Source organism: Streptococcus sp. HMSC074F05, assembly GCF_001808725.1.
Classification (GTDB): domain Bacteria; phylum Bacillota; class Bacilli; order Lactobacillales; family Streptococcaceae; genus Streptococcus; species Streptococcus parasanguinis_I.
Genome location: NZ_KV794410.1, coordinates 388 through 58,058, shown reverse-complemented (window position 1 = coordinate 58,058; position 57,671 = coordinate 388). Strand labels below are relative to the sequence as shown.

Here is a 57,671-nt window from a genome sequence, read left to right as displayed (position 1 = left end):
GAAAACCAATGGTAAGTTTTACCGGAATCAACAGTAAACAAGCGCAAGCTTTAGAGTTGCTCCAAAATCACATTTCTCTACCAGATGTAGAAGTGGCAGTCGCTCAGTCTGACCATGCTTCCATCTCTATCAAGGGGGAGAATGGGCAGTATCAATTGACCTACCGTAAACCTCATCAACTCTACCGTGCCTTATCTGTGCTCGCAACAGCTTTAGCAGAAGGGGACAAGGTAGAGATTGAAGAGCAGGCGGCCTATGAAGATTTAGCCTATATGGCGGACTGTTCGCGCAATGCCGTGCTCAATGTCGCATCTGCCAAGCAGATGATTGAAGTCTTGGCTCTGATGGGTTATTCAACCTTTGAGCTCTACATGGAAGACACTTATCAAATTGAAGGACAACCTTACTTTGGTTATTTCCGTGGAGCATACTCAGCTGAAGAGTTACAGGAAATCGAAAGCTACGCCCAGCAGTTTGACATGACCTTTGTGCCATGTATCCAAACTTTGGCTCACTTATCAGCCTTTGTCAAATGGGGCGTCAAAGAAGTGCAAGAGCTCCGCGATGTAGAAGATATTCTTCTCATCGGTGAAGAAAAAGTTTACGACCTGATTGACGGTATGTTTGCGACGTTGTCTAAACTACAAACTCGCAAGGTCAATATCGGGATGGACGAAGCCCACCTGGTTGGTTTGGGACGCTACCTTATCCTAAATGGTGTGGTGGATCGTAGCCTCCTCATGTGTCAACACTTGGAGCGCGTGCTGGATATTGCCGATAAGTATGGTTTCCACTGCCAGATGTGGAGCGATATGTTCTTCAAACTCATGTCAGCAGATGGCCAGTACGACCGTGATGTCGAAATTCCAGAAGAAACTCGTGTTTATCTTGACCGTCTCAAAGACCGTGTGACCTTGGTTTACTGGGATTATTATCAGGATAGCGAAGAAAAATACAATCGTAACTTCAGTAACCACCACAAGATTAGCCAGGATATTGCCTTTGCAGGTGGGGCTTGGAAGTGGATTGGTTTTACGCCCCACAACCATTTCAGCCGTCTCATTGCAGTAGAAGCCAATAAAGCTTGCCGTGCCAACCAAATCAAGGAAGTTATCGTGACGGGTTGGGGGGACAATGGTGGGGAAACAGCCCAGTTCTCTATCTTGCCAAGCTTGCAAATCTGGGCAGAACTTAGCTATCGCAATGATTTAGAGCGTCTATCTGCCCACTTCAAGACTAATACAGGTCTATCTGTTGAGGACTTTATGCAGCTGGATCTTGCCAACCTCTTGCCAGACCTACCAGACAATCTCAGTGGTATCAATCCTAACCGCTATGTCTTTTATCAGGATGTTCTTTGCCCAATCCTTGACAAGCACATGACTCCTGAACAGGACAAGCCATACTTTGCCAAGGCGGCTGAAATTCTTTCTGACATTAAAGAAAAAGCTGGTGTCTACGCCTATCTCTTTGAGACTCAGGCTCAGTTGAATGCCATTTTAAGTAATAAAGTGGATGTGGGCCGACGCATTCGTGAGGCCTATCAAGCAGGTGATAAAGAGAGCTTGCAACAAATCGCTAGAGGAGAATTGCCAAAACTCAGAAGCCAGATTGAAACCTTCCATGACCTCTTTAGCCACCAATGGTTGAAAGAAAACAAGGTCTTTGGCTTGGATACCGTAGACATCCGGATGGGTGGACTCTTGCAACGGATCAAGCGAGCTGAAAGTCGGATTGAAGACTATCTAGCTGGTTCCATCACATGTATCGATGAACTAGAAGTAGAAATCTTGCCATTCAACGATTTCTACGGAGATCAGGACTTCGCAGCCACAACGGCTAATCAGTGGCATACTATTGCGACTGCCTCAACCATTTATACAACGTAAAAAATGCCAAGTCGGATGACAGAAATCTCATCCATGGTCGATAGGAGTAGAAGAGGAGCTGTCTTTACGACCACCCTTTTCTACTCTTTTTTAAAACTATGTCATAAATTTGTAGAATTTTTTCTATAATTAGGAGTTTGAAAATGTAAATGGGCTATCTTATAATAGGTGATGTAAACGCTACCAAAGCAAATAAACACGCTCAAGGCTCAAAGGGGGGAGTTAAATGAAAAAGTTTGTAAGGACTCTGAGAGAAAATTTCATTTTTCTTTTAATGGTCTTACCTGGTGCAGCGTGGTTAATCTTATTCTTCTATATTCCGGTTTTTGGGAATATCGTAGCATTTAAGGACTATCATATTACGGGAGAGGGCTTCATTGACAGTGTCATGAAGAGTAAGTGGGTTGGCTTTGACAACTTCAAATTCCTCTTTAGTTCCAAAGATGCCTACATTATTACAAGAAACACGGTATTGTACAACTTAGGATTCATTTTCTTAGGATTGATTGTTTCCGTTGGGATCGCCATCATCTTTAGTGAGTTGAGATCAAAAAGAGTGGTCAAGGTGCTTCAAACCTCCATGCTCTTCCCATACTTCCTATCATGGGTTATCATCAGCTTCTTCACCGATGCCTTCCTGAACGTGGACAAAGGATTGGTCAACCACATCTTAACTTCATTTGGTATGAAAGCCATCAATTTCTACTCGGAATTGTGGATCTGGCCAGCGCTTCTCCTCTTCTTAGGAATCTGGAAAGGCTTTGGTTATAGCAGTGTCATGTACTATGCAACCATCATGGGAATTGACCCAACTTACTATGAAGCAGCGACCGTGGATGGTGCGTCTAAGTGGCAACGCATTCGCAACATCACCATTCCTCAGTTGTCTTCCTTGATTACGGTTTTGACCATTCTTGCAGTCGGAAATATCTTCCGCGCAGACTTCGGTCTTTTCTACCAAATCCCGCATAATGCTGGAGCGCTCTATAGTGTGACAAACGTTATTGATGTTTATGTCTACAACGGTCTGACCAAGTCAGGGGATATCGGGATGACAGCAGCAGCCGGTCTTTACCAATCGGTAGTCGGTTTGGTTCTTGTTTTGATCTCAAATATCATTGCCCGTCGCATTGATAAGAATGCCGCTCTCTTCTAGAAAGGAGGATCGTATGAAAAAATCAACCATTCAAAAAGAAAAAATTGATAATGTCGGGATCCATTCTTTCAGTAAGAAGAGCAACTTCTTCTTTACCTTGTTGTTGACCTTGGTCGGCTTGACCTGTGTGCTTCCCTTCATCTTCGTTGTCATGATCTCTTTGACAGACGAACAAAGTTTGGCAGTCCATGGCTTCCAATTCTGGCCAGCAAAATTTGGATTTGATGGTTACCTCTTCTTAGTACAGTTCAAAGACAAAATCTTGCAAGCCCTCTTCATTACCTTGTTTGTGACCATTGTGGGAACAGCATGTAATGTCTTTATCACCACAACCTATGCTTACGCAATCTCACGGAGTACCTTTAAATACCGCAAGTTCTTTACCGTATTTTCACTCCTTAGTATGCTCTTTAGTGCAGGGTTGGTTCCAAGCTACATTGTGACCACTCAACTCTTGCAGTTAGGTGATACCATCGGGGCTTTGATTATCCCAATGTTGCTCAGTCCATTTAACATCATCTTGATGCGGACCTTCTTTAAACGGACCATTCCAGAAGCCATCCTTGAATCCGCTCGGATCGATGGGGCAAGTGAAACACGGATCTTCTTCCAAATCTGCTTGCCATTGTCTCTACCAGGGATTGCGACCATCAGTTTGTTCACTGCTTTAGGATTCTGGAACGACTGGTTCAACGCCCTCCTCTATATTAAGAGTGACAACCTTTACCCATTGCAATACCTCTTGATGCAAATCCAAAACAATATGGATTACATCGCTAAAAACGTCGGGGTATCCGGCCAATTGGCAGGAGCTGTACAATCCATCCCACGGGAAACAGGACGTATGGCCATGGTGGTTGTGGCAACAGTGCCAATCGCCATTCTCTATCCATTCTTCCAACGCTACTTTGTAAAAGGCTTGACCATCGGTGGTGTGAAAGAATAACATCGTTCATTGAAAATCAACAGGATTTTCAACTCATAACTTAGTCTAAAAAGAAAATAACATAAAGGAGATTTTTCTTATGAAAAATTGGAAAAAATATGCGTTAGCATCTGCTAGTGTCATCGCTCTTGGAGCTACTCTTGCTGCTTGTGGAAGCCTTACAGGTAACAACAAGAAATCTGCAACAACTGAAGATGGTAAACCAATCATCAAGATGTATCAAATCGGTGACAAACCAGATAACTTGGATGTTCTTCTTAAAAATGCCAACAAGATCATTGAAAAGAAAGTCGGCGCAAAATTGGATATCCAATACCTTGGTTGGGGTGACTACGCACAAAAAATGAACGTTATCATCTCATCTGGTGAAAACTATGATATCGCCTTTGCTAATAACTACGTGATCAACGCTCAAAAAGGTGCTTATGCTGACTTGACAGAATTGTACAAGAAAGAAGGGAAAGACCTTTACAAAGCACTTGACCCAGCTTACATCAAAGGGAATACTGTAAACGGCAAGATCTATGCTGTTCCAGTAGCAGCCAACGTTGCATCTTCTCAAAACTTTGCCTTCAACGGACCACTTGTTGAAAAATATGGTATCGACATCTCAAATGTCAAAGACTATGCTTCTCTTGAACCAGTTTTGAAAGCCATTAAAGAAAAAGATCCAAACGTTGTTCCATTTGCCATGAACAAGAGCTACGGTGGACCTTCAGATGACTTCGACTATGTGGCTGTTGATGGACTTCCATTCGTTGTTGACTTGAAAGGTGACACTACGAAGATCGTTGACCGTTACACAATCCCTCGTTATGTAGAAAACTTGAAGACTCTTCACAAATACTACGAAGCAGGATACATTCCAAAAGACGTAGCAACAAGCGATACTGGTTATGACCTTTCTCAAGATACTTGGTTGGTTCGTGAAGAAACAGTAGGACCAGCTGACTACGGTAACAGCTTGCTTACTCGTGTAGCAAACCGTAAGATCGACATCAAACCATTTACTGAACTTTACAAGAAGAACAATACCACTCAAGTAGCTAACTTTGTTATCTCAAACAACTCTAAGAACAAAGAAAAAGCAATGGAAGTATTGAACCTCTTGAATACAAACCCAGAACTCTTGAACGGTCTTGTTTACGGACCAGAAGGCAAGAACTGGGAAAAAGTTGAAGGTAAAGAAAACCGTGTCAAAGTCTTGGATGGCTACAACGGAAACACTCACATGTCTGGATGGAACACTGGTAACAACTGGATCCTTTACATCAACGAAAACGTAACAGATGAACAAATTGCACAATCTAAGAAAGACTTGGAAACTGCAAAAGAATCTCCAGCACTTGGTTTCATCTTTAACACAGATAAAGTGAAATCAGAAATCACTGCTCTTACAAATACTTTGAACCAATTCGCAGGTGCGATCAATACTGGTACTGTGGATCCTGAAGTAGAAGTTCCTAAGATGCTTGAAAAATTGAAATCAGAAGGTGCTTACCAAAAAGTGCTTGACGAAATGCAAAAACAATACGACGAATTCCTTGCTTCTAAAAAATAAGAAACAGGTCGTGTGAAAAGGCTTTGGAGGGATCTCCAGAGCCTTTTTAAGTTTTTATGAAAATGAATCCTGGAAATGAAAATCAATATTTCAATTTACTAATGCAAATATGAGGAAAGCGTTTTATTTTTATGATATAATAGAATCACTAATTGGAAAAGAGGCTGAATGATGGGAAAAATCATCGAGTTCATTTTTACGAGAGTCTATGTTGCCATGCTGGTAACAGGGATTTTTTGGGTCTTGACGATCTGTGGGGGCATTCTGCTAGGAGTAGGACCAGCTAGTGCCACTATCATGAGCCTCTATGCGGAAAATGGCATGACCTACAAGGACTATCATTGGTCACGCGCTTGGGAACTCTTCAAAGAAAATCTACGCCCGGCTAATCAAGTCTTTTATACCTTCTTTGCCATTGAAGGGGTTCTTCTCTATGGCATGTACCTCATGATCCAGATTCCTCACTTGAATTTCTTCCAAATTTTGGTTCTTTTGTTTAATCTGGTTTTTCTCTTGGTTGCGCCTCTAGCTTACGCCGTTTATTTGAAATTGCAAGTTCATTTCGATCTCTCTTATGCCAATAGTATCAAGCTCAGTTTGATCGGAATGTTGCTGGACATTCGTCCGGTTCTGAAGTTCATCCTTGGAACTGCGCTACTTGGCGTCATTAGCTACTATATGCCAGCCCTTCTCTTTTTCGTCTTGATCGGTGTATGGCATTTCTTTGTCAATGATATCTTTGACCCTGTTTATCAAAACATCCACGAAAAATTGGTATCCTAACGATGAAAAAAATCTGGTTAAGTACGCTTTTAAAATTCTACGCCTATGTCATGGTGGTCATTTTGACCATTATGGGCCTGGTCGTCGCGGGGATCTCTTGGAAAAACCAGCAAGCTGAAGCCGACCGGATCTCCCAACGGGTCTTGACCGAAGTGGTGACGGATCTTGAGACCTCTTATCAACGGGTCACACAAGAAGGTCGTAGCCTCGTTGAGAACCCTGCAAAATTAGAAGGAGTTTATCGCTATTTTACCTTGTCACCATCGGAGTATGAGACTTGGCGATTGAATGCCCAATTCCCTTCTTATATCCAATTGTCCCTACATAAGAATATTGACAGTCTCTATTTGAGCAATAAAAACATCGAGGGTATCGATGTCACCTTGTCTGATTACAAGACGGTATTTGTCTCTACCCGGCAATCACAGGGAGGCAAGCAAGTCTCAGCGGACCATTACAAGGCTCCTGCGACAGCCATTCCGGTTCCTTTGACAGATCCGACTACGGGTGCTGGAGTTGGGATTGCTTATATGACGCTGAACCAAGAAATTTTGACGGCAGCGATTGATAACGCCAGGGGCGATCTTCCGGTCGCTGTGCGGATCTTCACTCCCTTTGGGAAAGAGATGTACCATGAAGGGGATAAGGGGCAATCAAAGGATGTTAAATGGCAAACCCGCAGCACGATCTATGGCTACAAGGTGGATGTAGCTGTTTCTGAAAGTTATCTGGTCAAGAAGGGTCTAGCTAATCTGACCACTTTTCTCTCCATTGCTTTCCTAATTTTCTTGATCCTTTACTTGTTATTACGGCAGATTTTCAAAAATTACCGGCGTCAAGTCCTCGACTTGGTCGATACCATGAATCAGATCAGTCAAGGCGATAGCGAACGACGGATTGATACGTCCACGAAGGACCAAGAACTCTTGGTTATCGGGGATATGATCAATACCATGTTAGACAATATGGATAAGAACATTCGGGATATCTACCAGCTGCAGCTCAGCCAAAAAGACGCCAATATGCGGGCCTTACAAGCCCAGATCAATCCCCACTTCATGTACAATACACTGGAATTTATCCGGATGTATGCCGTCATGCAAGAGCAAGATGAATTGGGTGATATTATCTATGAGTTTAGTAGTCTCTTGCGAAATAATATCTCAGATGAGCGAGTGACGACAGTTGAAAATGAGCTCGAATTTTGTCGCAAATACAGCTACCTCTGTATGGTGCGTTATCCAAAATCGATTGCCTATGGCTTTAAGATCGATCCAGGCTTGGAAAAGATGAAGATTCCAAAATTCACCATCCAGCCTTTGGTCGAGAACTATTTTGCACATGGAGTGGATCACAAACGCAAGGACAATGTGATTAGTGTCAAAGTCTTGCAAGGAGAAGGGCAAGTCATGATCCTAGTTACTGATAATGGGCGCGGAATGGAAGAAGAACAGCAAGAAAAAATTCAAGAGATACTAGCCAATCGCAATCCACGCTCAGAAATCGAAGAAAAGAGTGGCCGGCAGTCCATCGGAATCGTCAATGTCCATGAACGTATGCTACTCTATTTTGGAGATCGCTACCATATCCAAGTCTTCTCCCAACCTCACCATGGAGTGACCTATACGATAACTATTCAAGATGAATAAAGGAGACAGAATGTACAAAGTCTTATTAGTAGACGATGAGTATATGATTACAGAAGGGTTAAAAAAATTAATCCCCTTTGACCACTGGAATATGGAAGTGGTCGCAACTGCAGAAGATGCAGACCAGGCCCTTGATTATGTGCGAGAGCATCCGGTGGATGTGGTGATCACGGATGTCAATATGCCTGGAAAGACCGGACTTCAGATGATTGCTGAGATGAAGGATTTGATCCCAGATGCTGCTTTTATCATTATGTCAGGCTATCAGGATTTTGAATATGTCAAGACAGCCCTCAATTTGCGCGTGGCAGACTACCTGCTCAAACCTGTCAATAAGGTGGAGATGGGCAATATCCTAGAAAAAATCCAGCACCAAATCCAGCAACCAAGCCAAGAGTTGGCCAACCGCTTGATTCACGATGATATCTCAGAGGAAGAGTTTTGTCGGTATATCGCAGGACGAAACTCACTGTGGATTGGGGTTGCTAAGGAGAAAAAAGGCTTTATCAGCTCGTCTTACCAAGTTCTCGGGCAAAATCTTCAACTCTTTATCTCAGATCAAGAAGAAGAAGCCATGATTGAGAAGGCCTTTGAGCCTCCTTATAAAGAGCACTTTCGTCAATTTAAGGACCTAGTAGAGCGGAGCCTCTTTTATGGAGCGACCCCTCTCAATCAAGATGAAGAGGTCTTCCATTACTACGAGCCGGCCTACCGGGTGATCATGCAAGGAAATATCCAACAGATCTTAGAAGAACTGGACTGGTTGGAAAAAATGATCCTTGAGAAGACACCCAAGGTTTCGTTGACCAAGCAGCTCTTTATCCAATTTTTGATGGATGTCTTTCATTTGTTTGAATACCTGCAAGGAGATGATTTGGCCGATGTGGTCAAGAAAGTCCAAGAAGCTGCTACCTTTAGCGAGATGATTAGCTTCATCCAGGAAGAGCTGTCCCGTTTCTTATCCCACTATCGGATGAACGAAAATGTAGCGAGTGTCCTCCAAGTGATTAGCCGTGATTACCAAAAAGAGCTGTCGCTCAAGGACATCAGTCAGGCTCTCTTTATCAATCCAGTCTATTTAGGCCAATTGATTAAACGAGAAACCAATGCAACGTTCGCAGAACTCCTCAATAAACAGCGGATTAAGGCGGCCCAGCAGCTCCTCTTATCGACCAATGACAGTATTGAAGATATCTGCTATAAGGTCGGTTACAGTAATGTAGGCTATTTTTATAAGGTTTTCCGTAAACTCTGTGGAAAATCGCCTAAAACCTATCGCTTACAAGTCATGACAGAGCATGCAGAAGATGAGTAAAAGGCTGAGACGATTTGTCTCAGCCTTTTGATTGAAGATAAAGTCTTCTTAGAAACTTTCCTTAGGTGAGTACGTGACAGAAGGTCAGAGACCCTGAAGCTAAGTTTTGAGTATTTTTTATTTGACAAATATAAGTAGACAGTGTATACTTTAAAAAGTAGACGGCGTATACTTTGATAAGGAAAGGTGGTCAAATGAAACGGAATACGGAAGAACTGAAAGAAAAGTTAATTTTGGTCGGCATTGAAGAAATCAGAACTAACGGGATTGACCGGATGTCTATGCGTACAATAGCTCAAAAATGCGGGGTGACTCATGGAGCTCCCTATAAGCATTTTGGAAGTAAAGATAGATATATTCAAGTGGTTATGGAACACTTATCAATGTTCTTTTTGAAAAATATGATACAAGGGATTGATACTTCTATAGATGCAAGAACTCAACTAACTCTGATGGGCTGTAACTTTGTAAGGTTTGCCCAAGAGGAACCCTATCTATTTGAAGCATTATTTATCAAATTTCCATATAACTATTTGGAGTTATCTCAGGAAACTATTTCAGTCAACTCCTCTTTACCAGGATTTGAACATTTTAAGTCGGTAGCGTTAAGACTTAAAGATGAGGAAAATCTTTCTAGTAGTGACGCAGAAATTTTGATCCATTTTTGGAGTTTTATTGCTGGTTTGGCTCTATTGGTAAGGAGTCCCGTTGGAGAAAGCTTTAAAGAAAATGATGTTCAAAAGACCGTTAGAACGATGCTTGATATTTATATAAAAGGAGATAGCTGATGAATGTTTTAATAATCTATTCACATCCGAATGAAACAAGTTATAATGCATCAATCCTTCAAACTGTGCAAAAGCATTTAGCACCAGAGCATGAGGTTAAAATAGTAGACTTATATAAAGAAAACTTTGATCCGGTTTTACGTTTTGATGAAAGGCATAAAAGGAGAGATTTACAGCATAATGAAGACATGAAACCGTATAGAGATTTATTGAGTTGGGCGGATCAGTTGATTTTTATTTTCCCTACTTGGTGGAGTGGAATGCCAGCTATTTTAAAAGGTTTTATTGATCGTGTTTTTGTTGCAGGTTTTGCTTATCAGAATGGACCTCGAGGTCCGGTGGGGCAACTAGATGGAAAAGCGTGGATCATTACGACGCATAATACGCCAAAAATTTTTCTTCCTTTTTCTCAAGACTACGCAAAGGTTCTAAAATCCCAAATCTTGAAACCCTGTGGTATTAAACCGGTTAAAGTGACACAAGTTACACGAGTGGAGTATATGAGTGATCGTCAACGGAAAGAAGAACTCGAAAAAATCGCACAGATAGCCAAAAGGATTTAAAAACGTGCGTTACAAGTCATGACAGAGCATGCAGAAGATGAGTAAAAGGCTGAGACGATTTGTCTCAGCCTTTTTACTTTTCATTTTACGTTCTTTGTATCTTGATTTTCCCAACCAATATTTGGGCCTCAATGGTGATTTCTGTGAGTTGGGTCCAGTCGATTTTTTCTTGGTCTACGTGAAATAGAAGAGGGGTCATGGCGAGGAGCGCCTGGCGTTCTTCAGGAGTTAAACTCTTGGTGAGGCTGACCGTTTCGGATGAGAGGATTTGGCAGTGGTCTTCAAAGTGCACCAAAATTTCCTGGTTGGAGTAGGATTGCTTGGTCAATTGATCTTGGGCCAACTGACGAATTTCTTTCAGATGAGAAGAGGTTGGAACGACCTTAATGATGACCCCTTCAGCCTTTAAAACACGCTCAAATTCAGCGTAATTAGCCGGGGAGAAGATGTCCAAAATGACCTCTATACTCTTGGATTGAATGGGTAAATGAGCCAAGTCTCCTACAAACCAATTGACCTTCCAGCTAGCGTCACTCTTGGCAGCTAGTTGCACAGATTCCTTGGAAAGATCAAAGGCATAGAAAGTAGCCTTGGGATAGGCTTCTTGTAGTTTTCGGGAGTAATAGCCTTCTCCGCAACCGATATCTAGAATTCTAGCATCACTGGTCGGAATTTTTTGTCCGATCGCTGTTAGAATCGGCTCATAAAAACCTGCTTCTAAGATCAGCTGGCGATTCTGGAAATTTTCTTTGTCATAGTCCTTCGATTGTTTGATCTGAGGAGCCAGGTTGACATAGCCAAATTTTGCTAAATCAAAAGAATGGCCCTTGGGACATTTAAAACTGGTCCCCACAAGTTCTAGGCCCAGTTGACAGATGGGACAGGCAAAAGCAGTCGCTGTTTGAAATCGTTGTAATTTTGGTTTGATTGTCATGATAGTTCTAGTGTACCAAAAAACCTCCGAAAGTCATAGTTTCAGAGGTTTTACTTTCTTAATAAGTCAAAACAAAGTATTTTTTCTTACCGCGACGGATAACGGTCAATTCATTTTCTAATTTATCGCTATCGCTCAAGACATAGTCAAGGTCTTGGATACGTTCGCCGTTGACGTAGATAGCTCCGTTTTGAATATCTTCGCGGGCTTGGCGTTTAGAATTGACCACACCAGCTGTGACCAAGAGTTCAACAATGTTGAGGTTGTCTTCTGCTTGGACCTGGTAGTTTGGCACACCACGAAGGCCTTGTTTGAGTTCTTTAACAGAAAGGTTTTTGATGTTTCCTGCAAAGAGTTGTTCTGTGATGTTGAGGGCTTCCTTGTAGGCTTCTTCGCCGTGGACAAGGGTAACCACTTCACGCGCTAAGATCTTTTGAGCCAAGCGTTCATGAGGAGCAGCCTCAAACTGTTTACGGATCTCTTCAATCTCATCAAGTGACAAGAAAGTGAAGATCTTCAAGAAGCGCACAACATCCGCATCCATCACATTCATCCAGAATTGGTACATTTCGTATGGAGATGTTTTGTCTGCATTGAGCCAGACCGCATTGCCTTCTGATTTACCGAATTTCTTACCAGTTGCATCTGTGATCAAAGGTACAGTCATAACATGACCAGTTTTATCTGCTTTCCGACGCATCAACTCAGTACCAGCTGTCATGTTCCCCCATTGGTCAGATCCACCGATTTGAAGAGTTACATTGTGTTCTTGGTTGAGGACGTAGAAGTCATAGCCTTGCATGATTTGGTAGGCAAACTCTGTGTAAGAAATCCCTGTCTCAATCCGTTTTTTAACAGATTCTTTACTCAACATAGCATTGACTGTAAAGTATTTTCCGACATCACGAAGGAAGTCAATAAAGCTAATGCTTCCGAACCAATCGTAGTTGTTGACCATTTCGGCTTTATTGTCCCCATTTTCAAAATCGAGGAAACGAGACAATTGCCCTTGAATGGAGCGAACCCATTCTTGTACAGTTTCTTTTGTTTGGAGACTACGTTCAGCATCTTTGAAGGACGGATCTCCAATGAGACCAGTCGCACCGCCAACGAGCGCATAAGGTTTGTGGCCTGCTAGTTGAAGGCGACGGCTCGTCAAGATGGCAACCAAGTGACCAAGGTGAAGGCTGTCAGCAGTTGGATCATAACCAGTATAATAAGAAACCTGACCTTCTTCCAGTGCTTTGCGTAAGGCTTCTTCATCCGTCGTTTGAAATACCAAACCACGCTCTTTTAGCTCATCAAAAATGTGCATGTGTCTTTTCTCCTTTATAAGTTTATTCATTTCTCTATTCTACCATAAACCACGGAAATGGCAATGGTTTCCATCATTTTCTTGTCCTTACCCAAGCAGAATGAGTGACGATTTCTACGCTCTTGTGATTGAAAACAAAGGGCCTAATCTGCTATAATATAGGGAACAAGGAGAAAGAATCAGTGAATCAATTAAAAGAGAAGCTGCAAGAGTTTTGGAAGAAAGTCCAAAAATTCTTTGCAAATATGTATACAGAAACTCCGAATAAGGAAAAAAATGAGGAAAGTAGCTGGTCTGTCGGCGATATTTTTGCGACCTTTTTGCGAACTCTCAAACTCTTGTGGGATGTCATGATCGCCCTGTTCGTGTGCCTCTTTTTATTTGGTGCAGGGATCGGGATTGGTTATGCGGCGAGCCTCTTTAGCAATGTCAAGGTTCCAAAGACAGAAGAACTGGTCCAGCAGGTCCGCAATGTCAGCAGTGTTTCAAAACTGACTTATTCCGATAAGAGCTTGATTGCAGAAGTGGACAGTGATTTGATCCGCACGCCAGTAGCAGGAGATGCCATTTCAGACAATGTCAAGAAGGCTGTGATTGCTACTGAGGATGAGAATTTTGAAAGCCACAAGGGGGTTGTGCCTAAAGCCGTTCTTCGGGCAACACTTGGATCTGTAGCCGGTGTGGGCTCCTCTAGTGGGGGATCAACTCTGACCCAGCAGTTGATCAAACAGCAAGTCGTCGGAGACGCTCCAACCTTTACTCGTAAGGCGACAGAGATTGTCGATGCCTTGGCTTTAGAGCGGGGAATGGATAAAAATGAAATCCTAACCACCTACTTAAATGTTTCGCCTTTTGGACGAAACAATCGGGGACAAAATATTGCGGGTGTGGAAGCTGCAGCTCAAGGGATCTTTGGGGTCTCTGCCAAAGACTTGTCCGTTCCACAAGCGGCCTTTATCGCTGGCTTGCCACAGAGTCCGATTGTCTACTCCCCCTATGCTGCAGACGGTAGCCTAAAGAGCAAAGAAAACCTCGAGTTAGGTCTGGCGCGTGCCAAAGACGTTTTGTTCAATATGTACCGGACGGGAGCCTTGTCGAAAAAAGACTACGAGACCTATGCTCAGTACGACTTGACCAAAGACTTCATGGCTCCAGATGGCATCGAGAAGACACCGCATGACTACCTCTACTTCCAAGCCATGGAAGAAGCAAAAGAGGCCATGTATGATTACTTGATCAAGCGAGACAATGTCACCAAGCAAGACTTGAAAAATAATGAAACCGTCAAGGCTTACCAAGAATTAGCGGAGAGCGAGTTGCGCGAAGGTGGCTACACCATTCAAACCACGATTAACAAACCGGTTCACAATGCGATGCAGGCCGCAGTAGCGAATTTTGGAAGCGTCTTGGATGATGGGACGGGTCTTGTAGAAGTTGGGAATGTCCTCATGGACAACCGAACGGGTGCCGTTTTAGGATTTATCGGTGGACGGAATTTTGACGGCAACCAAAACAACCATGCCTTTGATACAGAGCGTTCCCCAGGGTCTACAATCAAGCCGCTGTTGGCCTATGGGATTGCCATCGACCAAGGCTTGATGGGAAGCAATAGCATCCTTTCTAACTACCCGACTAATTTCTCAAGTGGGGAGCCGATCATGCACGTGGATAGCCGAGGGACAGCCATGATGGATCTCCGTGAGGCCCTCAATACCTCATGGAATATTCCAGCTTACTGGACTTACCGGACTCTTCGTGAAAAAGGTGTGGATGTCCCATCCTACATGAAGAAAATGGGCTATGATATCCCTGAATATGGCATTGAGAGTCTGCCGATGGGGGGAGGAATTGAGGTCACTGTTGCCCAACATACCAATGGTTTCCAAACCATTGCTAACAATGGGAACTACCTCAAACGCTACATGGTAGAGCAAATCATTGATCGAGATGGGGATGTAGTATACAAGCACGAGGCAGATCCTGTTCGTGTTTACTCTCCAGCAACGGCAACGATTATGCAGGATCTCTTGCGCGGGGTTATTACGTCTGGTGCTACAACGACCTTTAAGTCACGGATTAGCCAAATCAACCCAACACTGGCAGGTGCTGACTGGATTGGAAAAACCGGTACCACTAACTCAAATGGGGATATGTGGCTCATGCTGTCCACCCCAAATGTTTCTTTAGGTGGCTGGATCGGTCATGACAACAATGCTTCCATGCAGACCTTGACCGGATACAACAACAATGCCCAATACATGGCGCAGTTGGCGAATGCAATCTACCAAGCAGATCCAAGTCTCTTTGGAATTCAGGATAAATTCACTCTCGATAAGAGTGTGATCCGTTCTGAAGTGCTCAAATCGACTGGTGAAAGACCAGGCCGCGTCAATGTCAATGGCCGAGATATCGATGTGAGCGGTCAAACGGTGACGAGCCTTTGGGCCAAAAACGGAGCGCCAACCACTCAATACCACTTTGCCATCGGGGGATCGGATAGCGATTATCAAAGTGCTTGGGCAGCAATTCTCGGCAATAGCAGTGGAAATCAGTCGAATAATAAGAACAATTCGACAACCAATAGTTCATCAAGCAATAGTTCAAATCGAAACAGCTCAAATCGTGGCAATCGACGCTAGTCTGATCCAGTAGAAAACCTAGAGAAAGCCTTGATTTTTGGAGCAAAAAACGGTATAATAGTGATAACTAATTTGTCGTGTGCTTTATTTGAAATATTGTCCAAATAAGAGCTTACAGCAGTTAAATCTTACTTGAATAAGTCGATTTAGCTGCTCTTTTTGTGCCTAATTTTCAGAAAAATCCTAGTTTGTTACACAAATTTAATTTTTCTAAAAATTACAAAAAGCGACGAATGAGGTGAAGAGACAGCTCTTCACGTGATGCAAATCACACAATTGTAGTTAAAACCGGATAGGTGGTGAAAGTCATTTTACCAAGCTATCCTAGTATGGAAAAAGGAGTTAAAAACTTTGGCAGGACATGACGTTCAATACGGGAAACATCGGACCCGTCGTAGTTTTTCAAGAATCAAAGAGGTTCTTGATTTACCAAACTTGATTGAAATCCAGACAGACTCATTCAAAGATTTCTTGGATCATGGCTTGAAGGAAGTATTTGAAGATGTGCTTCCCATCTCAAACTTCACGGATACAATGGAATTGGAATTTGTGGGTTATGAAATCCGCGAACCTAAGTATTCGCTTGAAGAAGCGCGCATCCACGATGCCAGCTACTCAGCACCAATCTTTGTGACCTTCCGTTTGGTCAACAAAGAAACAGGTGAAATCAAGACCCAAGAAGTTTTCTTTGGTGATTTCCCAATCATGACTGAAATGGGAACTTTCATCATCAATGGTGGAGAACGGATTATCGTATCTCAGTTGGTCCGCTCACCAGGTGTCTACTTCAATGATAAGGTGGACAAGAATGGTAAGATTGGTTATGGATCTACTGTTATCCCTAACCGTGGAGCTTGGTTAGAGCTTGAAACCGACTCAAAAGACATCGCCTACACGCGCATCGACCGCACACGTAAAATTCCATTTACAACGCTTGTGCGTGCTCTTGGATTCTCAGGAGATGATGAAATCATCGATATCTTTGGGGACAGCGAATTGGTTCTCAATACCATCGAAAAAGATATCCACAAAAATCCAATGGATTCACGGACAGATGAAGCCCTCAAAGAAATCTACGAGCGTCTTCGTCCAGGTGAACCAAAAACAGCGGAAAGCTCACGTAGCTTGTTGGTAGCCCGTTTCTTTGATCCACGTCGTTATGACTTGGCACCAGTTGGTCGCTACAAGATCAACAAGAAACTCAATATCAAGAACCGCTTGTTGAATCAAACAATCGCAGAACCATTGGTGGATGCTGAAACAGGAGAAATCCTTGTAGAAGCTGGTACTGTCATGACGCGCGATGTCATCGACAGCATCTCAGAACAATTGGATAACGGTTTGAACAAAATCACCTACATTCCAAATGATGCTGCTGTTTTGACAGAACCAGTAGAATTGCAAAAATTCAAAGTTGTCGCTCCAACAGATCCAGACCGCGTTGTCACCATCATCGGAAATGCCAACCCATCTGACAAAGTACGGATTGTAACTCCAGCAGATATCTTGGCAGAAATGAGCTATTTCTTGAACCTGGCAGAAGGTATTGGTCGCGTGGATGATATCGACCACCTTGGAAACCGTCGGATTCGTGCCGTTGGTGAATTGCTTGCCAACCAAGTGCGTCTTGGACTTTCACGGATGGAACGAAACGTTCGCGAACGCATGTCTGTACAAGATAACGATGTTTTGACACCTCAACAAATCATCAACATTCGTCCAGTAACTGCAGCGATTAAAGAATTCTTTGGTTCTTCACAATTGTCACAGTTCATGGACCAACACAACCCACTTTCTGAGTTGTCTCACAAACGTCGTTTGTCTGCCTTAGGGCCTGGTGGTTTGACACGTGACCGTGCCGGATATGAAGTGCGTGACGTACACTATACCCACTATGGTCGTATGTGTCCAATCGAAACACCTGAAGGACCAAACATCGGTTTGATCAACAACTTGTCATCTTACGGACACTTGAACAAATATGGCTTCATCCAAACGCCATACCGTAAAGTGGACCGTGAAAAAGGTGTGGTGACCAACGAAATCGTTTGGTTGACAGCCGATGAAGAAGATGAGTACATCGTTGCTCAGGCCAACTCTAAGTTGAACGAAAAAGGTGGCTTTGCTGAGCCAATCGTTATGGGACGTCACCGTGGTAACAACCAAGAATTCCCATCTGATCAAGTCGACTACATGGACGTATCTCCAAAACAAGTAGTTGCTGTTGCGACAGCATGTATTCCTTTCTTGGAAAACGATGACTCCAACCGTGCCCTCATGGGTGCCAACATGCAACGTCAGGCTGTGCCATTGATTGATCCAAAAGCCCCTTATGTGGGTACTGGTATGGAATACCAAGCTGCCCATGATTCAGGAGCTGCAGTCATTGCTCAACACGATGGTAAAGTTACTTATGCAGATGCAGACAAGGTAGAAGTTCGTCGGGAAGATGGATCTCTTGATGTTTATCATATCCAAAAATTCCGTCGTTCAAACTCAGGTACGGCTTACAACCAACGTACCCTTGTAAAAGTTGGCGATGTCGTTGAAAAAGGCGACTTTATCGCTGACGGTCCATCGATGGAAAAAGGGGAAATGGCCCTTGGTCAAAACCCAATCGTCGCTTATATGACATGGGAAGGGTATAACTTCGAGGATGCCGTTATCATGAGCGAACGCTTGGTGAAAGAAGATGTTTACACATCTGTTCACTTGGAAGAATTCGAATCAGAAACACGCGATACCAAGTTAGGCCCTGAAGAAATTACCCGTGAAATTCCAAACGTTGGGGAAGATGCTCTTCGTGACTTGGATGAAACAGGTATTATCCGTATTGGTGCGGAAGTAAAAGAAGGCGATATCCTTGTCGGTAAGGTAACACCGAAGGGTGAAAAAGACCTTTCTGCTGAAGAACGTCTCCTTCACGCGATCTTTGGAGATAAATCTCGTGAAGTGCGTGATACTTCTCTTCGTGTGCCTCACGGTGGAGATGGAGTCGTTCGCGATGTTAAGATCTTTACACGTGCAAACGGAGATGAATTGCAATCGGGTGTCAACATGTTGGTTCGTGTTTACATCGCACAAAAACGCAAGATCCGCGTCGGAGATAAGATGGCCGGTCGTCACGGAAACAAAGGGGTTGTGTCTCGTATTGTTCCAGTTGAAGACATGCCTTACCTTCCAGACGGTACACCAGTTGATATCATGTTGAACCCTCTTGGGGTGCCATCACGTATGAATATCGGTCAGGTTATGGAACTTCACCTTGGTATGGCCGCTCGTAACTTGGGTATCCACATCGCAACACCAGTCTTTGACGGAGCAAGCTCAGAAGACCTCTGGGATACTGTAAAAGAAGCTGGTATGGATAGCGATGCTAAGACAATCCTTTACGATGGACGTACAGGTGAGCCATTTGACAACCGTGTCTCTGTCGGTGTCATGTACATGATCAAGCTCCACCACATGGTTGATGATAAACTCCATGCCCGTTCAGTCGGACCTTACTCAATGGTTACCCAACAACCACTCGGAGGGAAAGCTCAATTTGGTGGACAACGTTTCGGGGAAATGGAAGTGTGGGCCCTTGAGGCTTATGGTGCATCAAATGTCCTTCAAGAAATCTTGACCTACAAGTCAGATGATGTCAACGGACGTTTGAAAGCTTATGAAGCAATTACCAAAGGTAAACCAATTCCAAAACCAGGTGTACCAGAATCCTTCCGCGTTCTTGTCAAAGAATTGCAATCTCTTGGTCTTGACATGCGTGTCTTGGACGAAGATGATCAAGAAGTGGAACTTCGTGACCTCGATGAAGGGGAAGACGATGATGTGATTCATGTGGATGACCTTGAAAAAGCACGTGAAAAAGCAGCTAAGGAAGCAAAAGCAGCCTTTGATGCTGAAGAATCAGAAAAATAATCAGTAAAAATGATTGTCTTGTAAGAAACCAATGCTTCTGACAGGATGATTCGATAACAAGATACAGACACAAGGAGGTGGCAAGAAAGTTTTCTTTCTTTCCCCACCTAAGCTGTATCCAAATGAAACAAGTATGAAAACAAGGAAAGGTAAGAAATAGTGGTTGATGTAAATCGTTTTAAAAGTATGCAAATCACCCTAGCTTCTCCAAGCAAGGTCCGTTCATGGTCTTATGGAGAGGTCAAGAAACCTGAAACAATCAACTACCGTACATTGAAACCAGAACGTGAAGGTCTCTTTGATGAAGTCATCTTTGGACCTACAAAAGACTGGGAATGTGCGTGTGGGAAATACAAACGGATCCGTTACAAAGGGATCGTTTGTGACCGCTGTGGGGTTGAAGTAACACGTGCCAAGGTTCGTCGTGAACGTATGGGACACATCGAGTTGAAAGCGCCTGTATCACACATCTGGTACTTCAAAGGCATCCCTTCTCGTATGGGATTGACTTTGGATATGAGCCCTCGTGCCCTTGAAGAAGTTATTTACTTCGCAGCTTACGTGGTCATCGATCCAAAAGATACACCACTTGAGCACAAATCCATCATGACAGAACGTGAATACCGTGAACGATTGCGTGAATACGGACCAGGTTCTTTTGTAGCTAAGATGGGTGCAGAAGCGATCCAAGACCTCTTGAAACAAGTGGATCTGGAAGCTGAAATTGCTCTCTTGAAAGAAGAATTGAAGACTGCAACTGGTCAAAAACGTGTGAAGGCTGTGCGTCGTTTGGATGTCTTGGATGCCTTCTACAAATCTGGTAACAAGCCAGAGTGGATGGTTCTCAACATCCTTCCGGTTATTCCACCAGATCTTCGTCCGATGGTCCAATTGGATGGTGGCCGTTTTGCTGCCTCTGACTTGAACGACCTTTACCGTCGTGTGATCAACCGGAACAACCGTTTGGCACGTTTGCTCGAGTTGAATGCCCCTGGTATCATCGTGCAAAACGAAAAACGGATGCTCCAAGAAGCCGTTGATGCATTGATTGACAATGGTCGTCGTGGTCGTCCGATTACAGGACCAGGTAGCCGTCCACTCAAATCATTGAGCCACATGCTCAAAGGTAAACAAGGACGTTTCCGTCAAAACTTGCTCGGTAAACGTGTCGACTTCTCAGGACGTTCTGTTATCGCCGTTGGTCCAACTCTTAAGATGTACCAATGTGGTGTACCACGTGAAATGGCGATCGAGCTCTTCAAACCATTTGTGATGCGTGAAATCGTTGCGCGTGATATCGTGCAAAACGTCAAAGCTGCAAAACGCTTGGTCGAACGTGGAGATGAACGCATCTGGGATATCCTAGAAGAAGTGATCAAAGAACACCCAGTTCTCTTGAACCGCGCACCGACCCTTCACCGTTTGGGGATCCAAGCTTTTGAACCTGTATTGATTGACGGGAAAGCTCTTCGCTTGCACCCACTTGTCTGTGAAGCCTACAATGCCGACTTTGACGGGGACCAAATGGCCATCCACGTACCGCTTTCAGAAGAAGCCCAAGCAGAAGCTCGTATCTTGATGTTGGCTGCTGAGCACATCTTGAACCCTAAAGACGGTAAACCAGTTGTTACCCCATCTCAGGATATGGTATTGGGGAACTACTACCTCACTATGGAAGAAGCTGGTCGTGAAGGCGAAGGCATGGTCTTTAAAGACCGTGATGAAGCGGTCATGGCCCTTCGCAATGGCTATGTTCACTTGCATACCCGTGTCGGAATTGCGACAGATAGCTTGAACAAACCATGGACAGAAGCGCAACAACACAAGATTCTCTTGACAACTGTTGGTAAGATTCTCTTTAACGATATCATGCCTGCAGAACTTCCATACCTTCAAGAGCCAAATAATGCCAACTTGACAGAAGGCGTTCCAGCTAAGTACTTCTTGGAGCCTGGTCAAGATGTCAAAGCAGCGATTGAAAAATTGGAATTAAACGTTCCATTCAAGAAGAAAAATCTTGGAAATATCATCGCAGAAATCTTCAAACGCTTCCGTACAACTGAAACGTCTGCTTTCTTGGACCGCTTGAAAGACCTGGGTTACCATCACTCAACCCTTGCTGGTTTGACAGTGGGGATTGCCGATATCCCGGTCGTTGAAGACAAGGCAGAAATCATTGAAGAATCTCACAAACGTGTGGAACAAATCACCAAACAATTCCGTCGTGGTTTGATCACGGATGACGAACGCTACAATGCCGTTACAGCTGAATGGCGTGCGGCTCGTGAGAAATTGGAAAAACGCTTGGTGGATAACCAAGATCCGAAGAACCCAATCGTTATGATGATGGACTCTGGAGCCCGTGGTAACATCTCAAACTTCTCGCAGCTTGCCGGTATGCGTGGTTTGATGGCCGCTCCAAACGGACGGATCATGGAATTGCCAATCCTGTCAAACTTCCGCGAAGGTTTGTCAGTACTCGAAATGTTCTTCTCAACTCACGGTGCCCGTAAAGGGATGACCGATACGGCCCTTAAGACAGCCGACTCTGGTTACTTGACTCGTCGTTTGGTTGACGTGGCCCAAGACGTCATTATTCGTGAAGATGACTGTGGAACAGACCGTGGACTTGTAATCCGTGCCATTACTGATGGCAAGGAAATGATCGAGCCACTCGAAGAACGCTTGACAGGTCGTTATACCAAGAAATCTGTTAAACACCCTGAAACAGGTGAAGTCATTGTTGGGCCAGATACCTTGATCTCAGAAGACCTAGCACGTGAAATTGTCAAAGCTGGTGTGGAAGAAGTCACTATCCGCTCTGTCTTTACATGTAACACCCGCCATGGTGTCTGCCGTCACTGTTATGGTATCAACTTGGCGACTGGTGATGCGGTTGAAGTGGGTGAAGCAGTCGGAACCATCGCTGCCCAATCTATCGGGGAACCTGGTACACAGTTGACCATGCGTACCTTCCACACGGGTGGGGTTGCCTCAAATGCCGATATCACGCAAGGTCTTCCTCGTGTCCAAGAAATCTTTGAAGCCCGCAATCCAAAAGGGGAAGCGGTCATCACTGAGGTCAAAGGGGAAGTCACAGCCATCGAAGAAGATGCTTCTACACGGACCAAGAAAGTCTTTGTTAGCGGAGCAACTGGTGAAGGTGAATACGTTGTCCCTTACACTGCCCGCATGAAAGTCGAAGTAGGAGATCAAGTCTCTCGTGGTGCGGCTCTGACAGAAGGGTCTATCCAACCAAAACGTCTCCTTGCCGTTCGTGATGTCTTGTCGGTTGAAACTTACCTTCTTGCGGAAGTACAAAAAGTATACCGTAGCCAAGGGGTAGAAATCGGCGATAAACACATCGAGGTAATGGTTCGTCAAATGATCCGTAAAGTACGTGTCATGGATCCAGGAGATACAGACCTTCTCATGGGTACGCTTATGGACATTACAGACTTTACAGATGCTAATAAGGATGTCCTTATCTCTGGTGGAGTTCCTGCGACTGCTCGTCCAGTCCTTATGGGAATCACCAAAGCCTCTCTTGAAACCAACAGTTTCTTGTCAGCTGCTTCCTTCCAAGAAACCACTCGTGTTCTTACTGACGCAGCGATCCGTGGTAAGAAAGACCATCTCCTTGGACTTAAGGAAAATGTTATCATTGGTAAGATTATTCCTGCAGGTACAGGTATGGCTCGTTACCGTAACTTGGAACCACAAGCGATTAATGAAGTTGAAATTATCGAAGAAGTGCCATTAACAGATGGAACAGTTGATGAAGTTCAAACAGCTGAAGTCGTAGAAGAATAAGAAAATTAGTCGGAACTACAAGTTCCGGCTTTTTTTTGAAAAAAGGAACCAATAGCAATTAGGCAGTCTATTTTTGAAAAATAATGGTGAAAATAGCCTGAAAACTACCTGAAAAATCATGCTCTGAGCAGATAACTTTTATTCTCAAAGGATTTTCTATATAATAGAGGATACAAAGGATGGAAGAGTTTATGTATCGAGTGATTGAAATGTACGGGGACTGTGAACCCTGGTGGTTTTTAGAAGGTTGGGAAGAAGATATCGTGAGTAGTCGGAAGTTTGAAGACTATTACCAGGCTTTGAAATACTACAAGCAGAAGTGGTTGGAGTTAAATGAGCACTTTCCAAGTTATAAGAGTCGGAGTGACCTCATGACGATCTTTTGGGATACCAAGGAGCAAGAGTGGTGTGAGGACTGCAGTGAAGATGTGCAGTTTTTCCATTCGATTGTCCTCCTAGAAGACGAGCATAAGATCCCTAAAAGCAAGCTCCGCCCAGGCTACGAAAAGGAAAGAGGCAGTCGCAAACACCGTTCTTGTCAATATACACTCGATTCAAAAAAGGGGACGACCCTGTCATAAGAGAAATGCGGAAGATTTTTTAGAGCGATCTAGAAAGTCTTCTTTTTTTGTCTTCTTTTTCGAATAGTATAAGTGAGAGGAGGAACTATGGTTCAAGAAATTGCAAAAAAATTGATCCGCATGGGAAAAAAGGAAGAAGCTCAGGATCTTTACTTCATTCCTCGGAAGGAGGAGTACCAGGTTTTTATGAGGGTGGGAGACGAGAGGCGCTTTGTGCAGTCCTTCCCTTTTGAGGAGATGACGGCTATGATTAGCCACTTTAAGTTCGTGGCAGGGATGAATGTGGGAGAAAAAAGGCGCAGCCAGCTAGGATCGTGTGATTACCCTTTGGAGAATGGAGTGGTTTCGATTCGCTTGTCAACGGTGGGGGATTATCGTGGCTATGAAAGCTTGGTTATTCGGCTCTTGCATGATGAGGAGCGAGAATTACGGTTTTGGTTTGATCAGTTGCCAGACTTGAAGAAGAAATTGGCTGGTCGTGGCCTCTATCTCTTTGCAGGTCCTGTTGGTTCGGGAAAGACCACTCTCATGCATGCGTTGGCGCAAGAGCGCTTTGCGGACCAGCAAGTCATGTCTATTGAAGACCCTGTCGAGATCAAGCAGGACAATATGCTTCAACTTCAGCTGAATGACCAGATCGGCATGACCTATGACAACCTGATCAAACTCTCCTTACGCCATCGGCCGGACCTTCTCATTATTGGAGAAATCCGAGATAGGGAAACAGCTCGTGCGGTCGTACGAGCTAGTTTGACAGGAGTCACCGTCTTCTCTACGATCCATGCCAAGAGCGTTCGAGGTGTTTATGAGAGGCTCTTAGAACTTGGAGTGAGTGAGGAAGAGCTCAAGATTGTTTTACAAGGTATTTGCTACCAACGATTAATTGCAGGAGGAGGTGTGGTCGATTTTGCGACGGAAAACTACCAAGAGCACTCAGCCAGCCGCTGGAACCAACAAATGGATCTCTTGGCTCAATCGGGATATATCCAGCTGGCTCAGGCGCAAGCCGAAAAAATTATCTACCGCTAAACAAAAGCAAATCATCGAATTGTTTTTGAATCTTTATTCGAGTGGTTTTCATCTGTCTGAGATTGTCGATTTTCTGGATCGCTCTCACCTAGTGGAGAGTCGTTTGGTTTCCCAGATGCGAGAGGACCTCTCGAGGGGGCGGAGTTTTTCAGAGATGATGGCGGGGATCGGTTTTTCAGATGCGGTCACGACACAGCTGTCTCTCGCTGAACTCCATGGCAATCTTGCATTGAGCTTGGAGAAAATCAGTGCTTACCTAGAAAACATGCGCAAGGTCAAGAAAAAGCTGATTGAGGTGAGCACCTATCCTCTCATCTTGCTTGGATTTTTAGTTCTGATTATGCTAGGCTTGCGCAATTACTTGCTTCCTCAAATGGATGCTCAAAATATTGGGACGCAATTGATCAGTTCCTTCCCCCAACTCTTTTTGGCCTTAGGAGCGGGACTGGTGATCTTCTTCTTACTCAGCTTTCTCTATTATCGAAAGTCAGGCAAGATCAAGGTTTTTAGAACCTTGTCTCATCTGCCTTTCGGGAAAGGCATGATTCAAGCTTATTTGACAGCCTATTATGCCAGAGAATGGGGTAATCTGATTGGACAAGGATTGGAATTGTCTCAGATTTTTTCCATGATGCAGGGGCAAAAATCCCAGCTTTTTCAGGAAATTGGAAGGGACTTAGCTCTTTCTTTAGATCGTGGCCAGTCCTTTTCAGAGACGGTCAGGGGGTATTCTTTTTTCAAAAAAGAATTGTCCCTTATGATTGAATACGGTGAAGTCAAATCAAAGCTCGGAAGTGAGCTAGAGATCTACGCTGAAAAAACATGGGAAGATTTCTTTCGTCGGGTTCACAAGGCCATGAATGTGATACAACCCTTGGTGTTTGTCTTTGTGGCTCTTGTGATTGTCTTACTCTATGCAGCCATGTTGCTGCCGATTTATCAAAATATGGAGGTCCATTTATGAAAACATTAAAAACCTATCAGGTTAAGGCTTTTACACTGATTGAAATGTTGGTGGTCTTATTGATCATCAGTGTGCTCTTATTGCTCTTTGTGCCGAATTTGACCAAGCAAAAAGACTCCGTGAAAGAGACAGGAAATGCAGCGGTTGTGAAGGTGGTCGAAAGCCAGGCTGAATTGTACGAGCTCAATCATACCAATGACCAAGCTACTCTATCAAAGCTAATTGCTGATGGAAATATTACCAACAAACAAGCAGAGTCCTACCGTGCCTATTATGCGAAAAATAGTGGAGAAACTCGTGCGGTTGCAGATTAAGGCCTTCACCTTGGTGGAGACTCTTCTGACCTTGATGATCGTCAGTTTTATCTATCTGGGCTTATCGGGATCGATCAAGACGAGCTTTCAGCAGGTGGAAGAAAAAGTATTTTTTGCAGAGTTTGAACACCTCTATCAAGAAAGCCAGAAAATAGCGCTGGCAAGGCAAACGGAATTGGATGTTGAAGTGACTGCAAGGAAGATTCAAACGCCTTACCAGACGGTGGAGATTCCTGATTCTGTCATTTTGCAAGATCCTAAAACTATTCGTTTAGACCGTGCAGGTGGCAATTCATCCCTGGCTAATGTTCACTTTCAGACACAGAGAGGAGTGGTGACCTATCAGCTTTCGCTTGGAAATGGAAAAATTAAAAAGAGCATCCGTTCCCGCTAGTATTCTCATAGAATCCCTAGTAGCTTTGAGTTTATTTGCCATGATTACGACCCTATTATTAGGGGAGATCCGGCGTTCGCGCAAGGAGCGACTAGCGGATTTCAATGAGGTAGAGGTCTTATCTGTCGCTCAAATGGCGCTTCAGACAGGGCAAAATCATCTGGAGGCTAATGGCATTCAGGTTCAAGTCGAAAAAGATGCCGATCAACTCACGGTCTATCATCAAGGAAAGGTGGTGCTGCATGTGGAATAAAGGAAAGGTCAAGGCCTTTACCCTGCTCGAAGCCTTGGTCGCTCTCTTGGTGCTCAGTGGGGGTGTGTTGGTCTTTCAAGGCTTGACCAAGCTCCTGCATGCTGAATTGGACTACCAGGCGCATCAAAAGCAGGAAGAATGGATACTTTTTCAGCAACAATTGCAGGTGGAATTGGATCGGAGCCATTTTGAAAAAGTAGCGGACAATCATATCTACTTGGTTCAGGATCAAAAACCAATTGCCATTGGTCAATCTAAAGGAGATGATATCCGAAAAACAGATGATAAGGGCAGGGGCTATCAGCCTATGATTTCAGGGGTTCGCTCTAGCCAAATTTGGCAGGAGGGAGAGTTGATTCATCTGCGGTTGAATTTCGAAGAAGGTCTAGAAAGGGAGTATGTCTACCATGTGGTACCAGCGATGCAAAATGAAAAAAGTTAAGGCTGGTGTCTTGCTCTACGCCCTCTTGATGGCAGCGATTTTTAGTCTCTTACTTCAGTTTTACCTGCACCGTCAGGTTGCGGAGAGACGGATCTTAAAGACGAGTCAAGATCGCCTTCGGGCCTATGCTTTGGTGCAAATGGCTCTTGAAAAGAGAAAGAGTGATGAGAAGACATCAGAGATTCATTTAAAATCTGGAGTTGTTCAGCTACAGCAGGACACTGATTTTCTTCATGCTCAGGCTAAGATGGATGGCGAAAGCTATGAGTTTGTCCTTCCTGTGAGGGAAGAAAAAGAAAGCAAGAAAGCTAAAAAAGAAAAGAAGAAGACGCAGAAAGATAAGGAGAAGGCAGGGAGCGAAAAGCCTTCTGAAGAGACTCCAAATGAGACCAAGGAGCCATCAGAAAATAGCGAAAAAGACTAATTTTTGGTATGATAGGGTGCGGAGGAAATCATGAATTTCGAAAAAATTGAACAAGCCTATACCTATCTATTAGAAAACACTCAAAGTATTCAAAATGAATTGTCGACCAACTTTTATGACGCCTTGATTGAACAAAATGCCATGTATTTGGATGGCAAGACAGATCTAGACATTGTTAAAAATAATAGCAAAAAATTAAAAGAACTAGGTTTAAGTAAGGAAGAATGGCGCAGAGCCTACCAATTCCTTTTTATGAAAGCTGCTCAGACAGAGCCTTTACAAGCGAATCACCAGTTCACACCAGATGCGATTGGTTTTATCATTACATTTTTGATTGATCAGTTGGCCAAAGGCGACCAACTGGATGTCTTAGAAGTGGGAAGTGGAACCGGAAATCTCGCTGAGACCATTGTCAACAATAGCCGCCTCACGATTGATTACTTAGGATTGGAAGTAGATGATCTCTTGATTGACCTATCTGCTAGTATCGCAGATGTGATGAAGTCTAGCGTTGTCTTTGCACAAGGCGATGCGGTTCGCCCACAAGTTTTGAAAGAAAGTGACTTGATCGTCAGTGATCTTCCTATTGGATACTATCCAGATGATGCCATTGCACAGCGCTATCAGGTAGCGAGCTTCGAAGGCCATACCTATGCCCATCACCTCATGATGGAACAGGCTCTGAAATACCTGAAACCTCAAGGAGTAGCCATCTTTTTAGCTCCAAACAACCTCTTGACGAGCCCTCAGAGTGATCTTTTAAAAGCTTGGCTAACAGACAAGGCTCAACTCCTTGCCATGCTGACCTTGCCAGAATCTCTCTTTTCAAATCCAGCCTATGCTAAGACGATTTTCGTCCTACGAAAACAAGAAGAAGAGTCTGTTCAGCCCTTTGTCTATCCGTTTACCGATCTCCAGGATCACGACCAGGTGGTTCACTTTATGGAAAGTTTCCAAAACTGGTTAAAGGATAGTGAAATTTGATCAAAGATCTGATATAATAGAGGAAGTGAAAACGCTTAATGAGGTGAATATATGTCGAAAACAATTTCTATTAATGCAGGAAGCTCTAGTTTGAAATGGCAATTGTACCAAATGCCAGAGGAAACTGTTCTTGCAAAAGGGTTGATTGAACGGATCGGTTTGAAAGATTCTATTTCAACTGTTAAATTTGATGGACGCTCTGAAAAACAAGTATTAGATATCCAGGATCATACACAAGCTGTAAAAATTTTGTTGGATGATTTGATTCGCTTTGATATTATCAAATCCTACGATGAGATTACAGGCGTGGGCCACCGCGTCGTTGCTGGTGGAGAATACTTCAAGGATTCTGCCTTGGTAGATGACGAAGTCCTTCGAAAAGTAGAAGAATTGTCTTTGTTAGCACCTCTTCATAATCCTGCAAATGCAGCTGGAATTCGTGCCTTTAGAGAGATTTGTCCAAATATTACCAGTGTTGTGGTATTTGATACTTCTTTCCATACAACCATGCCGGAAAAAGCTTATCGTTACCCTCTTCCAACTAAATATTACACAGAAAATAAGGTCCGTAAGTACGGTGCTCATGGAACCAGTCATCAGTATGTAGCTGGTGAAGCTGCTAAACTTCTTGGAAAACCATTAGAAGAATTGAAATTGATCACCTGCCACGTTGGAAATGGTGTATCTGTTACAGCGGTTGACAAGGGAATCTCTGTCGATACCTCAATGGGCTTCACCCCTCTAGGTGGAGTCATGATGGGAACCCGTACAGGGGATCTCGATCCAGCGATTATTCCTTACTTGATGGAACATACAGAGGATTTCAATAAGCCTGAAGATATCAGCCGCATCCTCAATCGTGAATCAGGTCTTCTGGGTGTTTCTGGATCTTCTAGTGACATGCGGGATATTCATACAGCGATGCATAATGGAGACGAAAAAGCCAAATTGGCTTACGATATCTTTATCGATCGTTTGCAAAAATACATCGGTCAATACTTGGCTGTTTTGAATGGTGCAGATGCCATCATCTTTACAGCAGGAATCGGTGAAAATGCAGTAAACGTTCGTTCTTCTATTATCAATGGCATCAGCTGGTTTGGCTGCAAGGTCGACCCTGAAAAGAACGTCTTTGGAGTTGTCGGAGACATTTCCACAGATGATTCCCGTGTGAAGGTATTGGTGATTCCAACGGATGAAGAGTTGGTGATTGCGCGTGACGTTGAACGTTTCAAAAATCAGTAAACTGAAAAAAAGAGAGAAGGCTGAAGGCGAAAGCCCCAGCCTTCTTATTTTATGCAAGAAAGAGGTTGTCCATTGAAAAAAATACAGTCTTTTGTTCGAAAGCACCCATTATGTAAGAATGCCCTCTGGCTCCTTCTTTTTGTGCCCTTATTCTTTCTTTCACAATTTCCCCTCATCACTATGGTTTATTCCCTTCAAGAAGGAATGGATGCAAGGTGGATCACTATCCTCACTCTCTTGGTAACAGTGATGGTGCTATTTATTTTTTATATAGTCATAAAGAAGAGCCCTCTGGAAAACTTAGATGTTCGGGTCATAACCTGGCCGGCTCTGGGGAGAAATTTTCTTTTTCTTCTCTTGTTGATGGCTAATAATCTGCTCGCCTATCCCTTGTTGAAACAAGAGGCAGGTGGTACAACAGCAAACCAAGCGGCTCTGAATGAGCTGCAATCTCATGCTCCTTTTCTTGCTATGGGAATGGTCGTGATCCTTGTCGCTCCGATTCTAGAAGAGCTGCTTTGTCGGGCCATCATCCCTCGTTTGATCTTTCGAGGAGCAGAACCGATCGGTTACTTAGCCGGTGCTCTCTTTTTTACTTATTTGCATGGACCGAGCGCCTTGGGGGAATGGGTAGCCTACGGAGGTATGTCTTTGATCTTAACTTGGGTGGCTTATCGCTACCAGCGGATCGAGTACAGTATTTGCCTCCATATGACCTTGAATGCGCTAGCTTATTATTATCCTGCTGTATTCCTCCTTTGTTTATTGCCGGTATCGAGAGTTTTCTTCCATGATAAATTATGATAAAATGGTAGGTACCAATGAGTTTTGATGCAGAACCATCCTACAGAAGGTCAGATAAAATCAGAAATCCGTATGGAGAGTAGACTCAGGGGTTTAGAACACTTGTTCTAGCCTCTTTTGTTCGCAAGCATGCTGTAGGAAGGGAATCGAAGGAGGACGAAAATGATTGATAATAAATGGCTGAGTGGCCAAGGGACCCTTCTTTGTGGGATCTTAAATGTCACTCCGGATTCATTTTCTGATGGCGGTAAGTATACGAGTGTGGATGCAGCCGTGCAGCAGGCGAGAAAACTGATCCAAGAAGGAGCTCAGATCCTCGATATCGGGGGAGAATCAACCAGACCAGGTAGTCATTATGTAGTAGAGATCCAAGAAGAGATTGACCGCGTGGTTCCAGTAATTAAAGCCATTCGGAAAGAAAGTGATGTCTTGATTTCAGTGGATACCTGGAAGTCCCAGGTGGCGGCGGCGGCGCTCGAAGCTGGGGCTGATATTGTCAACGATATTACTGGTTTTCTTGGAGATCCTAAGATGGCTGCTGTCGTCGCGGAGCATGAAGCGGGCGCAGTTCTCATGTTTAATCCAGTGATGGCAAGACCGCATCATCCAAGTTCCACTATTTTTCCAACTTTTGGTTTTGAGCCAGTCTTTTCAGAGCAAGAACTTCAACAGATGGCTCAAGAACCGATTCAAGACTTGATGTGGACCTTCTTTGATCGCTCGCTTGCGGTAGCGAAAGCAGCCGGTGTCCAGATGGATCGTATCATGCTGGATCCTGGGATTGGTTTTGGTTTGACCAAGCGTGAGAACTTACTCTTATTACAAGAGCTAGAGACGATTCACCAAAAGGGCTATCCGATCTTTCTAGGGGTCTCCCGCAAACGTTTTGTGGTCAATATTATTGAGGAAGCTGGATTTGAGACAGATCCTGCAACGGAGACTGGTTTTTGGAATCGGGACCTGGCTTCGAGCCATTTGACGAGTATTGCAGCCAGTCAAGGAGTCGAAGTGGTGCGGGTGCATGATATTCCTCTTCACAAGATGGCAGCCAGTCTGGGCCAAGCCATTTTCCAAGCCCAAGAGGCAGCAGATACCAATTTAAAACAATACAAGTAAATGAAGACAAAAGAACATCAGTTGGATCTTCGTTGGCTAGAAGCCTATCGTTCCCAAGATCCACATTTCGGCTTGGAGCGCATGGAAGCTCTCTTGGCTTTGAGAGGAAATCCTCACCTAGACTGTCGGGTCATTCATGTTGCGGGGACCAATGGCAAAGGATCTACCATTGCTACCTTGTCCCAACTCTTGAGGCAGGCAGGTTTACGCGTTGGAGTCTTTACCTCTCCTTATCTGATCTATTACAATGACCAAATCACCATTAATGGCGAAGCCATTTCAGATCAAGACCTGCAAACCTACCTGGATAGTTACCAGCAGCTCCTGCAAGCTGAACAATCAAGGGCTATCTTTCAAGGTTTGACGGAATTTGAAGTGATGACGGCCATCGCCTATGATTATTTTGATCACGAGGAGCTGGATTATGTGATCATGGAAGTCGGTATGGGGGGACGACTAGACAGTACCAATGTCTGTCAGCCTGTTCTGACTGCGATCACTTCGATTGGCTTGGATCATGTCGCCCTTCTTGGGCCAGATCTGGCTTCCATCGCCCGTGAAAAGGCAGGCATCATTAAGCCAGGAATTCCTCTGGTTCTAGGGAAATTAGAAGCAGAAGCCAGCCAAGTCATTGAAGGCATTGCGATTCAGAAGCAGGCACCGATAACAGCCTATGACAGAGATTACCAAGTTGAGCTAGAGGCCTCTTGTCTATCGGGCCAATCCTTTTCTTATCACAGTTCCAAAAGAGAAACAGCCTCCTATCAAGTAGCGCTCTTAGGTCATCACCAGGCTAGAAATGCAGCTCTTGCGATCAGTATCTGTGATGTACTTTTTGAAAGAGAAGGGCGTGAACTCTTGTCAAGAGAGTTAGTGGATGAGGCCTTGCATCAAGTCGTCTGGCCTGGCCGGATGGAAGTGGTCTCGCAAAATCCCATGATCTTGCTTGATGGGGCCCATAATCCCCATGCCGTTGCGCCTTTGATCGCAAGTCTTCGGGAACTGTTCCCAAGGCAAAAAAAGACCATTCTTTTTACCTGCATCCGGACCAAAGCTTTAGAAGAGATGCTCATTCAGTGGCAGGAACTGGAAAATAGTCGCTTGATCCTAACGACCTTTGAAGATCCAAGAGCCTATTCTCAAGAAGAGATAAGAGCTGCTGCGAAAAACCATCAGCTTGAGGAAGTCAACTGGCAAGAGTTTCTACAAAACTGGCAAGCAAAAGGCGATGAGCTCCTCATTGTAACGGGATCGCTCTACTTTCTTAGCCAGGTACGACCTTATTTATTAAAAACAGAAAAATCCAACTAGGAGATGATATGGATACAAAGAAAATTGAAGAAGCAGTGAAAATGATCATCGAGGCAGTCGGTGAAGATGAGAACCGTGAGGGACTTCAGGAAACGCCGACCCGCATTGCCAAGATGTACCAAGAAATCTTTGCAGGATTAGGGCAGACAGCAGAAGAGCACCTGTCTAAATCATTTGAAATCATTGATAACAATATGGTGGTCGAGAAGGATATCTTCTTCCATTCCATGTGTGAGCATCACTTTTTACCATTTTATGGAAAAGTGCACATTGCCTACATTCCAAATGGCCGTGTGGCTGGGCTTTCAAAACTGGCTCGTACGGTCGAAGTATACGCTAAAAAACCACAGATTCAGGAACGTTTGACGGTAGAAATCGCAGATGCCTTGATGGAATATCTTGGAGCACAAGGAGCACTTGTCTGGGTAGAAGCAGAGCATATGTGTATGAACATGCGTGGTGTCCGTAAACCTGGAACCGCTACAGTGACAACTGCTGCGCGTGGACTGCTTGCGACAGATAAAGACTTGAAAAATGAAGCCTATAAACTCATGGGCCACTAATGGCTGGCTATAAGAGGTGAAGAGAGTGGATCAATTACGGATCAAGGACTTAGAGGTATACGCCTATCATGGTGTTTTTCCAGCAGAAAAAGAATTGGGACAACGCTTTGTCCTAGACCTATGGGTGGATTATGAAATGACCCGTGCTGCCCGCACAGGTGATTTGGAAGCTTCGATCCATTACGGGATCTTAGCGGAACAATTGACCGAGTGGATGCAGGCAGAAAAAATCGATCTGATTGAAACGGTGGCCTTTCAGTTGGTTCAAAAGATTTTCGAAAGTTATGCCTTTGTAGAAAAAGTTCGCCTGGAGTTGAAAAAACCTTGGGCTCCTGTTCCCTTGCCATTAGAGACTTGTTCTGTGACAATCGAACGGGAGAAAAAACGGGCCTTTATTGGGCTTGGGACCAATATGGGAGATAAACAACTGCAACTAGAGACGGCGCTAGAAAAAATCAAGGATCGAGGCATTCATCTTCTTCAGACATCTACAAGGATTGAAACAGAACCTTGGGGAGGAGTGGAGCAGGACACCTTTTTGAATCAGGTGGCAGAGGTTGAAACTTGGATGACCCCAGAGGATTTACTAGAGACCTTACTGGCCATTGAGCAGGAAATGGGACGTGTTCGTGAGGTCAAGTGGGGGCCACGTGTGATTGATCTAGATCTGCTCTACATGGAGGACACCATTTGTTACAGTCCGAGCTTGATCTTACCGCATCCTTATGTGGCAGAACGTGCCTTTGTCCTAGAATCTTTGAATGAAATTGCTCCTCATTTTGTGGACCCTGTTCAAAGAAAGCCCATTCGCCAATTATGGGAGGCTGTCAAATAGTCTCTCTTCTTTGCATCATAATAAAAAACAATCCCTGTTCGAGGGATTGTTGAGAGCGTAGAGAAACGAATCTTTAATAAAATTTAATCAATTCTTTAAAAATTATACTCGTTATAGTTATTCAATCATATTCTGAAACTTTCAGCCGTGAGAAAAGTGCCTGAAACGACTCAGTTTCAGGCACTCGGAATTATTGAGACCTTAGGCTCAATAATTAGTCATGGAACTTCTTCGAAGTTCGCTGACGTCCGTACTCACCTAAGGAAAGTTTTTTAAGAAGACTTTGTCTTCAATCTGAACAATTCCTAGAGCAGGGATTGTTTTTGTTTGTCTGAGTTTATTTACGATATAAGCGATCGTATTGGTAGACAGGATCCATGGTGACGTTGATACCGAGCTTGCGAAGGACGTTCTTGTCTTCGTCTGTCAGCATCACGGTTGAATGGGCTTCGCTGCCTTTCAACTTGCCTAATTCTTGCATAGCAAGCTTAGCGTCTTCATTGGTCATAGCTGTAATGGCTAGGGCAATGAGGATCTCGTTTGAGTGAAGACGAGGGTTACGGCTACCCAAATGATTGATCTTCAAGCCTTGGATAGGTTGGACGTATTCTGGCTCGATTAATTTGGTTTCTTTATCAATATGCGCCAATTTCTTGATCGCATTGATCAAGAGGGCTGCGGTTGGGCCAAAGAGATCAGAGGTTTTTCCGGTTACCATCTCGCCGTTTGGCAATTCAAGCGCCAAGGCGGGCTCCCCTGTTTCTTCTTCTTTTTGGCGGGCAAGGACGGTCACTTTCCGATCATTTGGAGTAATCCCCAAATCATTCATCAAGAGCTCAATTTTCTTCACAGCCCCTTCACCGACACGCTCTGCTTTGACATCTAAGATGGTTTGGTAGTAGCGACGGATAATTTCTTGTTGGGAAGCTTCAATCGCAGCGTCATTGTCCACAATGGCAAAGCCAACCATGTTGACGCCCATGTCTGTTGGAGAAGCATAAGGTGAGGTTCCTAGGATGCGTTCCAACATGCGCTTCAAGACAGGGAAGATTTCAATATCGCGGTTGTAGTTGACCGTTGTTTCCCCGTAGGTTTGGAGGTGGAAGGGATCGATCATATTGACATCGTCTAGATCTGCAGTCGCTGCTTCATAAGCCAAGTTGACTGGGTGGTGCAAAGGAAGATTCCAAACTGGGAAGGTTTCAAACTTAGCATAACCAGATTTGATCCCATTTAATTGGTCATGGTACATATTGGACATACACGTTGCCAGCTTACCAGAACCAGGTCCAGGAGCTGTCACAACGACCAAATTGCGGCTAGTCTTGATGTAGTCATTTTTCCCCATCCCCTCAGGAGAGATGATATGGTCCATATCGGTCGGATAGCCCTTGATCGGATAGTGGAGATAAGAGGCGATCCCGCTCTTATCCAGTTGCTTGCGAAAGGCGTCTGCTGCAGCTTGTCCAGCATATTGGGTGATGACGACAGAGCCCACAAAGATCCCTAATTCATTGAATTTGTCGATCAAACGTAGCACTTCTTGGTCATAAGAAATTCCTAGGTCTCCACGGGCTTTTGAGTGCTCAATGTTGTTGGCGTTGATGGCAATGACAATTTCCACCCGGTCACGCAATTCTTGGAGCAGCTTGATCTTATTGTCTGGTTCGTATCCAGGGAGGACACGAGCAGCGTGGAAGTCTTCTAACATCTTACCACCAAATTCAAGGTAGAGCTTGCCATCGAATTGATTGATCCGCTCAATAATGTGGTCACGTTGCAAGTTCAAATACTTTTCAGAACTAAAAGCTTGTTTTTTCATGTAAAACTCCTGTATATAAGGGAAGGGTTTGCCACACGAATCCAAGGATGAGTGTTCCGTTCCCTACCATTTCATTCTTTCATATTATATCAGAAAACAGATGGAAGATAAAATATTCTAAGATACTTTCCATAGGGAAGTGTGGATGCCAAAGAGCTCAATGGTTACTCACGGTGGAAAGCTTCCAAGAGAACCTTGTTTCCCTCCTAAAAAAGCCCCTTACGGGGCTTCAGATAGGATTTGCTTAATAGTGTTTGATCAGATCAACTGTAGAACGATCCAATTTCTTAACCAATGCTTGCAAGAAGGCTTGCGCTTGCAAGAAATCATCCATAGCATAGAGGGTTTGGTGTGAGTGGATGTAACGTGCACAGACACCAATAGTGGTTGATGGGACTCCGCCGTTCTTCAAGTGTGCTGCACCTGCATCGGTACCACCTTTGGCACAATAGTATTGGAATTTAATGCCCGCTTCCTCAGCAGTTGTGAGCAAGAAGTCTTTCATATTTGGTAGCATGATGTGACCTGGATCGTAGAAGCGAAGCAGTGTTCCTTCACCAATCGCGCCCTGGTCCCCAAAGACATCCGCTGCTGGTGAACAGTCTACAGCAAGGAAGATTTCAGGATCAAATTTAGTAGTTGAGGTGTGGGCTCCACGAAGTCCTACTTCTTCTTGAACGTTAGCCCCCACATAGAGTTCGTTGTTTAAGGCTTGTCCAGAAAGACTCTTGGCTAATTCGCTGACCATCAAGACGCCGTAGCGGTTATCCCATGCTTTAGAAATGACGTTTTTACCATTAGCAGTGAGAATTGCAGAGCTATCTGGGACCAAGGTATCTCCAGGACGGATGCCATAGCTCTCAGCTTCGGCTTTAGAGCTAAAGCCAGCATCAAAGACGATGTCGCTAATGGCAGGTACGGTTGGTCCACCTGTTCCACGTGTCAAATGAGGAGGAACAGATCCTGAAATAGCAGGGTATTCACGTCCGTCACGTGTAAAGAGTTTGAAGCGTTGGCTGCTGACGACCATCGGATTCCAACCTCCGATTGGGACAACACGGAAAGTCCCATCAGCTTTGATTTCGCTGATCATAAAACCAACTTCGTCCATGTGGGCAGCTACTAAGATACGAGGAGCATCGGCAGCTGTTGAATGTTTGACCCCAAAGATCCCACCAAGACCATCTGTCACGATTTCGTCCACATGAGGGGTCAATTGTTGGCGCAAATAATCCCGTACAGGAGCTTCATGACCTGAGATAGCAGGGATTTCAGTTACTTCTTTGATTTTAGAAAATAAATCAGTCATAGGTTACCTTCTTTCTGATGTTATTTTATCACTTTTTCTACAAGGATGGTAGCGTTATTATGGAAATCAGTCTCTAAAAGCGGAGGGAGAGATCTAGCCTAGACCGTTGTCCCTCTGCTTATTTTGTGTTACAATAGGCACTATGAAAGCTAAAAAAATTATTTTGTCTAGTCTGGCTGTAGCAAGTGCAGGAGCTCTTGCGGCCGGTGTTTATAAAATCGCCAAAGATCAAAAGCGTCTCCGTACCCAAGAAGAGTTGGTAGCAGAAGTACGGGAGCAAATGGAAGCCATGGGGACGATTGCGACCCTGTATGTGGAACTCTACGAGTCTAGTGAAGAACGCTTAGTAGGAGGCGTCATTTTTGAAGATGAGCTCCATTACCGCTTTGTCTATGAGGACGGTCTCTTGCATTATGAAGAGGAAAAACTATGATTACACCAAATTCTCTAGAAGAAATTGCTTCTTATGTAGAGCAAGATGGCAAGAAAGTGTTTGTCTTTTCAGCAGATTGGTGTGGGGATTGTCGTTACCTCAAGCCTTTTTTGCCGGAGATTGAAGCTGAAAATCCCGAATTTACCTTTATCTTGATTGACCGAGATGCCTATATGGATCTGGCGAAAGTCTGGGATGTTTATGGGATCCCAAGTTTGGTGGTTCTGGAAAAGGATAAGGAAATCGGTCGGTTTGTCAATCGGGATCGAAAAACCAAGGCGCAGCTTACAGCATTCTTAGCAGGATTAAAATAGGAGAAAAACATGATTGTAACATACAACAAAGAACAAGTCGGCGATGTCTTGATGCTGACCTTGAAAAATAGTGGAGAAGCAAAGCTCGCGGTGGAGAGAAAAGGAAAAGTGGCTCGCGTTTACCGTGAGGACAAGCAAGAAACCGTTGCCTGGAATATTTTTGATGCCTCATCTTTCTTCGCCATCGAAGGCAAGGGCCAAGTCTTTTTGACAGATGAGCAAGTAGCTCGTTTGAATCAAGAATTGGAAAGAGAAGGCTTCGCAGAACGTTTGGTCAATGATCGGGAACCAAAATTTGTGGTGGGAGAAATCCTTGAAATGGTAGCCCATCCAGATAGTGACCACTTGAATATCTGCCAAGTAGCAGTTGGACCAGATAAGACGGTTCAGATCGTAGCTGGAGCTCCAAATGCGCGAGTGGGTCTCAAGACCATTGTCGCTCTTCCAGGTGCCATGATGCCGGATGGTAGCTTGATTTTCCCAGGGGCCCTTCGTGGAGAAAAAAGCTATGGGATGATGTGCAGTCCGCGCGAATTGCACTTGCCAAATGCTCCTCAAAAACGAGGCATTATTGAATTGGATGACGCAGAAGTAGCAGGGACACCTTTTGATCCTGCTCGTCACTGGCACGAATAAAGAGAAGAATCTAGGATGTTTTGGATCCTAGATTTTTTTGATTTTGGTTTGTCACCTCCATTTTTTGAAATTTTTTCGAATAAATAGATAGGAGGTAAATGATGTATAATAAAGTTATTTTAATCGGTCGCCTAGTAGCGGCCCCAGAATTGCATAAAACCAGCACAGACAAATCCGTTGCCCGAGTGACCGTTGCGGTCAATCGTCGCTACAAGGACCAAAACGGGGAGCGAGAGACTGATTTTGTCAATGTCGTTGTCTGGGGGAAATTGGCTGAAACCATGGCTAGTTATGCTAGCAAAGGGAGCCTGATCTCTTTGGATGGAGAGATTCGGACGCGCCGCTACGAGAAAAATGGAGTTATGCAGTATGTGACAGAGGTCCTCTGCCAAAGTTTTCAGTTGCTAGAGAGCCGCGCTCAGCGAGCGATGCGTGAAAATGGTGGAACGGGAGATTTAGCCGATATCATCTTAGAAGAGGAAGATCTTCCCTTTTAGGATCAAAAAAGAAAGCTGGTTCGTTTATAGACCAGCTTTTTTGATACTTGCTAGGGATTTTATTCGGGAACGACTCTTTTAAAAATAAATCAAAAATATGCATCTGTACAATAAAAGCCAGCACTTTTCTTGAAAAAGTAGTAAAATAAAGTAATATATATTCAAAATTTTCAGAAAAGGAACGGAGTTTGAAGAGGAAAGAAGAAAGAAAAGAACTGTTAAAATGGCTGATAAAACGGGTTCTACTGGTGATTCCAGTGGCCTGCCTCCTCTTGTGGATCTATGCTGTTTGTCAAACCAGTAGCATCAAGGATCAGACCAAGATTGGTGTCACCTATATGACCATGAACAATGAGTTCTATAAAAGTATTCATTCGGAAATTAGTCGGATTGCCGATGAGAGAGGGGCTCTTGTATCTGTTCGAGATCCGGAATTGGATGAAAAAAGGCAGAGCCAGCAGATCGATGATTTTTGCGCTCAAAAAGTAAATGTGATTGTGATTAATCCGGTCAAAGGGGATAGTCAGCCGATTTTAAGGGCTCTTAAAAAAGCTAGAAAACAAGGAATTAAGATCATTGCAGTTGATACCCAGCTCAAGCATTTTAAGCCGGATGCCAGCATTGTCTCCGACAACTACCAAGCAGGAGTCTTGATTGCGAAAGAGTTGATGAAACGCTCTTCAAATGCTCGGATCCTTCTCTTGGAGCACAAAGGGACTGTTTCGGCAGATACGCGGATTCAGGGATTTAAGGATACCATCAAAGGACATGGATCTTATGAGATCATCTCGGAACTAGAAACCAAGGGTCAGACGGAGATCGCCATGCCCGCTGTCCGTAAGTTCTTGCAGTCAGGGGGGAATGTTGATACCCTAGTTGCCCTGAATGACCGATCGGCTATAGGAGCTTTAGCGGCGATCAAGGAGCAAGGAATCACCCATTCCATTGCGATTTATGGGATTGATGGCTCACCAGATATGAAAGCCTTGCTGCACTCGACAGATGATGTCGTAGGAACCGTTGCCCAGTCTCCGTTGAAGATGGGAGACCGCGTGATGGAGGTCATCCAAGATATGGCTGATGGGAAGAGCTACCAAAAAGAAATAACCATTCCGGTTCAGATGATGACAAAGGAAAACATCGATCAATTTGATGTGAATGGGTGGCAGTAATGAGAAAATTTAGAGGTGTGAGATACAGTTTGGCCATCCTGATGGTCGTAAATTTTATCGCTGTGATGCTCAACAGTATCATCTATCTTCAAGCAACCAATTATATCATTGCTCAACGACAAGCTTCCCTATTAGTAGAACGCTTAGAGCGCATTCCTTTTGCGCCCTCTACAACTTTTTGGTTGTCTGCACTCTTATTTGCTGGGATTGCCTTGATTTCCATGAGTCGTTACCGGTCTCAAACGAGTCGATGGTCCATTTTTGATAAGTGGAACATTCTGGAGATCCTCCTGATGTTGCTCTTGATGTGGGTCCAAAATGTAGCTTATAACGGGCTCATTCTCTTGGTTTTTGCGGATATCTTCTATGGTTCCAAAGAGTTGAATACCAAGCGAGACCGCAAGTATTGGTTTGCTTTTATCCTAGTGAGTTTCTTGATGCTTCTTGTGACCAATTCAGACGTCTTTTCGCTTTTCTTTCCGATTCCTTCTCTGGATGTCTATATTCATTTTTATCCTGCCTCCATTCGGATTCTGGCCTTTTTCTTAAAGAATTCCCTCTATGCCTTGAATATGGTGCTCTTCATTATTTCGCTTTTGTTCTATATTATGAATGTTCTTGCGGAAAACCACGAAGTGGAAGAAGAGTTGGCCATGGTTTCGAAGGTCAATACGGAGTTGAACAACTATATGGCCTTGTCTGAGAAGATTGCAGAAGATCGGGAGCGCAAGCGGATTGCTCGGGAGATTCACGATACCTTGGGGCACGCGCTAACAGGGATCTCGGCAGGGCTGGATGCTGTCGGAGTCTTGATTGATATCGATCCCAATCGGGCAAAAGAGCAGGTTAAAAGCGTATCAGAAGTGGTTCGTGAAGGGATCCAGGATGTGAGAGGCTCTCTCAACCGCCTCCGTCCAGGTGCCCTTGAGGGACGAACCCTCAAAGATGCTTTGGAAAAGATGATCCGCGAGTACCAGACGCTTTCCAACTTGCAGGTTGATTTACACTATGAATGGGTCGATGTCGATATGGACGTCATGATTGAAGATACGATCTTTCGTGTGATCCAAGAGTCTATGACCAATGCGGTTCGCCACGGTCATGCCAGTCAGATGAGCCTTCATTTTTTTGAGAATGAAGAAGATTACCTGATCGAGTTGCAGGACAATGGGGTTGGGTTTGAAACCTTGACCTATGGCTATGGGCTCAAGCAGATGATGGAACGAATTTCTATCCTAGGAGGACAGATTCAATTTGAAAGCCGCGATGGATTTTTCACGCGCGTCAGTTTACCGAAATATAAAGAAGGGAGATAGAGATGGTGATAAAAGTAATGGTGGCAGATGACCAGGCCCTGATTCGAGAATCTTTGAAAATTATTTTGTCAGCCCACCCCGATATCGAAGTGGTGGCCACAGTGGAAGATGGGAATCACGTCTTGTCTAGCATTCCACAGACACATCCTGACCTGATCTTAATGGATATTCGGATGCCAGGCATGGATGGGGTTTTGGCGACAAAAGAAGTCAAAGAGCACTATCCGGATATCAAAATTATTATTTTAACGACCTTTGATGATGATGAATTTATCTATAGTGCACTCAAGTATGGTGCTTCGGGCTACCTCTTAAAGGGAGCCTCGACAGAGGAACTCTATGAAGCGATTAAGGTGGTGTATCAAGGCGGAGCCATGATCAACCCGAATATTGCTAGTAAAGTCTTTCAAATTTTCTCACAAATGGCCAAAACCAATTTCTCTATTGCTGTGGATGAGGACAATGTCAAGGATTTGAGCACGACAGAATGGCGCATTATCCAAGAAGTCGGCTATGGGGAGTCCAATAAAGAAATTGCGGCCAAACTCTTCTTGTCAGAAGGAACCGTGCGCAATTACTTATCAACGATTTTGGCGAAATTAAACCTACGAGATCGAACGCAATTAGCGATCTGGTCAGTCCAAACAGGAGTGACGAGACGTGATTTTTCTAAAGGAAATACAGAATGAAATTGAAGCGAAAGCATCTTTGTTGGGGGATCGGTCTCCTTGTTGTGCTCTGTGTGAGCGCGGGTTTTTATTGGTGGAAACAGCAACCGACCGTACTCCATATCGGCGTTTATGCAGGTTCTAGCTGGGATGTGCCGACCAGTCAACGTTCCCATGCCTTGGATCGTGCGATTCAAAAATTTGAAAAATCCCATCCCCACGTTCGTGTAGAGTATGAAAATGGGATTCCTCAGTCGGATTATTCTGACTGGCTCTCCGAAAAGATTGTCTCAGGAAAGACGCCGGATGTGTTTATGGTCTCTGAGCAAGATCTTTCCTTATTAGCTGCGCGTGGCGTGCTCGAGAAGTTAAATGGTTATATGGATCGAAAAGACCAAGCTGCCTTTTATCCCGTTGCCTTTGAATCCGGTGTCTATCAGGGGCAAACCTATGCCTTACCTTATGAAAGCAATCCGATTTTGATGTGTGTCAATAAAGATCTCTTGGATAAAGAAGGCATCGCGGTTCCCAAAGAAGGTTGGTCCCTTGAAGAGTTCTATACGATTTGCAAGAAACTAACCAAAGATACCAATGGGGATGGGCAACTGGACCAATTTGGGAGTACAGAATACACCTGGAAAGAAGCCTTGGCGGCAAATGGAGGTCATCTTTTCCAAGGTGGCATGCTCAAGCTGACAGCTCCAGAGGTGAAAGAGTCTCTGACTTTTCTGCAAAAATTGGAAGATCTAAATAAAAATTACAAGGTGAGCTCTAAAGATTTTGACCAAGGGAAAGTCGCCTTCTATCCCATGACCTTGGCTCAATATCGGACCTATAAACCTTATCCCTACCACGTTTCTAAATATTCAAACTTCACCTGGACCTGTATCCCGATGCCGGCTAAATCAAAAACGACCAAGGCAACCTTGGTCACGACGACTTCTTTTGCTATGTCGGCTCGAAGTTCTCATTCCAAGTTGGCTTGGGAATTGATGCAACTCTTAACAGAGGATCCAGACATTCAACAAACCCTCTTTGCTCAATCCCAAGGGATCTCTGTCATGCCACAGGTGGTCAAGAGTCGCTCTAGTAAAGACCTTTTGCAGGTGGATGATTTTGGAACGGATTCCTTGACCAATCAGACCTTGAACCGCATCATGGAACAAGCTGTTGAAAGTAGTCCTAAAAATGTCTCAAAAGAGGTGTTAGAAAAGCTAGACTACTTGATCGGCAATGCCTTGCGCGATCAGGATGTCGAGAACCGTTTGCCTCAAATTCAGAGGGAGATTGAAAGTAGTCTACAGGTAGGAGTTTAGAGTAAAATAAGATGGCATTTTGTCAAGTGACAGATGTCATTTTTTTATTGCTAAATGTCATATTAGGAATGTGACATTTGACAATGTAAAAACGCTTTCAAATACTCTACAATAGAGTCAAATAAAGGAGGCGTAGAAAAATGAAATACCTCGTTTTGGTCAGTCATGGTGGACTGGCAGAAGGTCTAAAGACATCACTAGCCATGTTTGCTGGTGACAAGTTGGATCAGGTCATCGCAGTTGGACTCAAAGAAGGAAAATCGGTCGATGACTTCGCAGTTGATTTCAGAGAGAGCATTTCAGGATTGACAGCTGATGATTCTGTTTTGGTCTTGGCAGATATCGTAGGTGGTAGTCCATTAACCACTGCAGCCACGGTTCTAGAAGAAGCTGGAAAGCTCGATGGAGCCTTGATCCTTGGTGGGATGAACCTCACCATGGCCTTGACGGCAGTTGTGATGAAGGATGTGTTGGAGGGAGACGATTTGTCAGCCACCATCTTATCAGAAGCACGATCTGCACTACAGCCTTTTGAAATTTCAGCCGCTGGTGCTGAAGAAGATGATGACGATATTTAATAGGGAGGTACCTTATGGTAGTAACATTTGTACGGATTGATGACCGCATGATTCACGGTCAAACAGTCACACGCTGGGCAAAGGAAAAACCATGTGATGGTTTGATTGCCGTAAATGATGCAGCAGCATCAAACAAGGTTTTGATCCAAGCTTACAAAGGCGCATCAGACAAGAAAACCTTTGTATGGACAAAGGAAGCTTTTAAAGAAAAATCAGCAAAAGTAACAGAATCAGATAGTCGTTACTTCTTGATTACCAAAAATCCAATCGATATGAAGGAAATTTTGGTCGACCAAGGGTTTGTCCCAGGTGATGTTAAAGAAATCATTGTTGGCCCTGCAAATGATCGTCCTGGAGCTGTAAAATTGGGAAATAACCAATCCATCACTCAGGAAGAAGCAGAAGCCTTCCAAGCCATTCAAGCAGCAGGCTACAAGGTGAAATTCCAATTGTTGCCAGATGTTTCCATCGGGTATTGGGATGATTTCAAATCAAAATTTGGTTTTTAAAACTAACAGTCTGATCTGTTAGGTAAATAAATTTACAAACAAAAGGAGCGTTTGTTATGACAATTTCATGGATTCAAGCAATCTTGCTTGGTATTTTCGCCAGCTTGTCTTCAATGCCTGGTATGGGAGGTTCCAGTATCGGGAACTATACACTCGGTCGTCCTTTGATCGGTGGGTTGATTTCAGGTTTAATTCTTGGAGATGTGACAACCGGTATTATGGTCGGGGTTGCCCTTCAAGTCGTTTATATCGCCTTGGTAACACCTGGTGGTACCGTATCTGCCGATGTGCGTGCCATCTCTTACATCGGTGTTCCTCTTGCTATCTTGTTTGTGCATGCTAATAACATCACAGATGAAGCAGGAATCGCCGCAGCTGCAGCTCCAATCGGTGCAGCCGTTGGGACAATTGGTACAGTTCTTTTCTACGGTACCGCTACTATGAACTTGGTTTGGCAACACATTGGTTGGAAAGCCGTTGAAGAAGGAAACTTCAAAAAACTCTACGCAGTTGACTGGGTTTACCCTTGGATCTCTCACTTCCTCTTCTCTTTCCTTCCAACAATGATTATCACCAAATACGGTGAAAACATGGTTGATTTGATGAAACAATACCTTCCTATGGATGGTTACTGGATGAAAGCCCTCTTTACAGTCGGTGCTCTTCTCCCATGTGTCGGTATTGCCATCTTGTTGAAACAAATTGTTACAGAAGCAACTGACTTCATTCCATTCTTTGTTGGATTTACCTTGGCAAAATCTCTCGGATTGAACTTGGTATCCAGTGCCGTTGTTTCATTAATCTTTGCAGTAATCTACTATGAACTTGAAGTGATCAAATCGATGAAAGCTGCTCCAGCCGGAGTGGTGGACCAAGACGATGATGAGGAGGATATTTAAAATGGCTGATAGAAAGAAAATTTCAAAGAAAACATTAGCAAAAGCATTCCATCATTGGTATTATGGTCATTTGACTTGTTTCTCTCAAGAACATATGCAAACCTTCGGGTACTTGACTTCTATGCTTCCAATCGTAGAAGAAATGTATGACACAAAAGAAGAACAAAAGGATGCTATGCAAACCTATACGGCCTTCTTCAACACTGAACCACAACTTGGATCTCTTGTTGTAGGGATCACAGCTGGTTTGGAAGAAGCGCGTGCAAACGGAGATGCAGTAGATGGCGAAACCATCAACGGTATGCGTGCCGGTTTGATGGGACCAATCGCTGGTATTGGTGACTCATTGGTCGTTGGTACCTTGATTCCAGTTCTCTTGGGGATTGCCCTTGGACTTTCTAAAGGTGGTAACGTCGCTGGTGCTCTCTTCTACATCGTCGTATGGAACCTCTTAGTCTACTTTGGTATGCGCTTTGCCTTCTTCAAAGGTTACCAATTAGGGGATAAAGCCGTTGAATTCCTTGTAGGACCAAAAGGACAAGCTCTTCGTAAAGCGATCAGCGTTGTCGGTGGTATGGTTATCGGTGCCGTAGCAGCTACTTGGGTATCTGTTACAACAGCCCTTCAATTCAAGAATTCTGAAGGAAAAGTCTTCTTGAACATCCAAGAAAAGATCGATGGTGTTTATCCAGGTCTCTTGACAGCAGCCTTCATCACTCTTTGCTGGTGGTTGATGTCTAAGAAAAAAATTTCACCAAACAAAGTCATGTTACTTCTCGTTGTAGTGGCTTTGATCGGTGTTGCCCTTGGTATCTTCGACCCACATCTTAAATACTAAGGAAAAGAAAAAACAAATTTGCTAGTAGGAGTTTTTGAGAATGAAGTGGATTGACCTCCTTTACTTGCACTTCATTCTCAATTTTTATCAGGAGGAATCCCATGGTTACAAAACAAGAACTTGTCAATGGATATGAAACAGAAATCAACTACCAACGCCACATGCTTGAAAACCTTGGTCGTTGGTTCAGCTTACTCTTTATCATTGCCAGTATTGGTGTGGTATTGATCTATCTCTTTCACAAAAGTTTCCTCCCACTCTTGATCCTCGGGATTTTACTAGCCTTGGTTGGAATTTTAGGCATGATTGTTTTTGGATATGGCATCTACCGCGGGCGGATCAATCTTCAAAAAGTGATCGATGATTTCAATCAAAAATTGACAATTTTAAATTGAAATTTTAGAAACATCTCATCTATTTTTGAGGTGTTTTTTTCTTGACTATTTCTGACCAAGTGATACAATAGAAACATAAGTTAGCACTTACGTATAGAGAGTGCTAAAAAACTCGTATGGAGGAATGAATATGTTAAAACCATTAGGAGACCGTGTGGTCTTAAAAGTAGAAGAAAAAGAACAGACTGTTGGAGGTTTTGTTCTCGCAGGTGCGAGCAAGGCTGATACAAAAACAGCTGAAGTAGTGGCCGTTGGTGAAGGTGTGCGTACCCTAAGTGGTGAACTCATCGCTCCAGCTGTAAAAGCAGGAGACCACGTTTTGGTTGAAAGCCATGCAGGAATTGAAGTGAAAGATGGGGAAGAAACCTACACCATCGTTGGAACAGCAAACATTCTTGCAATTGTAGAGTAAGAGAAGAAAGAGGTAAGAGAAATGGCAAAAGATATTAAATTTTCATCTGATGCACGTTCTGCAATGGTCCGTGGTGTCGATGTCTTAGCAGATACAGTGAAAGTTACGTTGGGCCCTAAAGGTCGCAATGTGGTTCTTGAAAAATCATTTGGTTCACCTTTGATCACAAATGATGGGGTGACTATCGCAAAAGAAATCGAATTGGAAGACCATTTTGAAAATATGGGAGCTAAATTGGTGTCAGAAGTGGCTTCTAAGACCAATGATATCGCAGGTGACGGTACAACGACCGCAACGGTCTTGACTCAAGCTATCGTCCGTGAAGGGATCAAAAACGTTACTGCAGGTGCTAACCCAATTGGCATCCGTCGTGGGATTGAGACAGCTGTTGTAACAGCAGTAGAAGCTTTGAAAAACAATGCGATTCCAGTATCGAGCAAGGAAGCGATTGCTCAAGTAGCTGCTGTGTCTTCTCGTTCTGAAAAAGTCGGTGAGTACATCTCTGAAGCCATGGAAAAAGTTGGCAAAGATGGGGTCATCACCATTGAAGAGTCTCGTGGAATGGAGACAGAACTGGAAGTCGTTGAAGGTATGCAATTTGACCGTGGTTACCTCTCACAATACATGGTCACTGATAATGAAAAAATGGTGGCAGACCTTGAAAATCCATACATTTTGATCACTGACAAGAAGATTTCAAATATCCAAGAAATCTTGCCATTGTTGGAAAGCATTCTTCAAAGCAACCGTCCACTCTTGATCATCGCAGATGATGTCGATGGCGAAGCTCTTCCAACACTTGTCTTAAACAAGATCCGCGGTACCTTTAATGTCGTAGCTGTCAAGGCACCAGGATTTGGAGATCGCCGCAAAGCCATGCTAGAAGACATTGCCATCTTGACTGGTGGTACAGTCATTACAGACGATCTTGGTTTGGAATTGAAAGATGCAACCATTGAAGCCCTTGGGCAAGCAGCTAAAGTGTCAGTCGATAAAGACAGTACCGTCATTGTCGAAGGTTCTGGTAACCCAGAAGCGATCGCTAACCGTGTGGCTGTTATCAAGTCACAAATCGAAACCACAACCTCTGAATTTGACCGTGAAAAATTACAAGAACGTTTGGCTAAATTGTCTGGTGGTGTTGCCGTAATCAAGGTTGGTGCTGCAACAGAAACAGAATTGAAAGAAATGAAACTCCGTATCGAAGATGCCCTTAATGCGACTCGCGCAGCCGTTGAAGAAGGGATCGTTGCCGGAGGTGGTACAGCTCTTGTCAATGTCATCTCTGCAGTCGCAGCCCTTGAATTAGAAGGAGATGAAGCGACCGGACGCAATATCGTTCTTCGTGCCTTGGAAGAGCCGGTGCGCCAAATTGCCCACAATGCCGGTTACGAAGGATCTATTGTGATTGATCGCTTGAAAAATGCCGAAGTCGGAACAGGTTTCAATGCTGCAACAGGTGAATGGGTGAATATGATTGATGCAGGAATCATCGACCCAGTTAAAGTGAGCCGTTCAGCCCTTCAAAACGCCGCTTCCGTAGCGAGTCTGATCTTGACGACCGAAGCAGTCGTAGCCAACAAACCAGAACCAGCAGCCCCAGCAGGACCAGGAATGGATCCAAGCATGATGGGGGGGATGATGTAAGACACTTAGCCTAATGGGTGCTGAAGCACCTCATTAGGCTACGGCAAGCATCATGGTGCCTTGCCGAAGTGTCTTACTAAGAAAATAAAGAAGGCGTTATCGGCCTTCTTTATTTTCTGTCGTAACCTGATACCCATGATTGGTTCTAAAGCACGAATCATTTGACGCCAGCCGCTATTGTGCGGTCTGGCTAATCGTCTTACTAGCTCAGAGAGAGTGGGACAGAAATCGGTAATTCGTTAGAATTCGATTTCGTCGTCCCACCTCCGCACAGTTGAGTAGGACTGTAAAAGCTGATGAAAGCAGCGTAGTAGAGCCCACTCAACCACTGCGTCTTGCTCGACAATCCAAAAATAATTGAGAGGCTAGGACTTTTGTCCCAGCCTCTTTTTATCGTGCTTTGGGATTTTCATTTGTTATGGAATAATATTTTTATTTTAAATTTTGTAACAGAAATGATAAATACTAATTAAAGAGGACTTGCGTAGATGCTTGGGAATCAAGCATTTGCGGTGTTTTCAGGCAGAGGGATATTTGCCAACAAATTGCAATACAAATTAACTGATTTTGTAATAATTCTAGTGTATACTATTAAGAGTAGATCACAGGTCTACATTGTTGCAAGGGGAGAACTTCCCACATACATGTCTATTGACAATAAAACTTGATCGTAATATCGCTGTTAGTAAAATGAGAGTTTGAACATAGCATAGATTTTATCGACCTTTTTCATATTAAAAAATATTTTTCAAATTCCCCTTGCGCGAGCTCTTCCGGATTCCTCCGGGAGAGTTTTTTGTTAAGGAAAAAAGATAGAAGGCCTTTGAGTCTCCTTTGAAAGAGTGGCTCAGCAGGCATCATTTATGGTAAAATAGAACATATTCGTCGAGGGGAAGGAGTGAGGACTTTGTTGAAGATTTTTGTGTTAGAAGATGAATGGATCCAACAATCGCGTATCGAAGCGGTCTTGCAGGATCTCATCCGTCAAAAATCCTTGCAATGTAAAGCGCCAGAAGTGTTTGGGAAGCCAAGCCAGTTGCTGGATGCTATCACAGAGAGAGGCGCCCATCACCTATTCTTTTTAGATATCGAGATTAAAGGTGAGGAAAAAAAGGGGCTAGAGATCGCAAAAGAGATTCGTAAGAAAGACCCCCATGCGACCATTGTCTTTGTCACCACTCACTCTGAATTCATGCCCATTACCTTTCAGTACAAAGTAGCTGCCTTGGATTTTATCGATAAAACGCTGGGTGAGGAAGAGTTCAAAGAGAGAATCAGCTCAGCCATCGATTATACCTTGGAGCAAGCTGGGACCACGATTGCGCAAGATGCCTTTACGTTTGAGAGTGCGATGGCGCGTGTACAAGTTCCTTTTAATAAGATTTTGTATGTTGAAACGTCTCCAACCATTCACAAGGTCATTTTACACACCCAGGAAGAGCGCTTGGAATTTTACGCTAGTATTGCCGATATCGAAAAAGCAGATCCCCGCTTGTATCGGTGCCACCGCTCCTTTGTGGTGAATCCGCAAAATATTACGAAGATTGATAAAGAAGCCAAGAAAGCTTTTTTTGAAAATGGGGACAATTGCTTGATCTCACGGACCAAGTACAGAGGCTTACTGGAAGCTTTGAAAAAATAGAAGGGAGAAAGAATTGCTGTTAGATATTCTAATGTCTTACCTAAAGTTCTTCGTCAGCATGCTGATCTATCGTCATATCAGTAGACAAGAGTTCACCTTGCGCTGGCTCTTTTTGTGCCCCTTCTTCTTTGCAATTATCTTTACCCTTGTACCACCGGTAGGCTTTTTTGGCTATTTCTTAGTATTTATTGCCTATAGTTTCTACCGAAATCGTAACATACGACACCTTTTGAATATTTTTTATGGGCTCTATCCGGTTGTCATGGAGAGTCTCATTGGGCGTCTCTTAGCCTTTTATGTCTTTCCAATGTTAGGGATCGTACTTGTTCATGAGGCATCTGTCAGCTGGTATGATGCTCTACTTGAATTGCTGGTCTTTCCTGTTTATATAGGAATCACTAAATTGTTAAAACTAGATTTTACAGATTTAAAAGTAGGGTTTCAACGGCAGTATTTTAATCGTTTCCTACTCCCAATGGATCTTTCCATGTTTGTGTATTTGCTCAGTGTTGTAGGTCTGGTGGTTTTTGAGGATGCTATTCCTCATGCAGATGCTTTACGGGAACAGTTAAATAGTATTTATCTGATTTTGTTTTTTGTGATGCTCTTGTATTTCAATGCAGTGTCCAAAGAACGATTGAAACAAGAGATTCTAGAGCAAAAAGATAGGCAACTGCAGGAGTTAGCCACCTATAGCCAACACGTCGAAATGCTCTATGGGGAGATTCGTGCCTTTCGTCATGATTACCTGAATATTTTAACCAGTCTCAAATTAAGTATTGAGCACGAAGACCTCAATGCGATCAGGGAAGTCTATGAGAATGTTCTTCGAGAGAGTGGCCAGCAATTTTACAATAGTAAGTTTGATATTGCCAAACTCAGTCACATAGAAAATCCAGCTGTAAAAAGTGTTCTGTCCGCAAAATTATTGGAAGCTCAAAATAAAGGGATTGGGATCTCTGTCGAGATCGATGAACCTGTTCGTGATTTATTCATCGAGGTTTTAGATTTCATCACCTTCTTATCCATCCTTTGTGACAATGCTATTGAAGCGAGTCTTGAATCAGAGGACCCCCAGCTGACCCTTGCCATGCTTCAGGAAACAAACTCCCTCATCTTAATCGTTGAAAATAGTACAAAAGCTGAAAAAATAGATCTGGCGAGAATTTTTGAAAAAGACTACTCGAGTAAAGGAGAGGGCCGCGGTCTTGGCTTGTACAAGATCCAACAATTACTGGAAAAGTATCCCAAAACGACAGTGTCTACCAAGAGTTCAAACTACCGATTTACTCAGAGCCTGACCTTTTGGAAGGAATAATAGAAGAGAGAGTGGGACAGAAATCGGTAATTCGTTAGAATTCGATTTCGTCGTCCCACCTCCGCACAGTTGAGTAGGACTGTAAAAGCTGATGAAAGCAGCGTAGTAGAGCCCACTCAACCACTGCGTCTTGCTCGACAATCCAAAATAATTGAGAGGCTAGGACTTTTGTCCCAGCCTCTTTTTTGACCATTCGCGACGATTTTCTGACCGATTCTGACAGAGAGCCACAAAGCCTGTCCCTTTGAAGTATACTGTACACAAGATCAATAAGAAAAGAGGGATCGTATGTTTCAGGTAGCATCTATTACAAAATCATTTAAGGAAAAAGCTGTATTAAAGGGAGTGTCTTTTTCGATAGAAGAAGGAGATAAAATTGCCTTGCTGGGAAATAATGGGGCAGGTAAAAGCACCCTGTTCAATATTATCGCTGGACAGCTCCAGGCCGATTCGGGGACGATAAAGACTTCGCTTGATTTTCAAAGAGAAATTGGGATGATGCCTCAGGGGGATCTGCTCATCGAGGATCTAACCGTCGCTGAATTCGTCGAATTAAAAAGCCGGATGAATCAGCTGAAGCAGGCTGATATCAATGGACTCTTAGAGATGGTCGAATTGAGAGAATCAAGAGAGCAGATGGTGGGCAGTCTTTCCGGTGGTCAAAAGAGACGCTTGTCCTTGTTGGTAACTATTTTGAATCATCCAAAGTTGATTTTTTTAGATGAGCCAACGACTGGCATGGACTTGGAAGCAGTGGATAATTTTTGGAAATTACTGGAGCAGCAAGAGTTTACATCTGTTGTGGTGACCCATGATTTTAACCAAATCGATGCCTTTTTTACAAAAGTCCTGATTTTAAAAGATGGTCGAATTGCTGCCACAAAGTCTGTCGAGGACATTCACCAGGATGGTCAAACCATTGAGCAGTATTTCCGAGAAGAGATGAATAAAGGAGGGGAACAAGCATGAAAAAGATTCAATTAAAACAAGTTTTACGAAATAAGCGCTTTGTATTATTCACCATTATTTTACCCATAGGCTGGTATATCTTCTTTGATCAGCTTCAAAAAGGGGTTTCGCCAAGTATTTTATTAGGCATTGCCGTATTTATCGGGGTCATTGGCAATAGCCTTGCAACCTTTAGTAAGCGGATCGCCTCAGATATCGGGTTTTATTCTTTTGAATCCCATTTTACAAGCTATAGTGTCAAGAACTATTTATGGGATCAATCGATCGTACAACTGATTTTGAACAGCTTGATCTTTTTAGCAGTACTAGTAGTTGCTGTTCTAGGTTTTCGCTTTCCAGTGACGACTAGCCTGTTGGTACAATTTTTCCTCTTATCCTTGATGGGGATCTACTTTAGCGTGATTGGCTTTGTCCTTGGGGTAAGAGTAGATGCCAAGACGATTGATACCATTGGCTTTCCTATCATTATTTTGGCCGCTATGACCATTATTCCCTTTGATACGCTTGGTGCAAGTGGAGGATTTATGGACTTAGTTGGCAAGCTACAACGGGCTTTCCCAGGTTATTATTATACAAAGCTGATCCAAGATTTGACCGAGAAACAAACGGTCGATGCCACTCAATTAGCGCTCTTTGTTGCCGTATTTGGATTGAATTTGCTATTTTTCTATCTGCTCGTACCCAAAGGAAAAATGGGGAACTAAGAGCAGTTAAAAAGAGGTTGGGACAAAAGTCCTAGCCTCTCAATTATTTTTGGATTGTCGAGCAAGACGCAGTGGTTGAGTGGGCTCTACTACGCTGATTTCATCAGCTTTTACAGCCCTACTCAACTGTGCGGAGGTGGGACGACGAAATCGAATTCTAACGAATTACCGATTTCTGTCCCACTCTCTTTTCTTTGCTATAAAACGGTTATTCGGTATTCGTCCGTCAAGTACTTGGAAAGATCTTGCCAATCTTCTTCCTTAAATTTACAAAGATTGACGAAGAGTTTTACGGTATGGTGCTCTGTGTTAATGATGACATTCGATTTTGAGAGATTTTCTAGTGCTGTATTGTCCCTCAGTTGAAATTCGATGAAATAACTTTTACTATTTTGGTGATCTGGGTCACTGACATCAACCACTTTATAGGCTGCACTCAGCAAATCTTCCTTGGGAATAAAGATATCTTTTGTCAGAATCACTCCCTGATAAGCATGGATCCCATCAGAAGTCAGCTCAAAGGCGATCTGACGACTGGTCAGTCTTTTGATCCCAGCAATGGTTGCATAGATCGCAATCAACAATAAAAGGATCTGAATGAGAGTGATAAAAGTGATTTTTGGAAACCCCTCAAAACCTAGGATCGATAAAAAAGCTAAGTGGATAAAGAGCGCACAGGCAAAAGCCAGAGAGCCATATCCGACATATTTTGAATAATAGATTTTCATTTTGGACTCCTTACATTTAAGATGCAACGAAAACTTGGAATTTCAAGTACCCTTATCATAGCGGATTCGATGAAGAGCTGTCAAATGTTTGCTAGGGTTCAAAGGTGCTTTTTTATTTTAAATGGAATAACAATGATGCAGGATATTCTATCTTCGTACGCTACATTATAGTGTATAAAAATATGAGCCAAATACTTTTGAGACAAGCAAAAAAGCCTTGGTTTTCAAGGCTTTTTGTGCATAAAAAAATGCCCCCTACATGAATTTGTAAGAACTTTTCATATTGAAAATAAACAAAAATATTGAAATATAGCTGATTTTAGGAAATACTTTTAGGTATTTTCAATGTCAGGATTTAAAAATGGGGCAAAAGTGGGGCAAAAACAAATTAACGAAAAAAATATCGAGTTCGTGCATCAAGTAAATGATAAATTGCAAGAATAAGTGCAACATTTACTCGAACTCATCCTCTAGAGCTTCACTAGCAGTTCTGTAAGCTAAACATTTTCGTGGTCGGTGATTGATATCATATAAAGCCTTGGTTCCCAAAGCTTTTTTATGTTATAAACTCATTAAAAGAACCCCCAGTTAGATTTGGAATATTTTTTATTCTGTGTCACATAAAAATAAATAAAATGAATGGCTATAGCTAGAGTAAAAATGGTTGCAATACTCAACACTGTTATAGGATTAGAAGCGAAAAGCAAAGAGAGAATCAAGGCAGCCAGATAGAGTGTCGCTTGAGCACAGTAGTAACTTCTCGGATAGCGAAGATAGTTTTTGTTATAGGGCCCATTTGCTAGGACAGCAGCTTGGAAGAGGCCAATTCCGATATAAAAGAAGCTGATTGCAACGAGAAGATTAGCCTCGGGATTCAGGAGATAACCCATCGAAACTGTCATCAACATAAGCCCGATGAAAATAGGATAGTGACTATAAATTACAAATAATCCCTTTTGACTAGATCCTTCATCAATAGCATGGTCAAATTCGCCAAAATAAAACAAGAACAGGGAAAGCATGATAACGAAATTGAGAACCGAATAAATCGAGAAATTCTCGACTGTAAAGAAGCTAGCTAGCCCAACAACCATCTCTCCAAACGTAATAATCACAAGAAGGGAGACGCGCTCGATTAAATGGGGAAGATTTACCTGGAAATGCTCATCTTTAGTAATCAAGAAAATTGGCACAATAAATGTTAGCAGAATACTAGCAATAAAGATATAGACTCCAACGTAAATAGGAAAAAGAGCTGCCAGATAGACTCCTAAACTTCCTAGACCTGTTAACCATAGAAAACCTTTGATACTTTCCCGATCAGTATTATCGGTTGATTTTCTAAAAAATTCAACCAAATATTGAAAAAATAAGGTAAGGGTCAATGTACCAACAGCCCAACAGGTATAATAGAACCATTGTTGCCAATTGTATCCAATCATATTGGACATAAAGAGCATAAGTCCCATGTTGATAAACATGATTACCATGTTAAATAACGAGTTTGTTCCATAGCGATTGGTATAAATGGTTTGAATCATCCAGGAATTGATGATAACCATGACAGAGATGAAGAAATCAAGTAAAGAATCCCAAGCCACAACACCGCTATGAAGAGGGTGAATTAAAGCAGTTGCTTTTGAAATTGCAAAAACAAACACTAGGTCATAAAATAGTTCTGAAAATTCTACACGTTTATGCTTAATAAGAGTTGTCATATTAATACCTTTCTACTTTAGAAATACAATACATTATAACAGAAAATGGTAATGAGAGAAAAGGATATGCTTAAATAATTTCATGTGGCGCGAATTGTCAAAATCTTGGAGCACATTTACCTCATGTACCAGCTTACAGGCGGAGTGTTTGATGATTGGTAATGAAGTACGTGTATTCTGAGGCAAAAGATTTCGAGACTCCATTACGTAACTCCCATCTATAAATAAAAAATGATAGTTTCATCATAGCAAATCTAAAGAAACACACTAAAAAGCAACCCTGATGGGTTGCTTAAAATCCTATTAAAAATTAACTGTGTCAGGATCATCCTGAGTTTTGATGCCTTGAATCTTATCCAAGACTGCCATATCTTCCTCTGATAAGTCGAAGCCGAAGATATCCAAGTTAGCTTTTATATTTTTAGGTGTCACAGACTTAGGTAGTGGCAAGAAACCTTTTTGAAGGCTCCAACGCAGAGCAACTTGTGCCACAGATTTACCGTTACGTTCAGCCACTGCTTCAACATCTTCATTTGCAAAAATGCTACCTGTACCTAGTGGACTATAGGCTTCAAGAAGGATATCGCGCTCTTGGCAATAGGCAACTAAGTCTTCTTGGTCACAACCTGGAGCCAAGAGGATTTGATTGACATGTGGAACAATTTTAGCTGTTTCAAAAAGAGCTTCTAGGTGATGTTGCATAAAGTTTGACACACCGATAGCACGCACCTTACCTTCTTTGTAGGCTTCTTCCATAGCCTTCCATGCACCCGCATTGCCAGCCTTCCAAGCATCATTCTCACGAAGCGCCTTTGGATTAGGCCAATGGATAAGCAAAAGATCCAAATAATCCACACCAAGTCTTTCGAGAGACTCATCGATAGAAGTCTTAGCCAACTCGTAATCGTGCTTATCATTCCAAAGTTTGGTAGTTAGGAAAATATCCTCACGTGCCAAATCACTATCAGCAATCGCCTTACCTACAGAAACCTCGTTACCGTAAATTTGTGCGGTATCAATATGTGTGTAACCCGCCTTAAGTGCGAAGCTAACGCTGTTATAGGCTTCTTCGCCTTCAGCAATTTGCCAAGTTCCAAAACCAATTTTAGGAATAGCAACCCCATTTGCAAGTGTATATGTTTCCACGATTTTCACCTTTTCTTTTTTTTAATAGTACTATCTTAAAAAAGATAAGGCAAAAATGCAAAGATTTGCTACGGCTATTATTATGAATAGTTCCTTACTTCTTTTTCCGCTGTTCGTAACAGCTTTTGGAGATATTATTACTTGGGAAGAGAAT

Annotated in this window: 54 protein-coding genes (1 of these 54 running past the window's edge); 47 read left to right on the top strand and 7 right to left on the bottom strand. The window is 43.4% G+C overall.

The features are described from left to right. The 10 genes from HMPREF2685_RS03530 to HMPREF2685_RS03485 form a co-directional block, all read left to right on the top strand. Window positions 1–15: the end of an ROK family protein gene (locus HMPREF2685_RS03530; protein ID WP_003009697.1), read on the top strand. 855 nt of this gene lie to the left of the window's left edge; 15 of the gene's 870 nt are visible here — the last part of the coding sequence; its start codon lies beyond the left edge, outside the window; its stop codon occupies window positions 13–15. Further along, on the top strand, window positions 9–1,889 hold the full coding sequence (locus tag HMPREF2685_RS03525; RefSeq protein WP_070465326.1) for a beta-N-acetylhexosaminidase: 1,881 nt from the start codon (window positions 9–11) through the stop codon (window positions 1,887–1,889). Before HMPREF2685_RS03530 ends, HMPREF2685_RS03525 begins: the two co-directional genes overlap by 7 nt. A gap of 226 nt (window positions 1,890–2,115) precedes the next feature. Next, the gene (locus HMPREF2685_RS03520; protein WP_003009701.1) at window positions 2,116–3,045 is read left to right on the top strand and encodes an ABC transporter permease; all 930 of its coding nucleotides are present in this window, start codon (window positions 2,116–2,118) and stop codon (window positions 3,043–3,045) included. Between the two features lie 13 nt (window positions 3,046–3,058). Next, window positions 3,059–3,991: a carbohydrate ABC transporter permease gene (locus tag HMPREF2685_RS03515; RefSeq protein ID WP_003004100.1), complete on the top strand. Its 933-nt coding sequence runs from the start codon at window positions 3,059–3,061 to the stop codon at window positions 3,989–3,991. A gap of 79 nt (window positions 3,992–4,070) precedes the next feature. Continuing rightward, entirely contained in the window at window positions 4,071–5,552 is a 1,482-nt protein-coding gene (locus HMPREF2685_RS03510) for an ABC transporter substrate-binding protein (RefSeq protein ID WP_070465323.1), read from the top strand. Between the two features lie 171 nt (window positions 5,553–5,723). After that, complete coding sequence (locus HMPREF2685_RS03505; RefSeq protein WP_070465320.1) at window positions 5,724–6,335, top strand: YesL family protein; 612 nt, start codon at window positions 5,724–5,726, stop codon at window positions 6,333–6,335. Window positions 6,336–6,337: 2 nt separating this feature from the next. Next, entirely contained in the window at window positions 6,338–7,984 is a 1,647-nt protein-coding gene (locus tag HMPREF2685_RS03500; protein WP_070465317.1) for a sensor histidine kinase, read from the top strand. A gap of 10 nt (window positions 7,985–7,994) precedes the next feature. Then, window positions 7,995–9,299 carry a response regulator transcription factor gene (locus HMPREF2685_RS03495; protein WP_070465313.1) on the top strand — a complete coding sequence of 435 codons (1,305 nt, stop codon included), beginning with the start codon at window positions 7,995–7,997 and terminating at the stop codon, window positions 9,297–9,299. 194 nt (window positions 9,300–9,493) lie between these two features. After that, entirely contained in the window at window positions 9,494–10,087 is a 594-nt protein-coding gene (locus HMPREF2685_RS03490; RefSeq protein ID WP_070465310.1) for a TetR/AcrR family transcriptional regulator, read from the top strand. Then, window positions 10,087–10,650 (top strand): NAD(P)H-dependent oxidoreductase, encoded by a 564-nt coding sequence (locus HMPREF2685_RS03485; RefSeq protein ID WP_003004666.1) that lies wholly within the window; start codon window positions 10,087–10,089, stop codon window positions 10,648–10,650. The genes HMPREF2685_RS03490 and HMPREF2685_RS03485 overlap by 1 nt, the downstream gene beginning before the upstream one ends. A gap of 85 nt (window positions 10,651–10,735) precedes the next feature. Here the strand turns inward: HMPREF2685_RS03485 and HMPREF2685_RS03480 are convergent, their stop codons facing one another. Both HMPREF2685_RS03480 and tyrS read right to left on the bottom strand, forming a co-directional pair. Next, the gene (locus HMPREF2685_RS03480; protein WP_070465307.1) at window positions 10,736–11,584 is read right to left on the bottom strand and encodes a putative RNA methyltransferase; all 849 of its coding nucleotides are present in this window, start codon (window positions 11,582–11,584) and stop codon (window positions 10,736–10,738) included. Window positions 11,585–11,642: 58 nt separating this feature from the next. Continuing rightward, complete coding sequence (tyrS, locus tag HMPREF2685_RS03475) at window positions 11,643–12,899, bottom strand: tyrosine--tRNA ligase (RefSeq protein ID WP_049492116.1); 1,257 nt, start codon at window positions 12,897–12,899, stop codon at window positions 11,643–11,645. A gap of 182 nt (window positions 12,900–13,081) precedes the next feature. Here tyrS and pbp1b point away from each other — a divergent pair, with 182 nt between their 5' ends. The 18 genes from pbp1b (at window position 13,082) to folK (ending at window position 34,531) form a co-directional block, all read left to right on the top strand. Further along, complete coding sequence (pbp1b, locus tag HMPREF2685_RS03470) at window positions 13,082–15,538, top strand: penicillin-binding protein PBP1B (RefSeq protein WP_070465304.1); 2,457 nt, start codon at window positions 13,082–13,084, stop codon at window positions 15,536–15,538. Between the two features lie 351 nt (window positions 15,539–15,889). Next, the gene (gene rpoB / locus HMPREF2685_RS03465; RefSeq protein ID WP_070465301.1) at window positions 15,890–19,459 is read left to right on the top strand and encodes a DNA-directed RNA polymerase subunit beta; all 3,570 of its coding nucleotides are present in this window, start codon (window positions 15,890–15,892) and stop codon (window positions 19,457–19,459) included. A gap of 159 nt (window positions 19,460–19,618) precedes the next feature. Continuing rightward, window positions 19,619–23,272 carry a DNA-directed RNA polymerase subunit beta' gene (gene rpoC, locus HMPREF2685_RS03460; protein ID WP_070465298.1) on the top strand — a complete coding sequence of 1,218 codons (3,654 nt, stop codon included), beginning with the start codon at window positions 19,619–19,621 and terminating at the stop codon, window positions 23,270–23,272. A 191-nt stretch (window positions 23,273–23,463) separates the two neighbouring features. Further along, complete coding sequence (locus tag HMPREF2685_RS03455; RefSeq protein ID WP_031572596.1) at window positions 23,464–23,853, top strand: DUF1033 family protein; 390 nt, start codon at window positions 23,464–23,466, stop codon at window positions 23,851–23,853. Window positions 23,854–23,940: 87 nt separating this feature from the next. After that, window positions 23,941–24,882: a competence type IV pilus ATPase ComGA gene (comGA, locus tag HMPREF2685_RS03450; RefSeq protein ID WP_070465296.1), complete on the top strand. Its 942-nt coding sequence runs from the start codon at window positions 23,941–23,943 to the stop codon at window positions 24,880–24,882. Further along, window positions 24,815–25,846: a competence type IV pilus assembly protein ComGB gene (gene comGB / locus HMPREF2685_RS03445; protein ID WP_176745544.1), complete on the top strand. Its 1,032-nt coding sequence runs from the start codon at window positions 24,815–24,817 to the stop codon at window positions 25,844–25,846. Before comGA ends, comGB begins: the two co-directional genes overlap by 68 nt. After that, the gene (comGC, locus tag HMPREF2685_RS03440; RefSeq protein WP_070465293.1) at window positions 25,843–26,160 is read left to right on the top strand and encodes a competence type IV pilus major pilin ComGC; all 318 of its coding nucleotides are present in this window, start codon (window positions 25,843–25,845) and stop codon (window positions 26,158–26,160) included. Before comGB ends, comGC begins: the two co-directional genes overlap by 4 nt. Then, the gene (gene comGD, locus HMPREF2685_RS03435) at window positions 26,150–26,554 is read left to right on the top strand and encodes a competence type IV pilus minor pilin ComGD (protein WP_003004513.1); all 405 of its coding nucleotides are present in this window, start codon (window positions 26,150–26,152) and stop codon (window positions 26,552–26,554) included. The genes comGC and comGD overlap by 11 nt, the downstream gene beginning before the upstream one ends. Continuing rightward, entirely contained in the window at window positions 26,520–26,807 is a 288-nt protein-coding gene (comGE, locus tag HMPREF2685_RS03430; RefSeq protein ID WP_070465291.1) for a competence type IV pilus minor pilin ComGE, read from the top strand. The genes comGD and comGE overlap by 35 nt, the downstream gene beginning before the upstream one ends. Beyond that, a complete protein-coding gene (gene comGF / locus HMPREF2685_RS03425; protein ID WP_061455749.1) occupies window positions 26,797–27,249 on the top strand; it encodes a competence type IV pilus minor pilin ComGF in 453 nt (150 codons plus the stop codon). Before comGE ends, comGF begins: the two co-directional genes overlap by 11 nt. Beyond that, window positions 27,236–27,673, top strand: coding sequence for a competence type IV pilus minor pilin ComGG (comGG, locus tag HMPREF2685_RS03420; protein ID WP_247920116.1), 438 nt, complete (start codon window positions 27,236–27,238; stop codon window positions 27,671–27,673). Before comGF ends, comGG begins: the two co-directional genes overlap by 14 nt. A gap of 30 nt (window positions 27,674–27,703) precedes the next feature. Further along, entirely contained in the window at window positions 27,704–28,657 is a 954-nt protein-coding gene (locus HMPREF2685_RS03415) for a class I SAM-dependent methyltransferase (protein ID WP_070465286.1), read from the top strand. Window positions 28,658–28,708: 51 nt separating this feature from the next. After that, on the top strand, window positions 28,709–29,902 hold the full coding sequence (locus HMPREF2685_RS03410) for an acetate kinase (RefSeq protein WP_023919646.1): 1,194 nt from the start codon (window positions 28,709–28,711) through the stop codon (window positions 29,900–29,902). A 363-nt stretch (window positions 29,903–30,265) separates the two neighbouring features. Then, entirely contained in the window at window positions 30,266–30,706 is a 441-nt protein-coding gene (locus HMPREF2685_RS10825; RefSeq protein WP_261674178.1) for a CPBP family intramembrane glutamic endopeptidase, read from the top strand. Between the two features lie 162 nt (window positions 30,707–30,868). After that, window positions 30,869–31,822: a dihydropteroate synthase gene (gene folP / locus HMPREF2685_RS03400; protein ID WP_070465282.1), complete on the top strand. Its 954-nt coding sequence runs from the start codon at window positions 30,869–30,871 to the stop codon at window positions 31,820–31,822. Next, entirely contained in the window at window positions 31,823–33,133 is a 1,311-nt protein-coding gene (locus tag HMPREF2685_RS03395) for a bifunctional folylpolyglutamate synthase/dihydrofolate synthase (protein WP_070465279.1), read from the top strand. A gap of 8 nt (window positions 33,134–33,141) precedes the next feature. Then, a complete protein-coding gene (gene folE, locus HMPREF2685_RS03390) occupies window positions 33,142–33,696 on the top strand; it encodes a GTP cyclohydrolase I FolE (protein ID WP_003019101.1) in 555 nt (184 codons plus the stop codon). Between the two features lie 25 nt (window positions 33,697–33,721). Further along, window positions 33,722–34,531 carry a 2-amino-4-hydroxy-6-hydroxymethyldihydropteridine diphosphokinase gene (gene folK / locus HMPREF2685_RS03385; protein WP_070465277.1) on the top strand — a complete coding sequence of 270 codons (810 nt, stop codon included), beginning with the start codon at window positions 33,722–33,724 and terminating at the stop codon, window positions 34,529–34,531. 337 nt (window positions 34,532–34,868) lie between these two features. Here the strand turns inward: folK and HMPREF2685_RS03380 are convergent, their stop codons facing one another. Together HMPREF2685_RS03380 and pepA are read right to left on the bottom strand one after the other, a co-directional pair. Beyond that, the gene (locus HMPREF2685_RS03380; RefSeq protein ID WP_070465275.1) at window positions 34,869–36,353 is read right to left on the bottom strand and encodes a DUF1846 domain-containing protein; all 1,485 of its coding nucleotides are present in this window, start codon (window positions 36,351–36,353) and stop codon (window positions 34,869–34,871) included. Window positions 36,354–36,597: 244 nt separating this feature from the next. Further along, window positions 36,598–37,662, bottom strand: coding sequence for a glutamyl aminopeptidase (gene pepA, locus HMPREF2685_RS03370; RefSeq protein ID WP_021154295.1), 1,065 nt, complete (start codon window positions 37,660–37,662; stop codon window positions 36,598–36,600). 142 nt (window positions 37,663–37,804) lie between these two features. Between pepA and HMPREF2685_RS03365 the strand changes: the two genes are divergently transcribed. The 19 genes from HMPREF2685_RS03365 to HMPREF2685_RS03270 all read left to right on the top strand — a co-directional run bounded on the left by HMPREF2685_RS03365 (window position 37,805) and on the right by HMPREF2685_RS03270 (window position 53,925). Beyond that, window positions 37,805–38,095 (top strand): DUF4651 domain-containing protein, encoded by a 291-nt coding sequence (locus HMPREF2685_RS03365; protein ID WP_070465269.1) that lies wholly within the window; start codon window positions 37,805–37,807, stop codon window positions 38,093–38,095. Continuing rightward, window positions 38,092–38,409, top strand: a complete 318-nt coding sequence (locus HMPREF2685_RS03360) for a thioredoxin family protein (protein ID WP_003009797.1) — start codon at window positions 38,092–38,094, stop codon at window positions 38,407–38,409. Before HMPREF2685_RS03365 ends, HMPREF2685_RS03360 begins: the two co-directional genes overlap by 4 nt. Window positions 38,410–38,418: 9 nt before the next feature. Beyond that, on the top strand, window positions 38,419–39,045 hold the full coding sequence (ytpR, locus tag HMPREF2685_RS03355) for a YtpR family tRNA-binding protein (RefSeq protein ID WP_003009800.1): 627 nt from the start codon (window positions 38,419–38,421) through the stop codon (window positions 39,043–39,045). A gap of 101 nt (window positions 39,046–39,146) precedes the next feature. Beyond that, window positions 39,147–39,542: a single-stranded DNA-binding protein gene (locus HMPREF2685_RS03350; RefSeq protein WP_003004675.1), complete on the top strand. Its 396-nt coding sequence runs from the start codon at window positions 39,147–39,149 to the stop codon at window positions 39,540–39,542. A gap of 188 nt (window positions 39,543–39,730) precedes the next feature. Further along, window positions 39,731–40,714 (top strand): substrate-binding domain-containing protein, encoded by a 984-nt coding sequence (locus HMPREF2685_RS03345; protein ID WP_070465266.1) that lies wholly within the window; start codon window positions 39,731–39,733, stop codon window positions 40,712–40,714. Continuing rightward, window positions 40,714–42,030 carry a sensor histidine kinase gene (locus tag HMPREF2685_RS03340; RefSeq protein WP_070465263.1) on the top strand — a complete coding sequence of 439 codons (1,317 nt, stop codon included), beginning with the start codon at window positions 40,714–40,716 and terminating at the stop codon, window positions 42,028–42,030. The genes HMPREF2685_RS03345 and HMPREF2685_RS03340 overlap by 1 nt, the downstream gene beginning before the upstream one ends. A gap of 5 nt (window positions 42,031–42,035) precedes the next feature. Further along, complete coding sequence (locus HMPREF2685_RS03335; protein ID WP_037585171.1) at window positions 42,036–42,719, top strand: response regulator transcription factor; 684 nt, start codon at window positions 42,036–42,038, stop codon at window positions 42,717–42,719. Continuing rightward, a complete protein-coding gene (locus tag HMPREF2685_RS03330; protein ID WP_070465260.1) occupies window positions 42,716–44,014 on the top strand; it encodes an ABC transporter substrate-binding protein in 1,299 nt (432 codons plus the stop codon). Before HMPREF2685_RS03335 ends, HMPREF2685_RS03330 begins: the two co-directional genes overlap by 4 nt. Before the next feature lie 140 nt (window positions 44,015–44,154). Then, window positions 44,155–44,592: a PTS sugar transporter subunit IIA gene (locus HMPREF2685_RS03325; protein ID WP_024054947.1), complete on the top strand. Its 438-nt coding sequence runs from the start codon at window positions 44,155–44,157 to the stop codon at window positions 44,590–44,592. 14 nt (window positions 44,593–44,606) lie between these two features. Beyond that, window positions 44,607–45,101 (top strand): PTS sugar transporter subunit IIB, encoded by a 495-nt coding sequence (locus HMPREF2685_RS03320; RefSeq protein WP_000261775.1) that lies wholly within the window; start codon window positions 44,607–44,609, stop codon window positions 45,099–45,101. 56 nt (window positions 45,102–45,157) lie between these two features. After that, window positions 45,158–46,000, top strand: a complete 843-nt coding sequence (locus HMPREF2685_RS03315; RefSeq protein WP_003004789.1) for a PTS mannose/fructose/sorbose/N-acetylgalactosamine transporter subunit IIC — start codon at window positions 45,158–45,160, stop codon at window positions 45,998–46,000. Further along, entirely contained in the window at window positions 45,984–46,838 is an 855-nt protein-coding gene (locus HMPREF2685_RS03310) for a PTS system mannose/fructose/sorbose family transporter subunit IID (protein WP_037585172.1), read from the top strand. The genes HMPREF2685_RS03315 and HMPREF2685_RS03310 overlap by 17 nt, the downstream gene beginning before the upstream one ends. Before the next feature lie 101 nt (window positions 46,839–46,939). Continuing rightward, a complete protein-coding gene (locus HMPREF2685_RS03305) occupies window positions 46,940–47,233 on the top strand; it encodes a hypothetical protein (protein WP_003013750.1) in 294 nt (97 codons plus the stop codon). Between the two features lie 130 nt (window positions 47,234–47,363). Continuing rightward, a complete protein-coding gene (gene groES, locus HMPREF2685_RS03300) occupies window positions 47,364–47,645 on the top strand; it encodes a co-chaperone GroES (protein WP_024055367.1) in 282 nt (93 codons plus the stop codon). 21 nt (window positions 47,646–47,666) lie between these two features. Next, window positions 47,667–49,292 carry a chaperonin GroEL gene (gene groL, locus HMPREF2685_RS03295; RefSeq protein WP_070465259.1) on the top strand — a complete coding sequence of 542 codons (1,626 nt, stop codon included), beginning with the start codon at window positions 47,667–47,669 and terminating at the stop codon, window positions 49,290–49,292. A 907-nt stretch (window positions 49,293–50,199) separates the two neighbouring features. Beyond that, window positions 50,200–50,934 carry a response regulator transcription factor gene (locus HMPREF2685_RS03285; protein WP_070465256.1) on the top strand — a complete coding sequence of 245 codons (735 nt, stop codon included), beginning with the start codon at window positions 50,200–50,202 and terminating at the stop codon, window positions 50,932–50,934. 31 nt (window positions 50,935–50,965) lie between these two features. Then, the gene (locus HMPREF2685_RS03280; RefSeq protein ID WP_037608252.1) at window positions 50,966–52,252 is read left to right on the top strand and encodes a sensor histidine kinase; all 1,287 of its coding nucleotides are present in this window, start codon (window positions 50,966–50,968) and stop codon (window positions 52,250–52,252) included. 288 nt (window positions 52,253–52,540) lie between these two features. Continuing rightward, entirely contained in the window at window positions 52,541–53,221 is a 681-nt protein-coding gene (locus HMPREF2685_RS03275) for an ABC transporter ATP-binding protein (RefSeq protein WP_003010654.1), read from the top strand. Beyond that, window positions 53,218–53,925, top strand: coding sequence for a hypothetical protein (locus HMPREF2685_RS03270; RefSeq protein ID WP_003010655.1), 708 nt, complete (start codon window positions 53,218–53,220; stop codon window positions 53,923–53,925). The genes HMPREF2685_RS03275 and HMPREF2685_RS03270 overlap by 4 nt, the downstream gene beginning before the upstream one ends. Window positions 53,926–54,122: 197 nt before the next feature. On the opposite strand, the gene HMPREF2685_RS03265 is transcribed toward HMPREF2685_RS03270, so the two are convergent. The 3 genes from HMPREF2685_RS03265 to HMPREF2685_RS03255 all read right to left on the bottom strand — a co-directional run bounded on the left by HMPREF2685_RS03265 (window position 54,123) and on the right by HMPREF2685_RS03255 (window position 57,517). Beyond that, window positions 54,123–54,653, bottom strand: coding sequence for a hypothetical protein (locus tag HMPREF2685_RS03265; RefSeq protein ID WP_070465254.1), 531 nt, complete (start codon window positions 54,651–54,653; stop codon window positions 54,123–54,125). A 572-nt stretch (window positions 54,654–55,225) separates the two neighbouring features. Beyond that, window positions 55,226–56,371, bottom strand: a complete 1,146-nt coding sequence (locus HMPREF2685_RS03260) for a low temperature requirement protein A (RefSeq protein ID WP_000209242.1) — start codon at window positions 56,369–56,371, stop codon at window positions 55,226–55,228. 303 nt (window positions 56,372–56,674) lie between these two features. After that, window positions 56,675–57,517, bottom strand: coding sequence for an aldo/keto reductase (locus HMPREF2685_RS03255; RefSeq protein ID WP_070465251.1), 843 nt, complete (start codon window positions 57,515–57,517; stop codon window positions 56,675–56,677). Between the last annotated feature and the right edge of the window lie 154 nt (window positions 57,518–57,671).

Coding starts and splice junctions, on each gene's coding strand:
- HMPREF2685_RS03395 (WP_070465279.1), top strand. CDS start 31,823: ATGAAGACAAAAGAACATCAGTTGGATCTTCGTTGGCTAGAAGCCTAT.
- comGC (WP_070465293.1), top strand. CDS start 25,843: ATGAAAACATTAAAAACCTATCAGGTTAAGGCTTTTACACTGATTGAA.
- comGG (WP_247920116.1), top strand. CDS start 27,236: ATGAAAAAAGTTAAGGCTGGTGTCTTGCTCTACGCCCTCTTGATGGCA.
- HMPREF2685_RS03365 (WP_070465269.1), top strand. CDS start 37,805: ATGAAAGCTAAAAAAATTATTTTGTCTAGTCTGGCTGTAGCAAGTGCA.
- HMPREF2685_RS03330 (WP_070465260.1), top strand. CDS start 42,716: ATGAAATTGAAGCGAAAGCATCTTTGTTGGGGGATCGGTCTCCTTGTT.
- tyrS (WP_049492116.1), bottom strand. CDS start 12,899: ATGCACATTTTTGATGAGCTAAAAGAGCGTGGTTTGGTATTTCAAACG.
- HMPREF2685_RS03495 (WP_070465313.1), top strand. CDS start 7,995: ATGTACAAAGTCTTATTAGTAGACGATGAGTATATGATTACAGAAGGG.
- HMPREF2685_RS10825 (WP_261674178.1), top strand. CDS start 30,266: ATGGCTAATAATCTGCTCGCCTATCCCTTGTTGAAACAAGAGGCAGGT.
- ytpR (WP_003009800.1), top strand. CDS start 38,419: ATGATTGTAACATACAACAAAGAACAAGTCGGCGATGTCTTGATGCTG.
- comGF (WP_061455749.1), top strand. CDS start 26,797: ATGTGGAATAAAGGAAAGGTCAAGGCCTTTACCCTGCTCGAAGCCTTG.
- HMPREF2685_RS03410 (WP_023919646.1), top strand. CDS start 28,709: ATGTCGAAAACAATTTCTATTAATGCAGGAAGCTCTAGTTTGAAATGG.
- HMPREF2685_RS03305 (WP_003013750.1), top strand. CDS start 46,940: ATGGTTACAAAACAAGAACTTGTCAATGGATATGAAACAGAAATCAAC.
- HMPREF2685_RS03270 (WP_003010655.1), top strand. CDS start 53,218: ATGAAAAAGATTCAATTAAAACAAGTTTTACGAAATAAGCGCTTTGTA.
- HMPREF2685_RS03340 (WP_070465263.1), top strand. CDS start 40,714: ATGAGAAAATTTAGAGGTGTGAGATACAGTTTGGCCATCCTGATGGTC.
- HMPREF2685_RS03280 (WP_037608252.1), top strand. CDS start 50,966: ATGTCTTACCTAAAGTTCTTCGTCAGCATGCTGATCTATCGTCATATC.
- HMPREF2685_RS03510 (WP_070465323.1), top strand. CDS start 4,071: ATGAAAAATTGGAAAAAATATGCGTTAGCATCTGCTAGTGTCATCGCT.
- HMPREF2685_RS03275 (WP_003010654.1), top strand. CDS start 52,541: ATGTTTCAGGTAGCATCTATTACAAAATCATTTAAGGAAAAAGCTGTA.
- HMPREF2685_RS03320 (WP_000261775.1), top strand. CDS start 44,607: ATGGTAGTAACATTTGTACGGATTGATGACCGCATGATTCACGGTCAA.
- HMPREF2685_RS03360 (WP_003009797.1), top strand. CDS start 38,092: ATGATTACACCAAATTCTCTAGAAGAAATTGCTTCTTATGTAGAGCAA.
- comGE (WP_070465291.1), top strand. CDS start 26,520: ATGGAAAAATTAAAAAGAGCATCCGTTCCCGCTAGTATTCTCATAGAA.
- HMPREF2685_RS03485 (WP_003004666.1), top strand. CDS start 10,087: ATGAATGTTTTAATAATCTATTCACATCCGAATGAAACAAGTTATAAT.
- HMPREF2685_RS03265 (WP_070465254.1), bottom strand. CDS start 54,653: ATGAAAATCTATTATTCAAAATATGTCGGATATGGCTCTCTGGCTTTT.
- HMPREF2685_RS03520 (WP_003009701.1), top strand. CDS start 2,116: ATGAAAAAGTTTGTAAGGACTCTGAGAGAAAATTTCATTTTTCTTTTA.
- HMPREF2685_RS03515 (WP_003004100.1), top strand. CDS start 3,059: ATGAAAAAATCAACCATTCAAAAAGAAAAAATTGATAATGTCGGGATC.
- comGA (WP_070465296.1), top strand. CDS start 23,941: ATGGTTCAAGAAATTGCAAAAAAATTGATCCGCATGGGAAAAAAGGAA.
- HMPREF2685_RS03505 (WP_070465320.1), top strand. CDS start 5,724: ATGGGAAAAATCATCGAGTTCATTTTTACGAGAGTCTATGTTGCCATG.
- HMPREF2685_RS03480 (WP_070465307.1), bottom strand. CDS start 11,584: ATGACAATCAAACCAAAATTACAACGATTTCAAACAGCGACTGCTTTT.
- HMPREF2685_RS03490 (WP_070465310.1), top strand. CDS start 9,494: ATGAAACGGAATACGGAAGAACTGAAAGAAAAGTTAATTTTGGTCGGC.
- folP (WP_070465282.1), top strand. CDS start 30,869: ATGATTGATAATAAATGGCTGAGTGGCCAAGGGACCCTTCTTTGTGGG.
- HMPREF2685_RS03525 (WP_070465326.1), top strand. CDS start 9: ATGGTAAGTTTTACCGGAATCAACAGTAAACAAGCGCAAGCTTTAGAG.
- HMPREF2685_RS03315 (WP_003004789.1), top strand. CDS start 45,158: ATGACAATTTCATGGATTCAAGCAATCTTGCTTGGTATTTTCGCCAGC.
- HMPREF2685_RS03260 (WP_000209242.1), bottom strand. CDS start 56,371: ATGACAACTCTTATTAAGCATAAACGTGTAGAATTTTCAGAACTATTT.
- HMPREF2685_RS03310 (WP_037585172.1), top strand. CDS start 45,984: ATGAGGAGGATATTTAAAATGGCTGATAGAAAGAAAATTTCAAAGAAA.
- groES (WP_024055367.1), top strand. CDS start 47,364: ATGTTAAAACCATTAGGAGACCGTGTGGTCTTAAAAGTAGAAGAAAAA.
- pepA (WP_021154295.1), bottom strand. CDS start 37,662: ATGACTGATTTATTTTCTAAAATCAAAGAAGTAACTGAAATCCCTGCT.
- HMPREF2685_RS03325 (WP_024054947.1), top strand. CDS start 44,155: ATGAAATACCTCGTTTTGGTCAGTCATGGTGGACTGGCAGAAGGTCTA.
- HMPREF2685_RS03415 (WP_070465286.1), top strand. CDS start 27,704: ATGAATTTCGAAAAAATTGAACAAGCCTATACCTATCTATTAGAAAAC.
- HMPREF2685_RS03500 (WP_070465317.1), top strand. CDS start 6,338: ATGAAAAAAATCTGGTTAAGTACGCTTTTAAAATTCTACGCCTATGTC.
- folE (WP_003019101.1), top strand. CDS start 33,142: ATGGATACAAAGAAAATTGAAGAAGCAGTGAAAATGATCATCGAGGCA.
- HMPREF2685_RS03350 (WP_003004675.1), top strand. CDS start 39,147: ATGTATAATAAAGTTATTTTAATCGGTCGCCTAGTAGCGGCCCCAGAA.
- HMPREF2685_RS03380 (WP_070465275.1), bottom strand. CDS start 36,353: ATGAAAAAACAAGCTTTTAGTTCTGAAAAGTATTTGAACTTGCAACGT.
- groL (WP_070465259.1), top strand. CDS start 47,667: ATGGCAAAAGATATTAAATTTTCATCTGATGCACGTTCTGCAATGGTC.
- HMPREF2685_RS03455 (WP_031572596.1), top strand. CDS start 23,464: ATGTATCGAGTGATTGAAATGTACGGGGACTGTGAACCCTGGTGGTTT.